The sequence below is a fragment of the Bilifractor porci genome (assembly GCF_009696005.1).
Taxonomy (GTDB): Bacteria; Bacillota; Clostridia; order Lachnospirales; family Lachnospiraceae; genus Bilifractor; species Bilifractor porci.
Genome location: NZ_VUMV01000008.1, coordinates 1 through 57,671, shown reverse-complemented (window position 1 = coordinate 57,671; position 57,671 = coordinate 1). Strand labels below are relative to the sequence as shown.

Genomic DNA, 57,671 nt, shown 5'->3' with positions numbered 1-57,671 from the left:
TGTAATAAACATACAAAAATGACCTGCCATGCAGAATTTTCAACCTGACAGATCATTTTTTCTCAGAGTTTGTTATTTTTTATTCGGCAGTTACCTGCTCTGAGTTTCTGTTTTTTACATTAATTATGATGGATAAAACGCATGCGATAGCTACAATAGTTCCGTAAATAATGAATGTATCACGGAAATTTTCTGTATGCATCATTGCCATCAGAAAACTCATTACATATGGCATCGGAAAATAAGACAGTGAATTTGCGGTTGTGACAATTCCGGTAGCAGTACCCACCATATTTTCCGGCACAACAACAGTCGCCCGGAAAAACCAGAACGTATAAACCGTACCCCATCCGGCGCCAAACATCATGCAACCAATGATTGCTGTTGGTTTGCTTGGAATAAAATACATCAGAAAAATTCCACAGGCAATTAATGCGTATGCCGGAATAGTTATCCTGGTTTTAAGCTTTTTGTAGACCCACCCAAATATGGAACAGAAGCAGAAGGAAGTAATCGTTTGAACAGAACCCAGCAGCCCGGTAAAACTGGATGTTCCCAGGTTGTTTCCTGTTACATAAAGATCTATATAAGTAAATATTGTCATAGCAGCAAAGCTGACAACAAAAAATGCAAGCGCAAGCGGTATAATATGCTTTGCCCAGCCTTTCTGTCCTTTGATTTTTTCCCCATTAGTTTCGCTGTTGCCTTTTGCCGGACAGGACGGAACAAAAAATATTGCCAGTAAAATGACAACCACAACGAACCAGTTGGGCGCAGGTCCAAGTTTCCAGTTGATATCTGCACAAAATCCATACAGTAAAGCCAACAGCGCGCCTACCAGCGCCATGATACCATTATATAATCCCAGCATTTTGCTGCGTTCTTCTTCATTAGAAAATGTGTCCGAAATAATCCCAACCGCAGACACGCTGACAATACCATAGCAAATACCGCCATTTAAGGAAGCCATCACAACAAATAAAAGGTCGTTAGGTACTAGCGCTAAAGTAGTTCCTGTAAGCGCAAAAAGTACAAGCCCACAAAGGAACAGGATTTTTTTATTGACAAGATCACTTATCTTTCCGGCTATCAGACAGGCAAAAAGGCCAATAATTCCCGGTATGGCAATTGCTGCATCCACAGCCCATTTTGCATAATTTTCATACAGCTTTGTCATGATAATGCTGTAAAAAGTAGTCCCCATTATTGTGACATTGCTGAGACACATGACTACCATAAACAAAATCTTTCTTATGTTCGTCATTTCTTTACTCATATCCGCGCCCCCTAATTAACTGATGCATCGTTATTATTTTTCGAACATTTCCGCACTCATATGATTGATCTCTTCTGTTACAGCGTCATATACGCCATCAAACGTAGAAATATCCAATCCCTGCGTAGTATTAGGAATATAAAATTTCTTACCATACTCGGTGCAGGCTCTGCGAACTTCTTTTGCAACTTCTTCTCTCGTCCATCCGGGGTGATCCACGGATGCAGAATTAATTCCGCCCATAAAAGTAATCTTCCCACCGTACTTCCTTATCAGTTCCGGAATTTCATTGGTCGTCATTACTCCCTGCCAAATATCAATTCCCATTTCAATCATTTCGGGGACAAGTGTTGCTGCGTAGGAATCCGAATGATGCACAATCAACTGAACGCCATGCTCTTTATAATAGCGATACACTTGTTTGCAGGGCTCAAGGAGAAATTCATCAAACATTGACGGAGAAACAAATGTTGAAAGCTGACTTCCCCAATCATCATGGTGGAAAAGTGCATCCGGATGCAAATGACTGCACAACGTGTCTGCGTACTGCAGCTCCCAATCGGTTAAATATTTTATCAATTCATGCATTTCCTCTGGCTCTTCATAGAAATTCATCATTGCATCTTCCATTCCCATAAGATAATGCAATCTTTCAAAAATTCCGGGAGCAATAAATACTGTTGCAAATTCCTGTGTTCTGTCAATGGACTCTTCTTCCTTTATTGCTGCTTCCCAATCTTTTTCCGGGAAAATAAGATTAGGTGCCTTTACCACATCTCTCCAATCGTTAATATCCTTGAGAACTTTATGCTTATCATCCTGAACCGGAAATGGTCCGGGAGTACCCTCTGGCCAGGAAAGCGTTATTCCCCAATTATTTGTAATATTCACCTGCTTGTATTCCGGATACGGATCTGTTAAGTCATACGGATCCGAGTAGATCATATGCATAAACTCAAACTGATTGACGAATCGATCCGGCTTACCTCCATGAATGGTTTCTAGTAGATTTTGGCGCTTTGTAAGCATAGAAAGTCCTCCCTTTTTGCAGTATTGTCAAAAGACAATTTATAATGCAGTTGATTTCTTCACACAAATGATTGGGTATATTGCGCTTATATGCACTTTATAAAGTCGGAATATTGTGATATATATCCAATTAATATATGATATACAGAGCAAGTACATTTATTTCATCTGACAAAACAGATGGTTCGAAAAAATATTATTATACATTTTGTATAAATACCTTCGGATTATATTTTTATTGAAATCAACTTCGGAGTATAGAAATGAAAATTAACTTATATATTCTGGCAGATTATTTGAAAGGCTGCAGTCTGTATCCTTCAAAAATACATGCCTCTTTGTATACCTGTGGGATAGAAGACGTAAGTATCTATCAGAATGATATTGCCCTACAACCTAGCATTGTTTATTTAATACTCGATACTCAAAAAATATCTGCAAATCATTGTGTCAGTGGAAATTTTATTGTTCTGACAGATCAAACTCCGGGAAATTTACAGAGCACCTTTTTCTCGCGGACAGACGCGTCAGCAATAGATTTTATAACTGTTCCCGGAACAGATATGATTAAGGCTCTGGAAGAAGTACAAAAAATTTTTCGCACTTTTCGAAATTGGGAGATGCGGATGTATCATATGATCACCAATAATGTATCTTTGAAAGCATTAGGAATTGCGGCACTTCCATTTCTATACAACCCACTTTGTATGGATACTGCCAGTCTGAGAAATGTTTTTTTATGCGAAAGAAATAAGCCTGAAAACCTGAGAGTTTTTGCGAAAGGAGAGGAAGGCAATTACGAAACTCCTGAAACAATTGAGGCATTTCGTCTAGACCCGGATTTTAGGAAAAGTGTTGATGAACTTGAACCGGCTATTTTTCCCGCAGACATAATGGGATATCGTATTCTATACTATAATATACGGGAAAATGGGATTTATATATGCCGCCTGATGGCTCTGGAAGTTGATCGCCCTATTCGCCAAAGCGATTTTGCCATAATTAAAATACTGGCTGTTTTTATTCAGATCGCAATGCACAGACAACATATATATCTGGATAGCCATCCACGCTACTTAGATACTTGCATCTCCCAGTTGCTTCATGGAATTCAGCCTGATACTGAAAAATTTGAAAGAGCAATCCGCGAATTCGGCTGGAAAGAAGAAGCGCGGTACCTTTGCCTGGTATTTCCGGTATCTGAAAAAGATGAAGAATTACATACCGTTTCAACCATGATGATTAAGCTGGAGAATTCTTTTTCCGGAACAGGAGTGTTCAGAGGCGAAAAGGAACTAATTATGATTTCTGATTTGTCAGAAGCCAAATGCAGCAGAGAAGAAGTGATTTCGCAAGTTGTCTATATTATCCGGGAAAACATTTTAAAAGTGGGTGTCAGCTTTTCCTTTGCGAAGCTCACCCAGTTGCGTGATTATTACCTGCAGGCACAGGCTGCCTTATTGATTGGAGCCAGAGTAAATCCAATGATTTGGTGCTATCGATATGAACAATATGAATTATATGACTTTCTGCATCTTATCCATACGCGTTATCATGCAGATACCCTCTGTCCTGAAGGACTATGTAAATTAATGGCGTATGACAAAAAACATGGCACAGAGTTTACAAAATCACTGAAAGTCTATTTGGAAAATGATACGCACATAACAAGGACAATTCGGCAGCTTTATATTCAAAGAGCTACTTTTATGTACCATCTAAAGCGAATCGTAGAAATTTCTGACTTCAAGCTTGACGACCCGAACCTTCGTCTTGAATTAAGAATTATCTTCCTGATGCTGGAACAATTTGAACAAACAAATTAATTGTATGTGGTTAACTATATTGGTATAAAATGCGGCTTTATTTATGGCAGTATCTGTTTCTTCTACAGACTTCAGGTGTTGAATTCTGTAAAAGGGCATGTGAAAATGCTGATGCTTTTCACATGCCCTTTATCTAAAGTGTCTGTTTTTCTGATTTTTTTGACACTTTCTTTTATCACTTGACGGCGGTGTATGGTACGTCGTTTACGGTGATGTAATCTACCTGGTTCACTTCCATCAGCCGGTTCAAATTCATCGTTGTGACAGAGTAATTATCTCCAACGCCTCCAAGCGTATAGGAAGTATTGTCGATATTGGCGTCTTTGTCATATACTTCATAAACCGATCCGTCTGTATAATGGATGGATACTTTCGCTAAATTTCCGGGATCGTATGCCTCTTCCTGTGAAAGTCCGAGGCCCTTTGCGAGGTCGATGCTGCAGCTGATCGGCGACAGCTCCAGATATCCGCCTTCTTCGGAGGAATAGGCAGTTACCGCAGCCGCTTTTGCTACAGGAATGGAAATCTGTTTTTCCTGAGGCTTTTCATTTTCCGGCAGTGACAGGAGTGGGGTATCCGCATAATAGATATCCAGTTTCGGTTCCTCACCATCTTCTACAGGGGTGACAAACACGCAGTAAGCATAGCAATGCAGAAGGGTGTCAGTGGATTTCTCCTGGTCAATATAAATGTTGTCTGCCGCGTTATCAAACAGCAGCCGGATCGTGGCATTTTCTGCACTCCGGGCGCCTTTCGCCTCATTAGACAGGCTGTCAAAATCGTACACGGTGACACCTGTACTGCATTCCAGCGTGAATTCCATCGTCATGGCGTTTCTGTCACGGACAGCAGAAAGTATCGTCAGCTTGTGGTCATTGATATCAACGGTTACCGGTTCCGTGCTGGTCTGTTCGCCGATCAGACTGTCTGCCTTGTCCGGGTCAACCGAAACATAATTCCTTTCCGGATAGGTGATCTCAATTTGTCCGCCTTTCCCATTGTCTGCAAGTTCTGTATGAGATGCCACGCTCTTTCTTCCGGCATCACCAAAAGCATTCCGGAAGAAATCTGCATGCGTGACAGAAGCGTATACGGCGGCCGGACATGCCATACATACCGCGATTACGGCTGCGGCAGTCCGGAGAGACCATTTTCCGGTTCTATTTCTGCGATACTGCCGGATTGTTCTGTTTCTGGCCGATTTATAATGCCTGGAAAAATGGTGATTTTCCTGAATTGAATCAAATTCCTCTACCGTCCAGTCCGGAAAGGATTCTTCTGTATATTCTGCATAGGATATCAGATTGTTTTTCATACGCATCTTCTCCCTTCTCTTTCTTCTCTCAGTATCCGCAGGGCCCGCTCCTGCCTTTTTCTTACAGCGGCTTCGCTGATGCTCAGAATCACCGCTGTTTCCGATACGCTTTTCTCATTCACATACCGCTCATACATCACGTCATAATATATGGACGGCAGACCCTGAATGATACTTTCCGTATTGCTCTCAGGATGCGCCTGGGGTTCCGTGTGCGTCTCCGCATGCAGCAGTGCCGGATCTTCAGTGAGCAGCATTTTTGAACTCGCACGTTGGTTTTTTCGATAAAGATCGATCGATGCACTTCGTGTCACGGAAATTACAAGTTTTTTTGATGTATCAGATTCCGGATCATCAATTCTGTAATTATGTTCCAGCAGTCTGACAAATGCGTCCATCACAGCGTCCTCTGCCTGATAGCTGTCGTGCAGGATCGCATAGGCGATATGATACATTTTCTGCTCATACAACCGAAACAGAGAAATGATATCATCAAAATGATCTTTGCTGTCCGCCATGTCTTCACCTCTCTTCAGTCGGAATTAGAACGTTCTGACAACTATAACGTATCGGACATGCATTTTGTGACAAGGACAGACGGATTATCAGGTCATCTTTGCCCCGAAATTTTATTATAGAATCGAAGCCCCAGAGAGAAATGGGAAAGGGATAAATTATATTATGCTTTCTGACATAAAGAAAGTGCCGCGTAAAACGACACTAATCCATTATTCTTTTCGAGCTTCGTTTTCCGCCAGTTTCAGAAAAACAGCTACGGCTGTATGCAGAATGTGATCATTAAAATCGTAGGCAGGTTGGTGCGGCATGGGCCAGTTGATGCCGTTTCCGACATAGAACATGGCACCGGGTCGGATTTTTGTGTACCATCCGAAATCTTCCGAAGGTCTCCATGGCTGATCCATATTTACGCAGGAAAAGCCGGATTCCAGCGCAGCCTTCCGAACTTTTTCTGCGCATCGGGGATGATTGACTGTGGCGGGGAAAGGATCAAATTCTTCAAACGCGACTGTCAGCCCGTATTTATCTGCCAGTTTTTCTGCCTGTGCGCGCAAAGCGAGATCCATGTTATTCAAGGCGTCATCTGATTCCGCCCTCAGTGTAAAAGCGATATCACCTTGTCCCGGAGAAATGCCAAAATCCCGGCTGCCTTCCTGTATGCTGACGACTGTGCAGAGACACGAAGAGGATTTCTTATTGACTGTTTCTGCATAGAGCGCCATAGAACCAAGCGCAGAAGCCGGGTTGCGTCCGTTTTCCGGGGTTCCTGCGTGGGCACTTTCACCGGTAAACTGCACAAGCAGACCTTTGGAAGCGCACTGCGTCAGGCGGTCGCAAACCATCACGGCATTTTCCGGATAACCGCTCAGGTTGTGAAAAGCATATACTTCACTGATATCGGTTTCTTTTACGAAATCCGCACAGGGCTTCCCACCTCTGCCGGTCTCTTCCGCGGATTGGAAAATCAGATACACAGGACGGCGGACAGCCGAATCCTGTTCCAGAAGTGCGGCCACAGCTGCCAATACGGCAGAGTGACCGTCGTGCCCGCATTTATGCGCGATATTGGGTTTGGTTGACCCGTAGGGCAGGGAAATTGTTTCTGGCATGGGAAGGGCATCCATATCTGCACGAAAGGCGATTGGGGACGCTCCGTTGCTTATTTTGGGTTCGTACAGGGCATAAAACCAGGTTCCTTTATCCGTGATTTTCAAGTGCGTGTTTGTACAGATAAAGCTTTTCAGACGTTCTTTTGTTTGAAACTCCTGCCCCGATAATTCCGGGTACTTATGCAGTTCATGTCGAAGAGCTGTAATTGTTTTCCATAAATCATCCATGTTATGTTTCCTGTTCATACCTCTTTGCTGATTAAGCTGTGTTCTCCAAATAAAAGAATGTGCTTATGAGATTAAGCAGCAGGCAAGCGTTTTCACGCTATAGGAGGAATCTTATTGTAAAAAACTTTATCAGTTATTATAGAATAATTCCTTCTTTTATCCAATTAAAAATAATGTTGATGACCCAGTCATAAAAAGAAACAGATTTTCCGAAGCTTGTGGAAATCTACAACACAAAAGGGCGAAGGGAAATGTATGACCATATCCGCAGCCGCTATGGGCTGAAAAACCCATACTTCGTACTTCGCCGGTCTATGAAATCGGACATGTATATATACGATGAAGCACTTGATATGATCAATCCCCTGGAAGGATACAGTTCCGAGGCAGAACAGCCGGAATTACTCATGAGTCTCGACGAATTGTGCGGCAGGCAGCTTCCCATGCGTGCAGAAAAACGCAGATTGAAATCTGACCAGTCAGAAGCAATGGAAAATCTTGTACATATATTGATCAGTGACAGGCTTCTGGAACTGAGCCGTTATGTCTGGCTTGATCCGGCGTCGAAAATGATCCGCGCGGACAGATCCACGTTAGAACAGAATGGTTATCAATTGGAAATCTTCTGATCAGGTGGGTCAGATTTAAACGTAAAAGTGGGTCAATTTTACTTGACAATCAACATATGCGATGGAGGCTCATGCCAAGAGGGCATTTGGCGTACCAGAACGGACGCTTTTGCGCTGTCCAGCGGACACGGAGCACCAGTAACGGACACCAGGCCAAGAAGACTTTATGCCGCGAAAGGCTCTTTACATGAGTAACATGTGATAGGCTTTCAAGCCATGGCAAAGGCCGTGTTTATGCTGCCTTGCCGCTTTGCCATCTCAACATATGCGATGGAGGCTCATGTCAAAAGCACCGTGGAGTAATGTCTTCATAGATGTCCGGTAACTCCGCCGTATGTCTGGTGTCAAATGCCCCAGTGTCCGCTGGCCGACGAAAAATGCACTTCCCGGAGTAGATCCGGCAGTATTGTGAAAGCCATGAAGCGGATAGAGGTTTCTGCACGCGGATGGCAGAACTATTTTGGAATTGCAGACATGAAGACCAACATTGAAAACCTGAACGGTTGGCTGTACAGGCGCATACGGATGTGTATCTGGAAACAGTGGAAACCGCCACGGACGCGCAAATGTAAGCTGATGGGTATTTGTAATCAGGCAGGTGTCTGTCTGTCGCCGATTTTTCACTCGGAAACAGAAGTTCCTCGAGTGTACCGTCAGTCATGCTGAAATCGAGGAGTCATGAGATATTGATCTCATCAGCCCTATCGATCACACGCCTGACCGTGTTGTGTGAAATGCTGCAGCTTCGCGCAATGTTTCGGTCGCTGAATCCTAGGCCTTTTGCCGTAGGATCTCACGATACTTGGTCATGATGGTGACCCGCCTTTATCTGTAGTCACGCCAAAAGCGTGCACGTATAGTTCAGGGGTCTTAGAGTGGCTCCGAAACTCCGGAATTTGTGGCGCTCAAAGTCCGGACAGGTGGCTCTGAGTAGCCCGGAATAATCAAGGGCGGCGGCTTACCACCGCCTCCTACTCGATCCACAGCTGGGTGTGCATGGATCTTTGTATCGTGATATAGGAAGAGAGTAGCGTAACACACATCGCTCTTATCAGCGTGGTGGGGATTGCGATTAGTTGCCGGAGGAAGAAAATGGCGGGAAACACTGCTGATAAGGAAGAATTTTACTTACTCACGATTCCGCCATATATAGCAAGGGTTGTAATGGGTATTATTAATCAAGTACGATTCTTTTATTATGGATTTTTATTACTTTATCATACAGATCCATTTTTCCGGTTACATAAGTAGAAAGGATCAGGATAGAACAGCCGCACTCTTGCAGGACCTTAATCAAGTGGGTAATTAAATTTCGCGTATGATAATCATTCTCTGTAAATGGCCGTTCGATTACGACAAGTTTTGGCTTTAATATATATGCATGATAATAAACCATTTTATAGAGATCCTCTTTGGAAAGTTCCCGGATATCTTTGCTTTGTGCCACTGCCCCTATCTGAGCGGCAGCTTCTTTTTTAATAATATTATAAAAATTCTTGTTGACCAAAAAAGTATTTGTCTTGTTCTGTATTCCTATCATCAAATTATCGACATAACTTAAATCAAAGAATGGCATAGTGATATAAGCGTTTCTAAAGATAAAATGTATTCCGGCGGGATAAAGCTTTCTTTTTTTCCATTGTTTCAATACTGTTCCGTTGAAAAGAATTTCTCCGGAAATGGGTTCCTGATAACCAGCGAGTAGTTCAATTATGTCCTCGTGCACCTTTGTATTAGCTTGTATTAAAACGCACTCATTGCTATATATCAGTAAGGAGAAATCAAATAAATGATTAGTATAAACATTGATAAAAGATGTGATAACACTGCTCTTTTGTGTTTTGGTGAATGATGATTTCCTTTCTGTAATAATTGCTTTTTTATTGAACTCGTCGGTAATTCTGTTTATTTTTTGCTCATTGATCGGATCCTGTTTGTAAAACGTCTTTAATTCTTTCCCATTTTGGAGGAGAACAGTCGTATTGATCAGGTTCGGTAAAACATCCAGTTCATTTGCAATGAATATGAAGTCAAATCCGTCTGCTGACAGTTCCTGAATAAGAGCAAGGATTTTTTTATAACTATGGGCAGTTAAAAAACCATTAAGACTATCCAGTATAATAATATCTGCATCGGCAACGACTCCTCTCATAATTTCGACGATACATCTGTCGACTTCGGTCAAATCATAACATTTAGCCTCAATGCTTATATCTATGCCGTATTTGGCAAAAAGCCATTGAGCTAGTTTTTTTTCTCTCTTTTCAGAGATGAGCAGACTTTTTCTTTTGGAATGGGGAACGATGAAGAGATTATCCGTGACAGATAAGTGTTGTGTAAGCTTGTTCCTTTTGTCAATAATGAGACAATTGTTTTGCGTTTGATCACTGTTTCTCCAGGAATTCACCAGTTTTCCGGTTATGTATATGTTCCCTTTCAAAATGTTGTCATTTGTTTGTAATAAATGCAAAAAAGATGAAATACCTCCTTCATTTAGCGCTACAATGCCGACTGTCTCCGAATGATAAATAACAAGATTAAAATCAGAAAGGTTTGTGCGCATAGGATAATTTGTTGTGACATGTTCAAATCGTAATAGCTCTTTATTCATCAATAGATACCCTCGACAGAACGAATTATGAACAAAAAGTTTTAAAATAATATTTCTCGCTGTCTATGAGTGGAAGCTTAATATGTACATCAGTTCCAATATTAACAATACTGTCAATGTACAATCCGTAATTTGAACCGAAAAGGATTTTTATGCGTTGATTGACATTTAAAAGGGCAATCCCCGAATTTACCTTGCTTCGCTCACTTTCGGAATAATTCGAACTATTCAGCTTTTTATTTATTGTATTTAACGTTTCCGCATCAATGCCTATCCCATCGTCGCTAACGACGATATCTAAATTTTTCTCTGTACACTCGATTTTGATAATCACAAGCCCTGAACCCATTTTATTTTCGATTCCATGATATATCGCGTTTTCCACAATTGGTTGAATAATTAATTTCGGCATATAATATTTAAGTGTTTTTTTATCATCTCTGTCATAGTCGTATACGATATTTATTTTGCTTCCAAATCTATATTTCTGAATATAAAAATAATTTTGTACGTTGTCTATTTCTTCTTCTATCTCGACTAAATGATCAAGGTTTGAAATAGAATAACGAAAAAAAGAGGCTAATGCTTCTGAAATAACTGCTACACTTTCGGCTCCTTGCGACAGGGCATCGCTTCGGATGGATTCCAGAGCATTATATAAAAAATGTGGGTTAATTTGGTTTTGTAAAGCCAGAAACTGTGCCTCTCGTGTCATGGCCAGCTTCTCAGCGTTTTTATTTTTGCTCACGCTAGAAAGCGCTTTGAAAAAAAAGTAATCCTGATCCGAGAGATAGATAAGGCGATCGGATTGTTTTGTTGTGTCGGCCTCTTCGGTTAAAACATAACTGTTTTTATCCTGATGGTTTATTCGTATTAGTAGATAAATGCAAAGGACAATCTGGAAAAGGGTAAACGACATCTTCAGGATTGCTATTATTAATTTGCCTGAAAAAAAACACAGGGTAAAGATACCCAGGCTTACTGCCAGTAGAAGAATAATATTTTTTTTGATATTAATAATTTTATCCATAGATTTTTCTGTATTGCCCGGGTTTAAGCCCTACATATTTTTTGAAGTTTTTGTTAAATGTTTTTATATCGGTGTACCCGCATTGGTGGGCTATTGCTTCGATCGTGTCATTAGAGGATTTTAATAACTTTTTTGATTCATTGATCCTTGATTCCGTCAGGTATTCACTGAACGTCATGTTGCATTCTTTTTTAAACATGCTGCTGAAATAGGAAGTATTGTATCCGACATGTTCGCTTACATCTTTTAGTGTAATATCTGATGCAAGATTATCCTGAATATATTTTTTCGCTTCTCTTATTGGCCTATTATCCTCCATTTCTTTTTGTGCTTTGTATTTGTTCAGAAGGTCTAAAGAGGAGCGCTCAAAAACTTTAATGAGTTCATTAATTGTAAAACAGTTTTCGAGAACATTGCTGAAATTATCAATATAATTTGTTGTCGGGTTTCCATACTCGTTTTTTTGAAGAGCCACTATTATCGTGTTCATTAAAGCTTTGGTCATTTGAATAATGTCATACCCTGAAATTTTATCATCTTGATGTAGAAAAAGAGCAAAATTCCGGATAGAGCCAATTAATTGATTGCTATTGAAGTTGGATAACGCCTGTTCAATTTTAGAAGCTGTTTCAACAAAATAAGCAGGATAAGTTTTTAAATGGTCTTTATTGCAACCACTTATAATGCGGTCGGATCCCTTGATTAAACTTTGTTGAGTCTGATAATATGCAGATGTACAGCTTTCATCCAGTTTTGTAATGGTATTAACGGGTTCTCCTTTTCCTATACAAAAGTGAAAACCATTAAAAATATTTTTTTGCAGGTAGAGCTGATTTAGTATTTCCTTTAATTGCTCGTCTATGTCTTTTCCATTAACGGAATTGTAATTAACGACAAAAGCGAACAGGCCCTGATGAATATTAACACTTTCAAAATCATACACAGCTTTTTCCATATGAAAGGAAATACTTTGCGAAATTTTGTCAAACACAAATTGGTCTATCATTTCTTCCGGCGAATTGAACGTGCTGATTTTTATCATTACAAAATCAAACCAGCCCTCTTTAAAAGTGTACTTATATTTCTCGTTTACTTGTCGAATATCAGAAAATTCATTCGTATTTCTTTTGTAAAACGCATTAAGAATAAGTTGTTTCCGCACAGCTTTTTTATTGGATTCTGCCAGTTTTATTCCTTCATTAATAGCTCTGTTAATGTTTTCATTTTCTTCATAACGTTTTTTTAGCTTGACCAAAACGTTAAAAAGTTCATTTCTCTTAATCGGTTTCAGAAGATAATCTATCGCACCATAATGTACCGCTTCTTTGGCATATTCAAATTGGCTATAACCGCTTATGATAATAAAATTCATATTTGAAGATATTTTTTTCCCGAGCCTGATTAGTTCCACCCCATTATAACCAGGCATTCTTATGTCAGTTATTACGATATCTGGTGTTTTTTCCCTGATTAACTGCAACGCTTCAAATCCATCGTGGGCAACAGCAACAACTTGCATACCCAATTCATTCCAATCAATAAGATGGAATATCAGATCGCAGATTTTCATTTCATCATCAGCTATTAGAACTTCTATCAATTCTTCATCCTCTTTTATAAATGGCAGGCAGAATATTTACTACATTGAAACATCATTTTTTACGTAATAGATCGACTCCGAGTGTATCCAGGATTGCCTGGGTCTTTTTCTGGATTGCGGAGATCCGGATTCCCTCTTTGTCGCCGGTGTCAACACGGTAGATATTCTTCGTCAGTTTCAGTACATCCTCCGCGGAATACCTGTCGTCCAGTTTCGTGTTCCTGACCGCGTTCAGAAGGCCGTAGTAATAGAGCAGGCTGACATGGTTCAGGAACGCCCAGCCTCGGAAGTAATCATCCGTATGGGCATGGGATGCATTTGTTGATACGCTGTTTTTCAGGTAGTCGAAGCACTGTTCGATGTCCCAGCGCTCCTTATAGTCGAGATAAATCTCCCTCGGCTCGACATCGAGATTGCTGCAGAAGGAGAAATAGCCCATGCGGACTTCGTTCACGACGTCCTTCGGCCGACGTTCTTCTTCGCCATAATCTTTCTCTGCCCGCTCCACGAAGTGACCGACCAGTTCCGCCCGTCTGGAATCATCGCGAAACGTGTAGATGAAGTTACCGCGATTCCCGCTCCTGCGCTTCCGGCACCAGACGGCGCGTTTGTTGTAAGAAAAGACATTGTCCCACTTACTGTCGCTTGGATTCTGGTAGAACTCCGGTTCGACATTGACGGTGTTTTCCTGTAGAGGAAGAATGTAACGCATGCCCGCATTCAGAAGGGCGGACACGTTCGGCTTGGAGTAGAAGCCTTTGTCCGCAATGATGATGCAGTCACTGCATCCAACAGCGTTAACAGTATCCATGAAAGCACTCTTATCGACGATGGATCCCTGCACGACGCGGTAGAACACCGGCTTGTGGGAATCCTTTTCGAAGACATACAGAAGGCGCGCCTGGGGGTCGGGACTATGATCCGGGTTATATCCTTTCGCCGCGAGCGAATCGGCAGACTTTGTGAAGATGGAAGTCCCGTTGAACAGGAGCGTTGTTCCCGGCATCACCTGGGATTTCATGAACGCGTCGATTCTGTCCTGCTTCGAACCAAGACCGGCAATGAACTTCCGGACGGAGCCTTCCGATATCGAGATGTCCCCGCAGATGTCGCTCATGTAGGAATCAAGGAACAGCGGCTGGATCATCTTTGCGGACGAGATCTTGTCCACAAGGCGGATCAGGGAGAGCGTACGGATCTCACGGAATGAATCAGGAAAATATTCCCGTAGGCTGTCGCTGAGATCCGGCGTCAGCTGCTGCAGGACTTCGTACGCGCCATAATTCTTTACGGACGGGGCGACATCCGGCATAAGCCGCATTTCCTGCATGAGACGGAGACCATTGGCGTTCGGTATGAAGCCGTCCGCCTCGGTGATCTTGCCGATGCTCTTTCCTGTGACCTTCTGAGGCCTGCCCTTGGCGGCATCCCACTTGGAAGAAACCAGGTAAGTGTAATAATGCCCGCCGATAAAGCGGATCTCGACTGCTCCGAACTGGGTCGGCCGTCTACTCTTGATTGATTCAGGAATGCTCATTGAAAGCCCTTTCTATTAACGTAACTTACGTAATAATTATACTTCTGATGAGCCGCTAAATCAAGCAAAAGTGAGGCTAAATATGGTGAGAACAGCGTATTTTCAAGGTGTTCGATACTACCCGTAGCATGGGTGGATGCGTAAAACGGCTAATTTAGCTGCATTTCTATTAACGTAAAATTTGAGGTTTCAGTGTTACTATATAAAAAAATACTGTAATAATGGCGCTTGTAGATATTTTTTTAATTATGTCAAGACTTCGTAAAAATGTCAAATCAGACGACTATTGATCTAATGGCGGCAGTTTTCCTAACGAAAGCCCCCTATTTTCAAAATAAAGCCCCCTTTTTGGGAAAATAAAATTTGATATGATATTATCAGAATTCAGATAAGCTAAGTGATTGGCAGACCAAAGTAAAAGGAAGGAGGCAGGCATTTAACGGGGTTAAATGCCAATAGGATGAAGCACGGGATTTATTATGCTTATTGGGAACATCAATGGAAGGCGAATTATTGTTACTATGTGGATAAAGTGGCAAGACTGGGATTCGATGTGCTTGAAATAGGTTGTGGATCTTTGCCGGATTACAGTAAGGAACAGGTTTCTGAGCTCAAAAAGCACGCTGATGATCATGGGATCATTCTTTCGGGAGGATATGGACCGACAGCCAACCACAATATCGCTTCGAAAGACCCCAAGGTGCGCGAAAATGCACTGGATTGGTATAAGCGGCTTTTTGAAAAAATGGGTGAGCTTGACATGCGTATGCTTTGCGGTGCATTGTATGCATATTGGCCAATTGATTTTTCGAATGTTGATTCCAAAGAAGAAGAATGGAAACGTTCCGTAGAAGGAACAAGACTTCTTGCTGATGCGGCGGCTCCTTATAATATCAATTTAGGGATGGAAACAATTAATCGCTTTGAGGAGTATCTGCTAAACACGGCGGACGAATGTATCGCTTTTGTAAAGGAAGTTGGTAAAGATAATGTCAAGATTCATCTGGATACTTTCCATATGAATATTGAAGAAGACGATATTGGCACAGCGATAAGGAAAGCGGGAAAACTCCTAGGGCATCTGCATACGGGAGAATGTAATAGAAAAGTTCCGGGACAGGGTCGGATCCCATGGCATGAGATAGGACAGGCACTTCGTGATATCCAATATGATGAAATGGTTGTTATGGAGCCCTTTGTTCTTATGGGTGGTGAAGCAGGAAGGGATATCAAAATTTGGAGAGATATCAGCAAAGGAGCCAGTGAAGAACAATTAGACAGAGACGCAGCGGATGCGGTTTGTTTCCAGCGGTATATGCTTGACTGGAATCGTTAATAAATATTTTGATATTGAACCGTTTTATAAAGGAGGAAGTAGTATGAAACGTATAGGAAATGCAATTGTGGCAGGCGTTATAGCGACAATAATGGCAGCGGGATTAGTAGGATGTGGATCTAGCACGGTATCAACAACATCTTCTTCAGAATCTTCAGAAAGTTCTTCGGCTTCTTCTACCGCTGCTGTAAGCAGCAGTGCGGCAAGTGAAAGCGCTTCAAGTAGTTCGAACGCCGCATTATCAGGCAACAGTGAAGAAGTTGCGGCTGTTTCTTCCTCTTCAAGCGGAGTGCCGGTTGTTGCCGGAACAGATGATACTTCTATTTTGCAGGAGGACTATACAGCAAAAAGCAACTACAAGATCGGATTTGCTCTTCAGACAATGGATGTGGATGTTTTCAATACCATGTCTCAGGGAATGGAGGATGAGGCAAAAAAGATCGGTGTGGATTATACATGCATGGTTGCCAATAATGATGTTGCAACCCAAGTCAGCAATATAGAGAACATGATCGCTCAGGGTTATAATGCTATTATCATTCATACTTTTGATAAAGAGGCATTCGCAACAGTTGCTAATGAAGCAATTGATAAAGGCATTGTTGTTTGCGCATATGATGATAATATTATTGATCCAGCCACTGGTGAGCCTTGTAAATATCCGTTGACATTCCTTTGCAACAACTATGATATTGGTTACAGAGTAGGGACGATGGCTGCTGAATGGACAAAGAAACAGTTCCCGGATGAGACCGGCGACCTTGAATTTGGACTTCTGTGGCATCACGAGTACGAATTTCAGCAGGAGCGTGTGAAGGGAATAAGAGCCGCTATCGCGGAAAAGGATCCTAGAATTAAAATTGTTGATGAACAGGAAGGTCTGGTTACCGAGGACGGTGTAAAAGCTTGCGAAGCATGGACGCAGTCTTATCCTGATTTGAAGGGTGTAGTTGCTACAAATGATACTGCTCTGTTAGGATTTGCACAGGCATGGCAGTCAGCTGGGAAAGACGTTCATGATGAGACCTTTGGAATGTTCGGAAATGATGGCGTTAATGATGCTATTGACATGGTGGCGGATGATACAATTATGCGTGGAGATGTAGGCCTTGATGTATATGATGGCGGCGCAATGGCACTTTTGGCCTGCACAAAGGAACTGGATGGTGTTCCTACTGAAAGCGTACTGATGCCAATGGTCAATTGTACTGTTGATAACGTACAGGAAGACTGGATTTCAAATCCTACCTTGTATGTAAAGAAGTAAAAGATAAGTTAAAATATATAAGGTGTATTTGAATAATTCTCCGGCCTTCTGTTCAGATGTGTCGGAGAATTGTTTTAAAGAGATGCGAGGAAATAATATGGCTGAACACAAAGTGGTTTTATCATTAAAAAATATATCGAAACATTATCCGGGCGTCCAGGCGCTAGACAATGTTTCTATTGATTTCAGAGAAGGCGAAGTTCATTGCCTTGTAGGGGAAAACGGAGCCGGAAAGTCAACTCTGATAAAAATGATTTCCGGTGCAGACCAGCCTGATTCCGGAATTATTGAATTTAATGGAAAAATGTATAATGCCATGACTCCGAAACTTTCCCAGGAATTAGGAATAGATGTTGTTTATCAGGAGTTCAATCTTGCCGAAGATTTGTCTGTTGCAGAGAATCTTTACATAGGACAAAAGATTGGTGATCAGAAATTATTTGATCTGAAAGAACTAAAAGCAAGAGCGGACAAAGTTTTCGAAGAAATGGAAGTTGACATTGACACTACTGAGATAGTGAGATATTTATCGGTCTCCTATATGCAGTTTGTCGAAATTGCGAAAGCGCTTTCAAAGAATATTAAAGTCCTGATTCTAGATGAACCAACAGCGCCTCTTACAGAGGATGAAGTCCAAAAACTGTTAAATATTGTAAGAAAATTAAAACAACAGAATTATGTTGTTATTTATATATCACATAGACTCCCTGAATTGTTCGAGATAGGCGATAGAATTACGGTTTTGCGGGATGGAAAGCTGATAACCACTGGGACTATTGATCAGTTTAATACTCCGAAATTGATTAAAAACATGGTCGGGAGAGAAATGTCTTATGATTATCCCAAAAGACAACACGAAATTGGAGACATTGTTTTTGAAGCAAAGCACATTTTATCAGAAAAGGTTCATGACATTTCTTTTAGCGTACGGAGAGGTGAAATTCTTGGTATAGGGGGATTGGTTGGAGCAGGTAGAACAGAATTGCTTCGGGCAATTTATGGAGCTGATCTGAGATACGAAGGGGAGATTTATCTCGAAGGGAAGAAAGTAAAAATTGATAAACCTTCTGACGCAGTCAAACTTAAAATTGGATTCATCACCGAAGATAGAAAAAGGGAAGGGCTGTTATTAGAGGATACAATTTGCCATAATATTTCTTTGCCTATCTTGAAGAAAATATCTAAGAACGGTGTTGTAAATAAACATGAAGAAAAGCTGATCGCGGAAAAAGAAAGTGATGAATTAAATATAAAGGCTCCTTCGATAGAAACGGTCGCAGGATCGCTCAGCGGCGGAAACCAGCAAAAAGTGGTTATTGCGAAATGGTTAGCAGCAAACTGTAAGGTACTTTTCATGGATGAACCAACCAGAGGAGTGGATGTTGGTGCAAAACAGGAAATATATAAATTGCTAAATTATCTTGCGTCATCCGGCCTTGCAATTGTAATGATTTCTTCGGAAATGGAAGAGTTGATGGGAATGGCGGAGCGTATTATTGTTCTGCATGAAGGAAAAATGGCCGGCGAGGTGCAACGCCGGGAATTCAGTCAGGAAAAAATCATGCAATATTCTTCCGGCATTATGTAATTATTTGGAGGTTGACAAAGAATATGAAAAAAATCAGTTTTAAAAAGTTTTACGATGAATATGGAGTTTTCGCCATCTTGCTTGTTATGATAATTATTTTTTCTATTGCAACGCCTACTTTTTTGACTGGGGCAAATATTATTAATATCTCAAAACAGGTTGCGATTATGGCTATCTTGTCTGTTGGCATGACATTCGTTCTGATTTCTGGAGGCGGCGGGATTGAGCTTTCCATGGGCTCAGTCGTTTCTCTGGTTGTGGTTCTCATTAGCAAGTTTGTGACTGAAAATAATATGGGCATAGGAGTTTCAATGCTTATTGCGGTTATCGTTGCTACGGCGCTTGGTTTTTTGGATGGAGTTGTAATAGCAAAAATTAAAGTTCCACCGTTGATCATGACTCTTGGAATGCAGATATTCCTTTATGGTTTTACTTACACTATTTGCGACGGAAAACCAGTATATGGCATTCCGGCATCTCTTACGTGGATCGGACAGACATATCTTTTCAACGTAATTCCTGTATCAGCTCTGTTAATGATAATTATTATTATTTTAGGACAGTTCTTCCTGTCTAAAATGTATGTGGGAAGGGATTTGTTTGCAGTCGGAAGCAATGAAGATACGGCAAATCTCTCTGGTATTAATGCTGATAGAATAAGAATCATGGCTTATACATTATGCGGAACGCTGGTCGGAATTGCTGGTATTGTTATGCTTGGAAGAATCGGAAGCGGGCAACCCAGTGCCGGAGATGGCTATGAAATGGATGTTCTGACAGGCTGTGTTTTAGGAGGGGTAAGTCTTAATGGAGGGAAAGGAAACGCTGTTAAAGCTTTTTGCGGAATTTTAATTATCGGTGTTTTGAGTAATGGCATGTCTCTTCTGGGATTTGACCCTTTCATGCAGAAGATGGTAAAAGGTATTGTCCTGATTCTGGCTGTTGTGGTTGATAGCCTGCAGAATATCAAGTTAAAGAAAAAAGTAAAAGTATTGAATTAATTCTTTGAAAAGTTATGATATCAAATTATTAAGGTGTTGTTTTTTTATTTAAGACAGAAGGGATTAATGGGAAATGATGAAGGGTGCCTTCATGCGTGGCAAGGATAATATGATCATAAAGGAAATTCCGAAGTCGACGGTACTTAAAGGGTCTGCTGTGCTTTCCCTTGAATATACATCGGTATTTATGGTTCCGACGTACAATATTATCACAACGGATAGGTAGGAACCTACAAGGTGGATCTTATCCAGGATTATATGCTCGGACATGAGGCTGCCGGAATAGTCATTGAAGTTAGCGAAGGTGTTACGAATATTAAAGTCGGCGATAGGGTATGTCTTGAACCGGACGTAACGGACGGCACCTGCGAATTTTGCAAAGCCGGAAAATATAATCTCGACCCGGATGGCCAATTCCTTGCAACACCTCCTGTACGGGGCTGCAAAAAAAGGTTTATTGAGTTCCCAGCAGATTATTGATTTAAGCTTCCGGTTAATGTTTCCACAAAGGAAGGCACCCTGATCGAGTCGTTTTCTGTAGGATTCCATGCAGCAAACCAGGGCGACGTACAGGTTGGCGAAAGCGGCCGCATCCTCGGCGCAGGTACGATCGGAATGACAACCCAGCTGTTTTGAAAGGCGCATGGGGTAGGATAGATTATGTTATGGATTTGATTGACGCAAAGCTTGACATTGCAAAAAAGATGGGCGCAGATGTGGTTATCAATAGTGGAAAACAGGATGTATTTGAAGAAGTCAACAAGGCCACAAACGGAGAAGGTGCGGACAAGGTATTTGAAACGGCAGGTTCTCCTGTAACCATCGCACAGACCCCGAACCATTACGCTGGTAGGCATTTCCGTAAAGCCGGAAATCAGCTACAATTTCTTATGAAATATTCACGTATGTATGCTGCCTTCTCCGAGTCCGTTATTAGTTTATCACTTCGGTAACGGTAATTTATTGTGGAATTATATTAGCATAGTAAAATGTTTGAGTAATAGCTTTAGCTGTGAAGAATATCATTAGGAAACGCGACACATATTTTATGCCCATGTGAGCTAACACTCGTGACATTTTGTCATAAGATACAGCTCACACACTTACTGAAACGTGCATATCAGTATCCTACATAGTATAATTAAAATTCCAGGGAATCTCTTTTCTGAGTCTGTAGGAGGGAGATAATAAAATGAACACAAATAAGAACATACTAACAGTAGAAGAAATTGAAGAAGTTGCAAAACCTCTTGCTAAAAAATATCATATTGCTGAAGTTTACTTGTTTGGCTCTTATGCAAGGGGAACGGCAACAGAAGAAAGTGATATTGATTTACTGGTTTTAGGTGGAAACAATTTTATACCAACAAAATTATTTTCGTTCGCTGAGGAATTAAGAAGAATATTACAAAAAGATATTGACGGCTATGAGATTCGGGAAATTAATGTTGAAAGTGACTTTTATGAAGAAGTCATGAGAGAAAGGCGGCTTGTGGCATGAAATATTCGGTTCAGCAAAGCCTTCAAAATAGTAGGAATCATGTATGGGAGATCTTTATATCGCAAGCGACAAGCGATATGACCATATGAGGTATAATCACGTCGGAAAATCGGGACTTAAGTTTCCGGCGGTTTCGCTGGGCTTCTGGCACAATTTTGGAAATAATGGCTTTTACGACAATATGAAGGCAATCTGCAGAACCGCTTTTGATAACGGGATCACGCAGTTTGATCTTGCGAACAATTACGGACCGGAATACGGCAGAGCCGAAATCAATGCTGGACATATTCTGGAAGAGGACTTCAAGCCGTACAGGGATGAACTTATCATTACAACAAAGGCCGGTTATGATATGTGGCCGGGACCTTATGGCAACTGGGGTAGCAGAAAGTATTTGATGGCCAGCATCGATCAGTCATTGAAGAGGCTCGGCCTGGATTATGTGGATATCTTTTATCATCACCGGATGGATCCGGAAACTCCGCTGGAAGAGACGATGGAAGCGCTGGCACAGATTGTTCGGAGCGGAAAAGCGCTCTATGCCGGCATTTCCAATTATGATAAGGAGCACACGGAACAGGCGGTTCGCATCATGAAAGAGCTGCACTGTCCGCTGATAGTGAACCAGCGCAGATATTCTATTTTTGACCGGACAATCGAAAAGGACGGTGTGAAAAAATACTGCAGGGAGGCCGGCATGGGTATTATTGCCTTCAGTCCGCTTGCACAGGGACTCCTGACAGACAAGTATCTTCATGGCATTCCGGATGACAGCAGGATAGCAAGAGATCCAAGATATATTAACAAAGGTGTGCTGACCGAGGAGAAGGTTTCGCAGATTACTGCGCTTAACAAGATCGCGGAGAAACGCGGCCAGACGCTGGCAGAGATGGCACTTTCCTGGATACTTCGGGATGGAGATGTGTGTTCCGTCCTGATTGGGGCGTCAAGGCCGTCACAGATCCTGGATAATATCAAAGCGATAGATCGTACGGATTTTACAGAAGATGAGCTTCGGGAGATCGACCGGATTTCAAAATGATAAGATAAAGCATAATGTTCTGTTGTAAAGCTGCCGTATTAAGAGAACAAGTATAGAAAACAGGAGAGAACTTCCTTGTTTTGGATCATGGAATGAATCGAATGAAGGTTATGGTGAGTGCCTGTCTGACAGGTGAAAACTGTAAATATAACGGCGGGAATAACAGGGATGACAAAATCCTGCGGCTGCTGGAGGGAAATCAGGAAATTCCGGTCTGTCCGGAACAGATGGGAGGCCTGCCGACGCCGCGCGTTCCGTCCGAGATCCGTAACGGCACGGTTATGGCGAAAGACGGAAGAAATGTAGATTCGGAGTTCCGGGCTGGCGCGGCGAGATGTCTGGAAATTGCCAGGCGTGAACAGCCGGATCTGATTGTGCTTCAGCCGCGGAGTCCCAGCTGTGGAGTGGAGCAGAGATATGACGGCACTTTTTCCGGGACGCTGATCAGGGGCGCCGGAGTAACGGCGCAGCTGCTTATGGAAAACGGGTTTCCGGCGGTTGATGCCGAGGATCTGCTTGTTACGGACAGGCTGCTGCTGAGAAAATGGGCAGAGCGTGACGCGGAAGACCTGTACCGTTATGCCTCCGATCCAGATGTGGGGCCGGCTGCCGGATGGCCGCCGCACCGCAGCGTAAGCGAGAGCCTGGATGTGATACGGAATGTCTTAAATGGTGCGGAGACATACGCGATCTGTTTAAAAACGGATGGAAAAGCAATCGGCGCGATTGGGCTGAAGGTGAAGGTTCAGACAGACAGCGCGGCGGGACGTGGGGATGCGTGTGAGCTGGGCTACTGGCTTGGCAAACCGTTTTGGAGCAAGGGCATCATGACGGAAGCTGCCAGGGAAATGATCCGTCATGGCTTTGAAGATATCGGTATGAGCGCGATCTGGTGCGAATATTATGAAGGGAACAGCAGGTCAAAGCGGGTACAGGAGAAATGCGGATTTCACTATCAGCGAACCATCAGGGAGGCGGATGTACCGCTGCTGCATGAAAAACGGACGGTTTATGTGAACAGCCTGAACAGGGCAGAATATCAGGAGAGAAACGATGAGTTTTCACGTTGAAACCTTTGGAAATCCCGACGCGGATATCCTTCTGATTCAGATGGTGGATGATCACGATCTTGAAGGGATGGAGCAGGAAGTTTCAGCCGTCAGGGAGCTTTCCGGAAAGCAGGATTTCTGTATGAAGGCAGTCAGGACGGACAGGTGGAACATTGATCTGTCTCCGTGGCAGGCACCGGCGGTATTCGGAAAAGAGAATTTCGGGGAATCCGCACCGGAAACACTTGCCTATCTGCAGAACGAGATCCTTTCCGGATTCCGGTTATCCGGAAAGAAACCGAAAAGAATCGTTCTCGGAGGATACTCCCTTGCGGGACTTTTTGCGCTTTGGGCCGGGTGCCAGACAGATATTTTTTCCGGAGTAGCAGCGGTGTCACCGTCGGTATGGTTTCCCGGATTTACAGACTATTTGAGGGAAAACAGGGTGCATGCAGATGCCGTCTATCTTAGTCTGGGTGACAGGGAAGAACGAACACGAAACCCGGTCATGGCACAAGTGGGAAACGCAATCCGAACCTGTTTCGATCTATTGAAGGATACAGGGACGGACTGCACTCTTGAGTGGAATAATGGAAACCATTTCCAGGATTCGGATTATCGGACTGCTAAGGCCTTTGCGTGGGTGATGGGCAGGGATGACAGGAGCTGAATGCTGCGTATGGATTTTAACATGAATAGCTCCCTTCTAAATGAGAGTCGTTAACAGTCTGTCTTTGTGAGATTAGTATATCATTGAACAACGCCCGGATTAAGTCATATGTCAGCATATAGTAAGATCTTTCAGCGCCGATTATAAAATACCGCACCGAAAAAAGTAACAGAACCCGGTCCGTGCAGATACCGGATCCCAGCCTTTTTAGCAAGCTCACTGACAAGGAAGCCATAACCTTCAATAGAAGGAAAAAGCTGATCGGGGAACCGGCATGGGCTGTCCGGCCAGGTGCATTTTTTGCATCTGTCACAGGATTCGTTTGACAGAATCATCGCTTCCGGGAATTCCTGCCGAATCTGATCTGCCGCACGCTGAACATATCCCTTAAATTCGTGCATGGCGTTTTGAAAGGCATCAAAATCAAAGGGATCGGTTACCGGAAATGCCTTGGAAAAGACCTGCAGTTCTTCGTACTTCATGCACTGGTTCCGGCATTCCGCAAGGGTGCCGACGGCCGGCGGGCAGGCCCAGGTTGTCTGATATCTGCCGCATTTATTTTGCTTACAGAGACTTCTGACTTCCGGATAAAAAACAAGATCGGAGGGATGCAGGATTCCGCTTTCCAGAAAACCGTTTTCTAATAGTAGTTCCCGGATTCGGGCAGAGGAAAGACCTGCCTGCCGCTGTGCGGCAGCTGCTTTTTCTGCAGTTAATGCCTTCCATTCAGACATTTTCCGGCAGACGCAGTATTGGCAGAGACTGTCTGCGCCCTCCTCTCTGGCAGGACAGTAATAGACCGCTTTATCCTCCGGGAACTGCACGATCCACTTTGTCTGTCCGGCTGCGTGCAGTGGTTCCGAGAAGATGAATGCCAGAGACATGCAGGAAAGAACAATAGGAAGGTGTGCATCCGGATGATCCGGCATGTATTTTGCCAGATAAGCTTTCAGCCTTCCGCTCATTTCAGAAACTGCGTCCTCCGGAATTTCAGTATCCGGTTCCGGGATGGATTCCTGAAGCCGAAGCAATGTTTTTCGGTTAAAAGCGCTGACAGGGATGGGAAATTCGTTACACCGGAGTTTTTCCCATTCTTCATCAGAATATGTGGCAAGTATTTTTGCTTTTAATCCCTCTCTCGTCATTTTTTGTAACCCCCTTATGAACAGAGCATGGAAAATGATATGCTAGGAATAGAATAGTCATTGCAGGGACGAATGTCCAGCATTTCGGGAGGTATCGAACATGGAACTAAGTGCCGGGAGTAAGATTTATCAGATAGAGACAGGGGTTCCGGAGAGCTACAAATGGAATCCGTCAGGCAGGAGGCTGGCTGTGATGTATCGGCTTTTTTCTGCACTGCTTGTTCCTGTAGCCTGGGTATTTCTGTTATTTTTTCTCGAATGGAATGTGATACGCATCGGGTCATTGACTATCGGTGGTATTTTTTGGACCGGTGTGGCGTTGGTTGTCCTGTTTTACTCGGTTTTGATTTTCCTGAACCATTTGTTTGTCGGCATTTCCCGAAGGCTGAATCCGGAAGAAAGACATGATTACATTCTTTACTGTTTTCATCATGGAGGCAGGAGAAGCGCAAGGCTGAGAACACAGTCCCTGCTTTTTATGGCACAGCTGGATATTCGGATGCACCGCCCGGAAAGAGCAGGGGAGGCATTGGAAGAAATTCCTACCGACAAGCTTTCCGTGGAACAGATGAAACTCTATACCCTTCTGAAGCTGGCGGGGGAAGTGTTAAGTGAGGAAGGGACGACAGAGGGAACGCCTGGTGGGGAAAGTGAGACGGAGAGAACAGTCCGGGGAGAGGGAGAAAAGCAGTCTGGTGCATCGGCAGAGGACTGGTATATCCGCTATTCCGGATTTTCCGATAAAACAGGGAAGTTCCCGGAGAATGCCGCGGTAGAATCGTGGATGAAACCGAAAGCTATGGAAAATAAGCAGGCGCAGGACGAAATAATTGCTGCGGTTTCCGGTATTTCCATCGAGCCGGAGCCTCATCCGTTTTTTAATTTATTTTTCGGGATGATGCTGGCACACAGCATTTTCTTTCCGGCAGTCCAAAGCTTTACCGCTTCCGGGTGGCAGCTGCGGCCGAAGTATTCCCTTTTCGCAGGAGGGCTGGCCGGTCTCTTTGTTCTCATTCTCGGAATCGGGATTCTGTATCTTTTGCTGAAAAAACGCAGGCGCGCAGGAACTCAGGAAAGAGGGGCGGATAAAGTGCGGCTGATTATTGTCGGGATTGCCTGGGTGCTGCTTGTTCTTTCTCTTTCTGCGATGGTATTTCTTGGAAGCTGGGCTGGAACTTCGGATCAGGAGCGTGTACTGACGGATGCGGTTCCGGATCCGCTTACCGGGATTAAATATGTGTACCTTGCCGAAGAAGAGGATTACGGCGGCACCCGTTACTATCGCTCCCCTGATTTTATTTTTATGGAAGAGTGGAGCGAAGCCATATATTACGATACAGAGGCCGATCTATCGGAAGCAGTCGGAGAGGGGCCGAATACGGCATCTGCTGTGAGCGGAAACTCTGCAGAATCCGAGGTGCCGGATCAGGAAACAGGAAGCAGCAGCCTGAGTGTTTTCGCAGGAGATAGCACCGGTTCGGGGTATGACGGAGGGGCAGGTTCCGATGATAGCTTTTTCGCGCAGAACGCGATGCAGGCGGTTTATGAGTATTTGAAAAGTAAGGGAGAATTTCAGAATTTGAGCATTTCGTACAGTGCGAACGCCAAAGGAGACCTCTATGCCCGGATCGGTTCCGGGTCCGATGCGCAGGGCGCGGAGGAAAGAAGTTACGAGCTTCGCCTGTACGATAATGGGGAAAAAGAGTCCGATAGCGGGACATGCCGGGAAATTGTACTGGAGAAGGTTTATCTGGCCGGGGATGGAGAGACAGAGCTGATGGATTTTTATCTTGTGAACCGGGAGACGCTGGAGGTAACTGACGAACAAAAGACAGAGTGGTAACTGACAGATTTCCTGGTCTGCATAATTTTTCCAGAGGCGTTTGTTCATCGGGCTTTATGAAGGGAGATTATCAGAATGAAGGATAAAATATACGAATATGACACAGTTATTCACGAGATACCTGAGAAGGGAGGGGCGTATCTTACCTTTCCGTGGGATGTCCGACAGGAATTCGGAAAAGGAAGAGTCAAAGTCCATGCGGAATTTGATGGGCTTCCTTACGATGGAAGTGTCGTCAATATGGGACTGAAAAACCCGGACGGTTCCATCTGTTATATCATAGGCCTGCTGAAAAGTATTCGCAGAGAACTGGGAAAAGGCGAAGGGGATCCAGTCCATGTGAAAATCCGGGAGAGAGAATTCTGAAAAACAAAAGGAAGACGAAGGCGTTGAGTGCCATGAAAATCTATAAAGGGGTAGAGGAGTACACACGAATATTAGTACTTCAGGCGTAACGATACATCCCTGCAAACGGACCCTGCAGAGTCGGGTCAATATTGTAGTAATAGTCATATGATTCACCCAGATAACCGATAGAATCCAGGTAGAAGATTTCTCTGTAATCGGCCGTTCGGAATTCCCTGGTTACAGTCGCCTGTGTTCCGGCAGAAATAGTTCCCGTCTGCTGTGTCGCATTGGCATCACTGTATAGTGGAAGATCAATGGCAAGAGTGACAGCGACGCCCTCCGTAAAATTCTCGTCTTTCAGGTCTGAAGTGGTATCTCTGTTATACCCTCCGATATACCCTTTGTCTCTCGGCATACTTCCGATCACAGAATCCATAAGCGTTACTTCTTTATCTTTTATCATAAATTCGCTCTTTTCACAGACCCAGTTTGTCTGATCCACCTGCCAGCGCAGGTCGCTGTAGAGATGCAGGATGCCATCTCCTTTCATATCCGTATAGGAGATATCGCCGATCCCGCCGATCTGGGACTGATCGGTGATCTCGACAAGTTCGGTGTCATTATACGCGAAAATAAGTTCATATACGACGCCGTCTTCGCCGGTGTCAGAACGAAGGATGATGTTTTTGTATTGGTCTTCTGTATTGATGTCCACGGCATACGCCTGGGTTATCATGGTGTGCTGCATCTGCACGTTGAGACTCAGGTCATTGACATAAATGGTACTAAAATAAACTTGCGCTTCAAAAGGATCCATGGCACTTCCATCGGATATCAGTGCTCCAATGTTAATTTTATCTGTCGTTCCGCTGTTGTTCACGTCGACGTAGTTATCGGCGTTCAGGGTCAGTACCTGTACACCCCCAAACTTATAGTTTTCATCGCTCGTCTCCCCTGCGTCAGAGTTCATTTTATCCGTTGCACTGTCAGGATGGTTATTCAGCTGCTCCGCGATCGTTTCTCTTTTTTTGCCGGCATAGGATAGGAGCTCCTGCTCGTCATTTTTTTGGGCATAATCTTCGGCCTTTGCATAGGCATCGTCTGCCCGGTTTAAAGAATCCTCCGCATCCGCCGGTCTGTCAGCTTCCAGATTTTCACTTTTATCCATATACACATCACCAAGATCTGTGTACACTTCGGCGTAGCTGAAATCAGCATCCTCCGGTTCTACAGCATCTGTCAGGCTGATCAGGATATCTGCAGCATCCTGATAGGCATCATCAATGGAATCAATGTCATTTTCGTCCAGTGATCTGGCTTTTTCCACATAGGTATTGGAAAGTTCTCTGTAGGCGGTATCCTGCCTGGGGGCAATAGCGATTGCCGCCTGGTATGCCAGTTCTGCTTTTTCAAAATCCATATTTGAAGCATATTTGCGGCCAAGACCCAGTTTTTTCCTTAACTGCTGCCGGGGCATGTGATTAAATACCAGTAATGATCCGAACAGCAGAGTCAGGATTGCAGCAAGTAATGTCATCAGAAAAATCTTTATGTTTTGCCTTTTGCCCATATTTTCCCCACAAAGTACGATGTAATTTTATTTTTCATCTTCTCAATTTTACCACAGAAGGAAGCGTGAAGCATAGCAGACGTGCAATGTTATTCACTTCTGGATTCCTGATAGCAGTGAGAATAAATAGTTATTGTGGTATTTATGCCGATATTCTATACTTTGTAGTGCGGAAAGACGTTGGCATAAGGCCTGTTTAGAGGAGGATGAATCTTTCATCCTGTGAAATCTGTCGTCTGTCAACTTTTTTTCTGCTTATTTCCGCTTTTGTTTAGAATGGTGTCAGTTCAGAAATGGAGAGGATTTCTGGCACGGGTGATTGAATAGACAGCAATACGACTGGAGGAGTAAAATGTTCTGTACAAATTGTGGGAAACAATATGATGATCATTCCAGATTCTGCCCTTATTGCGGCACGCCGAATGCTTTTTTGGCGCAAGGAAGTCCGGACGGCGCGGCAGAAGGAAAGCGGGCGGGAGCGCAGTACCAGGAAGACGGAATATCGCGGAGAGTTGGAGGAAGTGGGAAAAAAAGGATAGGTCTGATTGCATGCCTTGCGGCGGTCATTGCTGTACTGGCAGTTGCCGGAGTTCTTCGTTCGAATGGCGGCTATAAAAAAGTAATTGGCCGCAACATCTCCCTATATGCCAGTGATAAAGACAGGAAGCTGGAGGACATTCTCAGGTTAAATCTTCCGCAATCGGTGGAAAAACCGATGATAAAGGCGATAGGCTATCTTAATATAGATGATCAGGATATAGAAAAGGCATTGAATGATGGACTGGATTCCACCAGAGACACTTTGAAAGAGGAATTTGGGGATGGCTACAAAATTTCATACAAAATCACGGATGTAGACAAGATGTCCAGAAGCGATCTGGAGAACATTGAAGAAGATTACCAGGAGCAGAAGCTGGATTTGGATGAGTATGACGATTCGTATGCAGATATACTCGGAATTTCAAAGGATGCCTATAACAAGATGGTCAAACAGCTGGAGAAGATGGACGATAATCTGTCTCATGTGAAGGTGTCCAAGGGCTATACTGTCTCCGGAGAAGCTTCCATCAAGGGCAAGAAGGATGAAGAATCTGATGATTTTGAAATCCAGGTGGTAAAAATGGATGGAGACTGGGTTATTTATCAAGCCAGTGGCGAGGGGTATTTTTTGTTTGATTCTTTTAATACAGATATTTTGGAACAGGCTTTATATCAAGCTATATGGTAAAGGGACAATCAGAAACAGAGGATAAAGCTGATGGGTGGAAGAAAACCGGCAAGACTTTATTGTTTCGCCGACAACGGAGTCAAGGGCTGCAGCCTCACAGATACCACGACATTCGGAAGAAACAGCAGGACAACCAGTCCGGACATTGCTGTAGATGTGGAGACCGTATCCAGAAGGCATGGGGTGTTCCGTCCTGAAGGATCCGGCTGGGTCTATGAGAATCTCAGTCAGAGTAATGGAACGATCTGGAAGGGAAAGGTGATGCAGAGCGGAGGCAGGGAGGAGCTCCGGGACGGAGATATCCTCCGTGTCTGCTGTCCATCCACCGGGGATTCCAGCAAGGAAGTGGTTCTTCTTTATACAGAATCGTACCACTTGAATTCCGGGTGGAAACGAGTGAGCCTGGAGAAGACAAGAGGAGAGCTGCTTGTCGGCTATGAGGTGACGGATCTGAAGAACGGGAGGGCCGGGTTCCGCTCTGCAGCCGGATTCTGTCGAACAGCCGATGGCTGGAAGATCGGGAATGTTGACGGCATGCAGAGGATTTTCGTAAACGGCATGGAGGTTTCAAACGAAGCCGGGATGCGGCCCTGCAGTCTGGTTCTGGTTAACGGGTATATTCTCTTTTATACCGGGGAGTACCTGCTGGTTCAGTATGCGCGGAAGGGGACATCCTCCTCGGCAGATGTCCGGGAGAGATTTGATGTCTATACGAGAAAAAATACTTGCTGATTCAATTTACTGCGTAGACAGGCTATAAGACTGGCGGAAGATGGAAAAAGATATGCAGGAGGAGCAGAATGTTTGAACATTTCACATCAAAAATGAAAAACTATGGGGACACAATTAAGCAGGGAGCGCAGAACATCAGCGAGACTGCTTCCATCAGTCGCGAGATCAGCCAGCTGAGAAATGATATTAATAAGACGTATCAGAATCTGGGGGAAGATTTTTATCGGCAGAACAGGACGAATGTTCCGGACCGCTACAGAGAATTTTTTGATCACCTGGAGCAGCAGACGGCGGCTCTGAAGGCGGCGGAGAAAGCTCTTCAGGACGTAAAAGGCACATGGGTCTGCCCGAACTGCGGCGCGGAGAATCCGAAAGAGGGACGCTTCTGCGGAAACTGCGGCAGCCCCAGACCGGCAGTGAAAGAGAATAAACCGGCGGCAGCGCCTGCCGGTCTTTGCCCGAAGTGCGGTGCGCCTCTGGTTGAGGGGGCAATGTTCTGCGGCAATTGTGGCTGCCGTCTGGAGAGACAGGAGATGCCCCGGAACGCATCAACTGCGGCACAGGAACCGGCTGTAGAACCTTTGATGCAAGAGGTGGATCGCGCCGTTCCGGAGGAGAGTGTAGAGGAACTCCCGGATGTAGAGCCGGAGACCATCCGGGTGACAGAAGAGACAGAAGACATACCGCGTCCGGTATTGGATACTCCGGTGGAACCGACAGAATCAATCGCCCCGGCAGCGGGAGAACAACAGCCTGAGGCAGCCCTTTTCTGCGCAAACTGCGGCGCAAAGCTGGCGCCAGATGCTGCTTTCTGCCAAGAGTGCGGGGCAAAGGTCTGCTGAAATAAAGCATGATTAAAATGAATTGGGGGATGCAGGGTGAGTATCTTACTGTCTGCTTACAGTGGAAAGGCATATCTGGATAGTATTCTGTCTGCTGCCGATCATACAGAGGCATCAATAAATTTCTACAGGGATATTTTCGGGCTTCGGGAAGACGTTTCTGTAAAACTGGAAAGTCATGGCGGAGTCTGGCAGTTTCTTCCCGATCCCGGTTACAGGATTCTCTGCGGACAGCAGGATTGGACCGGAAGGGATATTCATTTCAATGACATTCTGGATCTTCAGGTTGACGGCACGATTGTCGCGACGATCGTCATCCGCCAGATTCTTCATCCTTTTGTGCCCTATACAAAAATAGATTTGCGGGGAATCCGCAGCCTGACGATAGGTAAGAGCGAGAAGTGCGATATCGCTGTAGATGTTATGCGGCTGATCTCCAGAGAGCACCTGACGCTTGAATTCAGCGCGGGCGGCTGTGTGCTGCGCGATACAAGCCGGAATGGCATCTATGTAAATTCCATTCGAAGTGAAAAGGTACAGAAGCTTCATTTTGGTGATGTGATCAACCTGTTTGGAATGAAAATCATCTGGCTGGGAACGATGCTCGCCCTCGATATGAGTTATGGGGCGAAGATCAACGGACAGCGTCTGCACGTCATGGGAGCGGATGAATTTTTTGCCCACATGGCAGAGGCTGGATATCCGGCCTACTATCGCCCCGGAACACGTGAATTTCGCCGTGCGCCCCGTAACATAATCCGGATTGGCACAGATCCGATTGCGATTGAGGCGGCACCAGCCAGGGCGCAGGAGGAAAAGAGGACGATTCTTGAGACGGTCGGTCCATCTCTCACGATGGCCATTCCCATGATCATCGGAAGCGGTATGGCGATTCTGGGGAGTGCCTCTGCGGAGCAGAATTCCATCTTTATGTACACCGGACTGGTCACCGCAGTTTCCGCCGCGATGATCGGGAGTATCTGGGCATTTGTCAATCTGAAAAACGGCAGAAAACATGCAGCTCAGGAGGAGGCCAACCGGAAAGGTGCCTATTCTGCCTATCTGGAGGCAAAGGATAAGGATATCCAGCAGAAATATGATTATAACAGACAGGCACTCCGGGATATGTACCCCTCGGCTGCCGCTTGCAGCCGATACGCGGATGTCAGAGATTCTCTGAAGCTCTGGGGGAGAAATGTCACGCAGGCGGATTTTCTCTATGAACGGCTGGGAAACGGCACAATTCCCTTTCAGTCAGAAATCCGCATTCCACAGCGGCATTTTGAAGTTTACAGGGATCCACTGGAGGATGGACCGGGGCAGATACGTAAAAAGTATGAGATGCTGACAGAAGTTCCGGTAGGCGTGGATCTTCTGGAACACCAGCTGATCGGTGTTCTTGGCGGTACGGACAAGCAGAATGCCTATCAGATTGCCCGACTTCTGATCACCCAGATTGCGGCAAACAATAGTTATCTGGATGTAAAAATCGGACTTGTCTACAATCAGGAAAAACAGATCGAAAAACAGACACTGGACGGGGTCAAGTGGCTGCCCCATGTCTGGAGTGAGGATCGGAAGACTCGCTTTGTGGCGGATAACAGGACGGATGCCGCGGATGTTTTCTACGAGCTTGCCCAGGTGATCCGCCAGCGGATAGAGGAGAAGGAGACAAAGGCGGTACAGAGACCGTATTATGTGCTTTTTGTGACAGATCTGTCCCTGCTCGCGGGAGAGCTGATTTCCAGATATATCCTGAATCCGGAGCCGAGATACGGGATGACAACGGTCCTCCTTGCCAGCGGCTATGATGAGCTTCCAAACACCTGCGATTTTATCATAGAAAATGACGCGAATTATTCCGGTTTTTATACCGTCGGGACCAGTGCGCTGGATTATCAGCATATTGACTTTGACAGGATCGGAAATGAGGAGTTTGAAAAATTTGTTAAAAAACTGGCTAATATCCGGGTAACTGAGACGGAGCGCAGCGGAGATCTTCCGGCATCCCTGACATTTCTGGATATGTACCATGTACGCAGGCTGTCCGAGCTGAATGTGGAAAACCGATGGGTGAAGAACCGATCCTATGAGTCTATGAAGGCGCTGATCGGAGAGACAGGAGGCGGGGCGCCCTGTTATCTGGACGCGCATGAAAAGTATCATGGTCCCCACGGACTGATTGCCGGAACAACCGGGTCCGGAAAGTCCGAGACACTGCAGACCTATATTCTGTCCCTTGCAGTTAACTTCAGCCCGGATGATGTGGGATTTTTTATCATTGATTATAAAGGCGGAGGTATGGCGAACCTCTTCACAAAGCTGCCCCACATGATGGGGTCTATCTCCAACCTTTCCGGCAACCAGGTTCACCGGGCGATGATATCCATTAAATCCGAGAACCAGAGGCGGCAGAAGATTTTTAATGAAAATGGCGTCAACAATATTAATCAGTACACGAAATTGTACAAAAACAAAGAGACATCCGTTCCCATCCCGCATCTCTTCCTTATTATTGATGAGTTTGCAGAGCTGAAGCGGGAAGAACCTGATTTTATGCAGGAACTTATTTCTGTCGCGCAGGTCGGCCGGAGCCTCGGTGTCCATCTGATTCTCTCTACGCAGAAGCCGGCAGGTACCGTGGATGATAATATCTGGTCGAACGCGAAGTTTCGCCTCTGCCTGCGCGTGCAGGACAGGCAGGATTCACAGGACATGCTGCATAAGCCGGATGCTGCCTATATCACACAGACGGGGCGCGGATATCTGCAGGTAGGCAGCGATGAACTCTACGAACTCTTCCAGACCGGCTGGAGCGGGGCTCCCTATGAGGCGGACGAGGGGCAGAAGTCAGAGATTGTTCAGATGCTGACAATGACAGGAAAGACGTCCATGACCGGAAACCGTATGAAAATTGTCCGCCAGGAAGAACAGAAAAAGAAGTGGATTGCCCGGCTGCTCACTGCAATTGATACGGCGCAGACCGCCGCGGGAGTCACAGCGGAAGAGACAGCACATTCCCAGGAGATGACCGAAATTATCTGCGAAGCTGTCTTTGCAGATCTGGAGAGGCAGGCGGTTGACTATCCGAAGACGGAATTCAATCTGCGCAGACTGATGGATCTCATCCACCTCTGCGGGGACAGACGGGTGTCGGGCGGGAGCAGTGCGGCGGATCGGGCGGACAGGATTCTGCGGCTTTCTGTCCAGAGCGGTGTGAAGCTTCCGGAGCAGAAGAGGATGACACAGCTGGAGGCTGTAGTCAGCTATCTTGCGGAAACCGCAAAAAAGAAGAATTACACCAATAACTATATGCTCTGGCTTCCGGTTCTTCCGACGGAGCTTTACCTGGACCAGCTTGAGGGCCATGAAGCTGTGTCTTATGCGGACGGTGCCTGGAAACCAAAGAACCGTTGGAGCCTTGCGGCACAGATTGGTCTGGCGGATGACCCGGTGAACCAGGCGCAGTTCCCGGCAGAGGTCAATCTGGGAGCAAACGGAGGACTGGCAGTAATCGGTTCGGTCGCCAGCGGCAAGAGCATTTTCGCGCAGACCCTGGTCTGGTCACTGATCAGCCGTTACGATCCGGGGTGGCTGAATCTGTACCTGATTGATTTCAGCAGCCATATGCTGGATGCCTTCGCCCATGCGCCACAAGTCGGCGGCATTATGAATGAGGATACCCCGGAGCGGATTGTGAAATTTTTCCACATGGTCGGAAAGATCATGGAGGAAAGAAAGCATCTGCTCAAGGGGGGCAGTTACGAACAGTTCATAAAGAAAAATAAACAGGTCACGCTTCCGGCGATTGTCATTGTCATTGATCAGTACGGGAGCTTTAAGGAAAAGACGGACGGTGCATACACCGAAAGACTTACGCGGATATCCAGGGATGGAACCAGCTACGGCATCTATCTGGTTATCACAGCCTCCGGTTTTGGCGGAGATGGAATAGAGCGTTCCATTGCGGATAATTTGCGCAGCAGCATATGTCTGGAGCTGCCGGATCGTTTTGCCTACACGGATGTTCTGCACACCATGAAGCTGGATGTCCTTCCGGAGGCAGGATGCAGGGGGAGAGGCCTGATTTCGGAGGGGGAGAGAGTTCTTGAATTCCAGACAGCGGTTGCCATGGAAGCAAAGGATGATTATGACAGAATTGTAGTCCTGGACAAGATCTGCCGGGACATGGCAGAACACTGCGAAAAACCTGCCGCGCGCCGGATTCCGGAAATCCCTGAAAAGCCGGTGGAGTCTGTTTTTATGGGGCTTCCGGAAGTGCAGGAGACAATGCGGGATCCGAGGTGGTTTCCAATCGGTTACGATAAGGAGAGCGCAGAAATATATTCGATACCGATGACCCAGACATTTTGTTACACGATATCCGGCGCCCATCGCACAGGAAAGACAAATCTTCTGAAGCTGATGATCCGCGTCGCGGCGGAGAAGAAGGGTGAGATTCATATTTTTGACACGACAGGCGCGCTATCTGCTTTTGCCGGGCAGTACGGAACAAAACTGATTCAGACGCCACAGGAGCTGACAGAGACGCTTGTGGAGATGGCGGGAAAAGTCCGGGAGCGGAGCGTGTCACGAAAAGAAGCGTGGGCAGAGGGGTTGGATCAGGAGGCGGTGTTTGCGCGGCAGCAGCAGTTTACACCGATCTTCTGGTTCATTGATAATTTGACTGATTTTCTAAATATGGTGCTTTACCCGGCGGAGGATCAGCCCGACCTGCAGGGGTATCTGGAGAATATCACAGACAAAGGAGTGCTTCACAATATCTATTTCTTCAGCTGCGTCGATCCGGGAGAGAACCTTCCTGCCGGAGATCTCTGCGATTTTATGCTGCGGGATCACCATGGCATTCATTTCGGCGGCGCACTGGACCGGCAGAATTTGTTCCGGTTTGACTTTGTGCCATATCTTAAACAAGGGAAAAAGGAGCAGCCGGGGATTGGTTATCTGCCATCAGATAGTTATGAGGAAGAAAAGGGAACGGAAAAAGTTGTTGTTCCGCTTGCCGGCAAATAATCGCCAAGAAACCTGATAATGGAAAGAGAAAACAGGAGCAGATGATCTACAGTATCAATTTTGACGGACAGAAAGAGGAATTAAACAGGATTGAGCACACGATGCATGACGAGGCTGCCCTTGCCGGTGATGATGAGTGGAAATGGCTCTTCACCTCGGATTTCGGAAAAGTGCTGGAGGCGGAAGATGCTTTTCCGGTGCTGGATATCTCCTGTCTGGACATCACAGGGGAGGGAGGAACGAAACGGGCGGAGGAGGTGCGGTCCCGGTATCGGGAGAGCGCGATTATGGTAATTGCGGACAGCAAGATGTCCCCGCTTGAGTACCTGAAGCCTTCGATTCAGGCTTCTTCCCTTCTGCTCCGTCCGGTTACGGAAGAAATGATGAAAAAGACCATTCACGATTTCATCCATGCGTTTACGGATGCCAGGTCGGGAGATGCCGGCACGGAGTATGTCGTGGAGACCAGAGAGGGAAAGACGTTTCTGCCGATCCAAAAGATTACGTATTTTGAGGCAAGACAGAAAAAAATCTATATTCGGGTCGGTGCCAGGGAATACGATACCTACGATACGATTGACAGGCTGGCAGAGAAGCTGCCAGATCAGTTTATGCGATGTCATCGAAGTTTCATTGTGAACCGGAAAATGATTGACTATATCCGCTTGAGTGAAAACCGCATTTTCCTCAGGGATGGATCAGTCATCCCTCTTTCCAGAAGCTATCGGTTCGCTTTTAAGTCTCTGCGAGGGAGTTCCTATTGAAGACATATGTATTGAGTACAGAAGAATTTCTTGTTCTGGCTGCAAAAGAAGGAGTAGAAACCTGTGCCCTTCTGTCTGCGGAAAATATGCACCCGCTTTCCAGGCGCGAAAGTGTTGAGGTGGTTTTCGGACTGGCGCAGAAGGGGCTGATTGATGTGAGCTGTGATCAGTATACGGCGGTGCCGGAGATGCAGGAGCTCTTTGCTGTCATACGAAATTCTGCAAAAATTCTGCATATCAGCTATGCCGATAAGAGCGCGCCGCCTCACTGCATGTATCTCTCCGGAGATGCAGTTGTGGATATGACACCTGCGGGAATCGGATCGGATCTTTTCCGGTTCTGCGTTGGCGAGAGGAAGAACCTTCCGGAACTTCTTGAGGAAGACGGACAGTTGCCGGAGGAGACCATTGCGGAGGAGAACAGGGAGACAGGCCTGCCGGAAGATACCGGAAATACGGATCTCAAGGATCCGGAGCTGCTTTTCAGGGATTCGACCTGTATTCTGGCAGCAGATGTGGAGGATATGCGAACAGCTCTTATCTATGAGCGGGTTTGTGTCCGCAGGACAGGCATTTGTTATGAGATCACCGATACAGTTTTTACTGCAGAGGGAAACAGGGGAAGGACTTTTCCCTACGGAAGAGAACGGCTTGGGAAGCTTTTGAATCGGATGACAGGAGAAAAAAAGGATGGTACTGATTGATGTGGATTTTCCGGCGCTTGGTGAGACAATGAACTTTCGGGTGGATGAGACGGTTCCGATATCGGGGATCATTGACGAGCTCGCTTCTCTGGTCTGTCAGAAACTCCAGGAACCGGTCGGATTTCAGACAAATAGTTTCCTTCTTTGCAATGCGGATACACAGGAAATTCTGAACCCGGAAAAAAAGCTGGCAGAATATGGCATAGAAAATGGAACTCGGCTGCTGCTGGTATGATGTTTGTCATGAAAAAGATACCGCTTGTCAGAAAACGGAAGTATTTATCTTCTGTCTGCGATAATAAGGACAGAAAGCAGGCAACAAGGTATGAGAATGTATTTTAATATCAGAAATTCCATCTACATCATTGAAAATCTGAATACCTTGCAAAGGAAAACAACTCGGCTTGCCGCGGAGCTGGAAGATATCCGGTTCCGCCTTCAGAGAACAGCAGCCGGGAATTCGTATATTGCGCTGCTTGGAGATCAGATTAAGATACTGAGGGAAAATGAAAAAAAACTTCGGCAGATGATTTTAACGCTGGAGAGGATCCGGGAGGACTATATCCGGTGTGAAAAAAGGATTACGGCGGATATTGAGGTGGAGATTGTCTACCCGAAAGTATATATCCGCAGAGTGTCGCCAGGACTTCTGGCGGGTGAGGCCTTGAAGCTTTAGGAATTATCCGGCGGGTAAGCGGAGGACTGGAGATAATGTGGCAGACAGCGGGGAGAATGCGTATGACGGCGATCAGGGAAGGGGCTGTAATTCACAATACCTATGAGATAAAGCGGCCAATCGGTGAGGGGGCGGGCGGTTCCGTCTATCTTGCCTGGCACCTGAATCTTCAGAAATATGTGGTCATTAAGAGAATTAAGGATAAATATGTCGGCAACATCAATGAGCGGCGGGAAGTAGACATCCTCAAAAAGCTGCATCATCGGTATATTCCGCAGGTCTATGATTTTATCCAGGAAGGCGGAGATGTTTACACCGTTATTGACTATATCGATGGAAATACGATGCAGGACTATATTGACCGGCAGGTGAAATTTGAGGAGCCGCAGGTCATTAAATGGATGCACCAGATCCTGGAGGCACTGGACTACATACATACGCAGGCGCCCCCGGTCATTCATAACGATATCAAGCCGAACAACATTATGATTTCCGCAGACGGGGATGCCTGCCTGATTGATTTCAATATCTCCTCCAATGACTATGGAGAGAGGGATATTGAGGGGTATTCCAAGGGATATGCCTCTCCCGAGCTGATGCACCGCATCCGCCTGTACTCTACCGGCGGCCGGTATTTTGATGTGCATCTCGATGCACGCTCGGACCTGTTCAGTCTGGCGGCCAGTTTCTATTCTCTGATGACAGGTGAAAGACCCACTGTCCGCGAGAAGGATACCATGCGCCTCCGAAAGCCTCTATGGCACACGGACTGCATCTATTCAAACCAGCTTTGCGGCGTACTTACCCGGGCGCTCTCGGAGAACCCGGATCAGAGGCCTCAAAGTGCGGCGGAGATGCTGAATGATCTGGACAGTATGAAGCTTCGGGACGAAGAGTACCTTCGTTTGACGCGAAGCAGAAAGCGATTTAATTTCCTTGCAGCAGTATTGATGACCCTGGGTATTATGAGCGCTGGCTTTGGCTATTACTTTCTGACACAGGAGCAGTTTCATGATAAGTATGCGGAGATCAGCAGCCTTGCGGAGCAGGGAGCCTATAACGAAGTCGAGACAAAGGCAGAGAATCTGCTTAATGACGGCAGATACAGGCTGGTTTTAAACAGAGATCCGGATGGTGCGGCAAACCTCTGTTATCTGGCGGCGGAGGCCTATTTTGAGCAGGAAGATTATGATAATGCGATCACTTATTTTACCTGTGCCGCAGATGCGGGAATAAAAAATGCGGACTGCTATCGGGATTACGCCATTGCACTGGCCAGAAGCGGCAGAGCGGATGAGGCACAAAAGATTGCCGGGCAGGCGGATACCTATGACCTGAACAGCGCTAATCTGGACCTGGTGCTCGCAGAGATCGGTATGTCTGATGGCAAGGAGGACTTGTCCGCTGTAGTCGGGAAACTGCAGCAGGTGGTTGCGGAGGCAGATGAGGACGAGGAAGAGATAAAACTTCGGGCGATTATTGATCTGGCGGATGTTTATGAGCGCCGCGGCAGTTATGGGGATGCCATCCAGACACTGCGGGAGGCGGAAAAAGAGTTTACAGAGCCATCCTGGCAGAGAAGAGTTCAGCGGGCACTTGGCAATGCCTATGTGCTGGAGATGAATACAGAAGGTAGCGGATCGGAAAGTCCATATGCAGAGGACGCGGAGAGAATTTTCCGGTCGCTGACAGAGGACACGGCAGCAGCGGATTATAATGACTACATGAATCTGAGCCAGATCTGTCAGATGCGCGGCGAGTACGACGAGGCAGAAGAAGTACTCCAAAAACTTTTCGGTACGGATGAGGGGAAAAATCGTTACGAGGTACCGATGCGTCTGGCGCTGATCGAGATTGAACGACAGGGAAAAATCGAGGATGAGGGCAGCAGAGACTACAGCAAGGCTGAGCAGTATGATGAGCAGGCGGAAAAGCTGTATGAAAAGACTGAGGATAACGGCGGTGATGCCGGCAGCGACCTGATGCAGCAGCTGCGAAATCAGATGGATGCGCTGCGTTCCGGCGGATGGCTGGACAAGGAGGATTAAAATATGGAAATCGTTACCAGAGGCACGCTGCTTTTTTTTGGCGGAGCGGGTCTTGCGGCTGTCGGGGCACTTATGCTGATCATAGGCAATATCCGATATTCCGTGAAGAAACGGGCGTTGAGAAAGAAACTGTTTGACCGATATGGGTTCTGACAGACAGATATTAAGGAGGAATGGCAATGTTTTGTTCGAAGTGCGGGGAAAAACTTCCGGAGGGTGCAAAGTTCTGCAGCCACTGCGGGGCAAAGGTAATAGTGGAAGAAGAGAAAAAAATGGAAGATGACGAGAGAACTGTCCTCATGACCGGAAACCATGGAAGAGAAGAAGCACCGGGGGATGGCGAAGAAACAGTTATTATGTCCGGCTCGGGAGGGGGGATACATCAGGATAAGGGCAGGGGGACAAATCCTTCCTTTTCAAAACAAGATCTTAAGTACACGGAGAATATTATTAGGGAGACGAATCAGCAGCCGGAGGAAAAACCAGGAAAAAAGAAGGGTGGAATTCTTTTCCCGGTTCTCTGTGTTTTATGCATAGCCCTGGCGGCAGGTATTGCCTGGCAGGTCTGGGACATTATCAGCGTTAACCGGGATCTCGCCGACTACGAGACGAAACACAATAAGGCCGGTAATAAGGAAGAAAAGGTTGTCGATTCTTCCAGCACAGAGTCTATGAGTACTGCCGCGGCGCTGGTCACAGACCCGATGCTGCAGGAGAGAGTGGAGGTATAGATGGCAGATAAGATTGCAAACGATCTGTATCATTTCAACCGGGACATAGCAAGTTTCAGTGACGCGCTGACAAGATTGCGGGAGCAGAAGAAACAGCTGGAGGAGGACCTGCAGGCACTGCATGGCATGTGGCAGGGCGATGCCCACAGTGCCTTTGTTTCCAGAGCTGCAGCAGATCTTAATGAAGTCGATGACCTGGTCAGAGGGTTTGAGGAGCTGCAGAAAAATCTGACAGATGCCAGGGATGAATACACAGACTGCGAAAAAGACATATCCAGTATGATTGATTTTATGAAATTCTGACAGACAGGAGCATACCATGTATTACTGCAGAAAATGCGGAAAACCAATTGAAGGTTACTATAAATTCTGTCCGAAATGCGGCGAGCCGGTTGACCAGGAGCTGTTGAAGGAAAGTATGGAGCCGGATGCCGGAGAAGATGGGGAGACAGTTCTCAGCCATTTTTCCGAGGATTATCAGCCGGAGCAGACAGAGGGACGTCAGCAGGAGGACGGAGACAATTACCGGTATTTTGACAGGCAGGAATATCCTTACAAGCAGGGGGACTTCTCCTATGATTATAAACAGCCGGAACAGAAGAGAACTGGAAAAAGAAATTTTGTGATTCTCCTGATCATTCTTTTTGCAGCGGTTGCCGCAGCGTTGGCGGCGTTCTGGTATTTCTCCGGCAGGGGAGGAAGCAGCAAGGTGGTAGATCCCTTTGCCGGCGTAGAGGTAAACTATACCGGGGCATCGCCTTATCTCAAGGCATCGGTCACGGTTGACAAGGATGATGCGGTGGAAAAAAAGCTGCACTATGTTCTCAGTAAATCAGGAAATATCAAGAAGGGCGATGAGATCACCGTCTATGTGACGGCTGATGAGGACGTTATGGCTGATTCCAGCGGCACGGTCAATGTGGATGAAGATGACGTGACCGCTTACATGAAAAAGAATTTTCATGTGACGCCTAAGCGTGTGTCCAAGACCTTTGTCGCCAGGGACGTTGACAGCTATCTGACCAGTGTGGACGATATTCCTTCTGATGTTCTCACGTCTATGCAGGAAGCGGCTGAAAAGAAGGTGGCTGATAATGCGAAGAACTGGAGCGGCGCAAATCTTTCGGGCAGTGAGTACCTGGGAGCCTATTTCCTGAGTCCGAAGGACGGAAGGGAGCAACAGGACATCACCAATGCGCTGTTCTTGATTAATCGTGTGGATGTTTCTTTTACGAATGGCGATTTTTTCAGCTATTACTACTACACGGAGTACACAAATCTCATGGAGCAGGCGGACGGAACTGTGGATGTTGATGTGAACCAGTTCCAGGCACCCTCCGGACAGGATGAGATCAGGAGCGGAAGCAGCTACATGTCTTACAATGGATATGAGGATCTGAATTCTCTCTATAATGAAGTCATTGCGACGCAGGATAAGGATTATGAGATAGAGAACAAGGTAAAGGATAATCCCAAACAGTCTAGTCTCTCCCATGCCGGCAACAGTTCAAGCGGAACCGGCTCCAACCAGACAGCGGGTACCGGCAGCGTGAACGGAGGCACATCCCCTGCAGAAAAGAGTTCTCCGGATTCCCCAGGCGGGCATTCGACGACAGACGGACAGATTTTTCCGAACAGCAGCACGGAACTGCTGACGTCATCGGACATCAGTTCCCTGACGTCGGAGCAGGCACAGGACGCGATTAACGAGATCTATGCCCGGGAAGGATATATTTTTAAGGAAAGCCCCTATAAAGAGTATTACGCCCAGTTCAGCTGGTACCACAAGACATACTCGGATATGCAGACTGTTCCGCTGAACACAGTGGAATATCAGAATGTCCAGATGCTTTCCAAAGCCAGATAAGGAGACCACCTATGTATGAGCTGATTGTTGCGCCCGAGAAATTAAAGGCTCAGGCGGAGGCAGTGAAAAATGACATCCGTAAGATGCAGAAAACCATGGAAATGATGGCAACTCGGGTCAGAAATACAAAAAGCTACTGGAAGGGTGACGCGGGAGAGAGCTTTCGCGGCAAATTTGAGGAGCAGAACAAAAACGCCGGGCAGGTGGCTGCAGACATCCGGCTCATGCCGGATGACCTGCTGAAGATTGCCGGAATTTATGAGGAGACAGAGGCTGCCAATAAAGATATGGCTGATGCCCTGCTGTCGGGCATGATCCGGGATTAAGGAGCGATACGCTATGAGCAGAAAAACGCTTTATGAAATCGATATGGACTTTCGCGCTGTGGAACAGCAGGTGGATGGGCTCAAGGAGATTGCCCAGAAGCTGAAGAATCTGGGAAATAATGACTTTGAGGAAACACTTCGTGATATCGGCGTCAACTGGACGGGAGATAACGCGGCAAAATTTGTCGCAAAGGGCTCAAGCCTGAAGACAGACCTGATAGAGAACGGGGAGAATATCATGAAAATCGCGCATGCGCTGGACGAGGCGGCACGTAATATGTATCACACAGAACTGCAGAATATCGACAGGGCGGACGACAGGTAATGTGCCGTTCATCACAGATTTTGGTCTGTCGGTCAGATGGATAGGCTGCCGGATGAACGGAAGCTATAATAAAGGCATAGAGAAAAACAACAGGCCAGACAGACATGGAGGAGGAAAAATAAAATGGCTGGTAGCAATGAGATTAAAGTCACAGCGGAACAGATTACAAGAAAAAAAGAGGAGCTGACACAGGAAAACGCCAGGCTGAAAGAGCTGATTCAAAATCTGCAGACGCAGAATGACAATCTTTCAGCCATGTGGGAGGGCGAGGCAAAGGCAGACTACACTAAGATTGTGAGAGATGCCTGTACGCAGTTTAATAATTTCGGAAAACAGATCGACAACTACTGCCGGGTTCTCGGGGACATTGCAGAGAATTACAAGAGGGCTGAGCAGGAAAACGAACAGATTGCAGCAAGAAGATAATTACCGGGAATTGGAAAGGGAGATAGATGGACATGGCACAGATCAGAGTTACCCCCAGAAAACTCGAAAATGAAGCAAAGCAGATGGAGCAGACCAATAAACAGATCAGCACCCTTACGCAGGATATGCTGAACCAGGTGAGCAATCTGACATCGAGCTGGGCTGGAGATGCGGCGACTGCCTACATTGGCAAGTTTAAAAAGCTGCAGGAAGACATGCAGAAGATGCACAACATGATAAACAGATATGCGCGGAACATGCGGGATATGGCAAACGAATATGCGAAAACAGAAGAGAAGAACCGCCAGGCTGCGGAGGCACTGAAAAACAATCTGATACAGGATTGATGCAAAAGCAGACAAAAGGCAGGCACAGGAAGTGCCTGCTTTTCTGCTTCCCTTACCAGCAGCCACATACAGATTTGCGGAGAAACAAGATTTCTGAAAAAAGGAAAAGGCAAGATATGAATCAGGGATTTTTTGCCGTACCGGCAGTTCTGGCCGTTTCTTTTGTCGGCCTGCTGCTGTTCAACCATATGCCGGAACAACAGTACAAGAGCAGGCTTCATTCCGGGGAAAAATACGCGGACGCATTTGACTATGAAAATGCGGCGCTTGCTTACATGGACGCCATTGCCATTATGCCAAAGACAGACCGTGCCTATATGGAACTGAGTGATACCTATCTTCTGCAGGCGAAAAGCGCGGATGAATCTGATACAAAGGCAATTAAAGAGGCTTATCAGAATGCCGCGGATACTCTGGTGGATCTGACAAAGGCGGTGAAGCCGGAAGAGGCCGCGTTTAATTACACGGCAGTTTACATATCCCTCGGTGACGTATACATGGATCAGGGAGACTATCTGGAAGACAGCGATGCCGATGAGGCGGAGAAGGCCTATGAAAATGCCGATGAAGCTTATCAGAATGCGGCAGAACTGATTAAAGATGGCCAGGCAGAATCAGATATTGCCGCCTATATCCGGAAGCAGCAGGAAAAAATAGGGAATTTGCAGAATACCAATGCAGAGGATGCCAAGTCGGACAGTGCGGACACTGACGCAGCGGAGAATACAGATAATCCGCAGACAAGGGAAGAACAGGATCTCGCCGCCTACAAATCCATCCTGGATCAGCTGTATGCAGATGTAACCGGAAGTGCAGACTCAATTGAACTCAGCGAAGACACAGATTATATTCTTCAGCTTAAACAAAATGGCGAAGATGCGGAGAATAATCTGGGTTATTCTTTTATGGATATGGATGGCGATGGAACGGACGAACTTTTGATTGTTCCTCTGGGTCAGTACGCCGATTCAAGCCAGGTTATTCTTATGTATGGAATGGCAGAAGACGGCACTCCTAAGCGCGTTTTTTCTTCAGTGGGTAGAGACTATTATTATCTCTGTGAAGATAACGTGATAAAGAATTTGGCAGTTGGAGGTGCAAGTTATTTTATATACTACTTTGAAAAATATGATTCCTCCGGCCAGCCTCAGATAATCGAGAGACTTGGGTATGATGCTTTTAATCACCCTGAAAATCCGTGGTATATCACAGACACAAATGACTCTGATCCGGAAAATGATACGCTGATCACGGAGGATCAGTATAACAGCATTCTGGCGAAATATGTAAAGGTAACGCCGGACAAACGGACGCCTTTCAGCCAGTATCCCGGTGCCGACACCCTGAATACCACGGATCAGAAGGCGCTTCTTGCGGCAGTGGCATATTATTCCAGAACAGAGGGAACAGGGATAACATTAAGCGCGTCTGACCAGAAACTTTTCTGGGAAGTGATGAAGTTTTATTTTAGCGAGGCACATCGAGACGAAATGATGAGTGACGGGCATATAATTGCTACGGCTGATCAGATAGAAAAAGTGGCAAGAGCGGTATTTCAGAATTTCACCACCATTCCGGAAGTGCCGGACGATTTATCGACCTACCGCCAGGTGGTTCTTCAGGCAGACGGTACCTATTCGCTTGGAGTAGGGGATGCAGGTGCCTGGGACTTTAAATTTCAAAGTAAGCAGCAGGAAGCGGATGGCAGCGTTACAGCGATATATACCGAAATCACTCCCGATGGTTCTTCAGAATCTGTTGTTTGTGATACGTTTCATCTGGTTCCGGAGGACGAGGATCCGGCAGTGGGAGAACATCTGTATTACAAGGTGCAGAGCCTGGATACAGTATCTCAGTGAAGGTAGTTTGTCATTAAAAACGGGATGTTCGTCAGGTAATCTCCGGATGTGTTTTTGGCCTGTTATGATATAGAGGACGCAGAAGATGAGACGGGAAAAGGGGGGTCGGAGATGACGAAGTTTTCCATTTCATTACCCGGAATTGACCAGGATATCAGCCGGCTGGATGATGAAATAAGAAAGCTGCAGCGACTTCAGCAGGCGTACAGAAGCGCGAGCTGCGACGTACAAAACAGCTTACCGGCGGGATTTGAAAGGTATCTGGCAAATGCAGAATTGATGAATACCAGGCTGGGTGTCTCCATTGAAAAGTTTGGCAGTTTCCGGAATCTGCTGGAGCAGATCCGAAAGGAATATGCCAGGCGCGATTCGGAGATCGTCGACATCATAGCTGGAAAGGTAAAGATAACCGCTGAAAAAAAGACACCGCTTGAAGTTTTGGGCGATCTGGTGACTGGAAAGCTATTCACCAGTGCGGAATCTGAAATATTCAGCTCGGACAATAATAAGACCAGGGAAGAAAAATTCGATACTGCATTCTATAAAGCTAAAGTGAGTGGAAAATGGGGAGAAAAACCTGGGGTAGAGACGGAATCTTCCTTTAAAAAAGATCTTGAAAAAGAAGATGCAGATAAAGATGTAAATACGGAGAAGAAAACTACCCGGGAAAAAGCAAAAAAGGCTCTGTTCGGTGATAAAAAAGAGAAGGTTGTATCCTGTGAGAAAGAAGCAGATCTGCTACATGGGAGCGCGCAGCATAAGGGAACTTATGGGGAATTGGCAGCAAGTGGTGCTGTTGCTTATGCCTCCGCTTATGGGGATGCAGGGGCAGTTCTGACCGATGAAGATGGAAAGTTTGCTCCGGGAATCTATGCATCCGGCGGTGCAGAAGTCGGTGTGGCAAAAGGTGAAGTCAGCGGAAGTGTCGGGGACAGTTATCTCGGTTTGTACGGGGAGGCCAGCGGGTCGGTTTTGAGCGCGGAGGCACAGGGAACTGCGGCAGCAGGTGCTATTCATACGGATGACGGAAAGACGGAGGTCGGTGTGTCCGCACGGGGGGAAGTTGGAGCCTATCTGGCAGAGGGAAAAGCCTCCGGCGGTTTTGAAGTCTTTGGCGTCAAAATAGGAGTTGTGGCAACCGGATCTGTAGGTGCAGGCCTTTCGGGGGAGGCAGAAGCGACTACCAGCGGTTTTAAACTAGGTGGAAAGGCTGTGGCTGGTATCGGGGGAGGACTTGAGGTTTCTGTTGACTGGAGTGATGCAAGGAACAACATGATTAACTCTGCCCAAAAAGTGTTAAATATCAACCAATAGATACCGGATATTGCGAGGTCTTATAGAATATTTACAGAATAATGGAGGAAAGATACCATGTATAAAAATTTACTTCCTATCGGGTCGGTGGTTCTCCTGAAGGGCGGGAAGCAGAGGGTAATGATTACCGGAAGAGTATTGACCAGGGCAGGGGATCCTATTGTTTATGATTATGCCGGATGTCGTTTCCCACAGGGAATAGGGGCAGATAATACGCTGTTCTTTAACAGGGATCTCGTTGACAGGGTGTTTTTTCTGGGTCTGCAGGACGAAGAGGAGCTGGCCTACGAAAAGTATCTGGCCGGTATTGACCATGTCGAGATGAAAGATGGAAGACTGGTTCCGGTAATGATTAACAAGTAATCAGGGACAGTTCGGGAAAATAAAGCAGATCTGATATATCTTTCCGAAAATAGCTTGAGGAAGGAATCTGGATGGGAGGTCAGACTTTTACGAAGGGGGGCATGATAGTTGCTCTGATAGATTGTGTGTCCTGAAATGAAGGATTTTATTCAGGGAGAAAATTTGCTTGACAATATATCTAGTTAGATATAATATAGGCGCAGGAACAGCGAAAAGCTTTTGGCTATTATGCAAATTCAGGAAAGGAAATGCCGGATTTGGAACTGACAGCAACAGAAAGTTATCTTATTATCAGCCTGCACAGGATTGTCACGGATCTGGACAGAAAAACAAGGGCATTATGCCAGAAACATGGGGTGACGTTCGGGCAGTTTATGGTATTGGAAGCGCTTTATCATAAGGGGCCGCTTTCGGTCGGTGAAGTCAAGGAAAGCATTCTCAGCACCGACGGAACAATCCCGGTAATTGTCGCGAATATGGAAAAAGCAGGCCTCCTGGTAAGAAAACAGGATGAAAAGGATCGCAGAAAAAGCATTCTTTCTCTCACAGAAAAAGGCAGGGCTATCATCCGCGAGGTTTATCCGGAAAATGCAGAGATGATTCACAAGGCGTTCTCCGTATGGAATGACAGGGAAAGGGGGGACTTAAAAAGACTGCTGGCATCCTATTGGGATCAAAAGACCTTTTGACCCCAACATCATCAACATAGAGGGAAAACCGGAAAACCCTGACAGAGAAAAAAGTAAGACACAGTGTTTAAAAAATCAGAATCAGAGAAAAGAGGTTACTATGAGTATACGCGAGTCACTGAAGGAAAGAAGAACGGTTTATTCACTGAAAAAAGAGCTCCCCGTATCGGCAGATGAGATAAAAAAACTGGTGACAGAAACAACAGAGCTTGTGCCGGACGCATTTAATATGCACAGCCAGAGAGTTGTTCTTGTGCTGGGTGAGCAGCAGGATAAACTCTGGGACAAAATTTATGATGTGTTTGAAGGAAAGGTGCCGAGGGAGAAAATAGACGGATTCCGGGCGGCAGCCGGGACTATTCTTTATTTTTATGATGACGCAGTGGTAAAGGGCTTGCAGGAGCAGTTCCCGCTCTATGCGCCCAATTTCCCGGTCTGGGCAAATCAGTCCAACGGCATGCTGCAGCTGGCTGTCTGGACAGGCCTCAGAGAACTGGGGGTAGGGGCAAATCTTCAGCACTATAATCCTGTTATTGATGATGCTGTGCGCGAGATGTTCCATCTGCCGGACAGCTATAAGCTGGTTGCCCAGATGCCTTTCGGCGGTATTGTGGAGCTTCCGGGTGCCAAGGATGCGGAAGATATTTCAAAGAGAGTTGTTTTTGAAGAATAACAATCGGCGAAGATACGGAGGGGAAGAACCGGATTGTTCAGCAGATGCTGCGTCGGCTATACGTGTTTCTGCTCCAGTATCAGCCGGTTCAGTTTTCTCATTTCCACTACCAGCATAATGGCAGCCATGGTCACGGAAAAAATATCCGAGACAGGGAATGACCACATAATTCCACGCACACCGAAGAAGTGCGGAAGGATGATCATGCAGGGAATCATAAAAAGGATCTGCCGGGAGAGTGATAGAAGCATTGCTTTCCCGGCTTTTCCGGTTGCCTGGAAATAAACACCGACGACCATCTGCACGCCCATGATAAAAATAAATATGGTCATATTTTTCAGACACATAACGGCAAACTGATTGTAAAGCGCGTCTTCCTGTCCGAAAATAGAGATGATCTGCTGCGGGAAGGTCTGCAGACAGAAGGTGCCGATCAGTCCGATTGTCACACAGACCACCAGACATAATTTCACCAGCTTCCGCACTCGCTCATAATTTTTTGCACCGTAATTAAAACTGAAAAGAGGCTGCGCACCACCGGTGATTCCAATGATCACAGAGATCATCAGGCCGTTTATTTTATTGACAATTCCGAATACAGTCAGCGGAATATCGGCTCCGTATTCGGACATCGCGCCATAGCGGATAGTCTGCTGGTTCATGATAATCTGCATGATAAGGGCGGCGCACTGCGTGAGACAGGATGACAGGCCGAGGACAAAAATACTTTTGACGATCGGCGCCTGGAGTTTCATGTTGGAAACCCGCATATTCAGTGTGCGGAATTTACGGATATAGGCCAGAACGACAAGGAGCGTGGCAAACTGCCCGATAATTGACGCCAGTGCCGCACCGGCTACTCCCCAGTGAAAGATAAAGATGAACAGCGGATCCAGAATACAGTTCAGTACGGCACCCAGCAGCATGGAAAACATGGAGTAGCGCGGGTGTCCGTCTGCCCGGATCTCATCGCTCATCATAATGCCGATACTGGTAAATACAGTGCCGATAATGTAGATTCGGCCGTAGGCTATTGCGTAAGGCAGGACGGTATCGGTGGCGCCGAAAAGCCGGAGCATCGGAAGTAAAAAAATTTCCCCAAACAGTGCAAGCGCAGATCCGCAGATTATTGCCAGGGTCAGGCCGTTTCCCAGGGTGAGATCAGCCTTTTCCTGTTCTTTCTGCCCCAGGTTCAGCCCTACATTGGCAGCGGTGCCGACAGAGATCATCAGGGATAGTGCCATGGATAATGTTACAAAAGGAAATACTACATTCGTCGCAGCATTTCCCAGATACCCGACGCCCTGACCGATAAAAATCTGATCTACCAGATTGTAGATGGAATTCACGACCATGGAGATTACAGAGGGAATCGCAAATTTTGCCAGAAGCGAAGGAATAGAAGCGATTCCCATAATGTTTTCATTGGTTCTTGCCTGTACTGTTTCTGAAGATAATTTTTCTGCCATACGATTTACCATTAGGGATATGTGTTTGGACAGCGTCGGAAACAAGAAGTAGCCTTTTATTCCTCCGCTGTCCAAATATACGGGTTAACTGTATACATTATTCCCCCTTTTCCTATTTTGGTTCCCGGTATTCCTGTCTTACACTAATCGCTAAGTTATCCAATGTATTCACACATCTCTGCAAGAACGGCGCCAGAATCCTGCAAAAATTGTGAATTTATCAAAAGATAAATCTAAATCATGTCTATAATTATGAACATTCACATTATAATATCTGATTTAATCGTGCAAAATGTACTAAAAATACAAAAATACACCCACTTTTTTCTGATATTTTGTGCTAGGGGTAAACGATAACTTTATGTGTACATACTTGTGAATATAGTTTTGCTTGTCTGATTGTAGAGATTATTTTACAGCTTGCGATCGGCATGATTACCGGTATTCCGGCAGGGATGCTGTTAAAGAAAAAGCCGGGAAAGGCAGGAACCCTTCTGATTCTGGTGTCCGGAATTACCTTGACAGCGGCCATCGGTTTGTTTTTTAACCGGGTGGTTTTTACTAATATCACTCTGAATTATATGCTGATGGGAGTATCCTTCTCCGCAGTGTTCTCCAACCGGATCCCGCAGAGACAGCTGGAGCAGACCACGACATGGTTTCATCCCATCCTCGGAGTCAGCCTGCTGGCGGCTATTGTCGATCTGGGAGCCCCGCTGGATTATCACCTGATCCTGGGTGCGGGTCTTTATACCTTTGTTTATATTGCTTCCAGGGTCTTTGGAAAATATTTCGGCGCCAGGGCGGGAGCCAGGGCGACACATATGCCGGCTACGGTTCAGAAATACCTCGGCCTGACGCTTCTTCCTCATTCCGGCGTATCACTGGTGTTTACTGGAATTGTATGCAGTGTTCTGGCTGCTTCCCAGCCGGAACTATCGTCACTGGTGAAAGGAACCATCGCGGCAGCGGCAGTTATCAATGAGATTATCGCGGTCATTGCAGCGAAAAAGGGATTTGAGCTGGCCGGAGAAATCGGCGGCAGTTCAGAAAGCGGAGGGAGCGCTCTGACCGAAAAATTGTCTTGACAGGCCACTCGCAAAATGCTTATGATCAAAGCACAGTCAAATCGGTGTTTACATCTGAGGTGTTACCGTTAAACAAGAGGAGGAAAAATGATTATCAGATAATCTGTTTTAGGTGTATGAACAGGAAGTTTGCCGGAAGGTGATGTCTCCCTATACGCATGAAGCCGATTATCTGCCGATTCCTCCTAAACTCCGTTTTTTTCTTTACGGAGGGTTTTATTAATAGAAGGATTCTGCAAGTCTGTTTCTGCGTATGCGGAGGCAGGCTTTTTCTTTTGCTTTTTCTTCAGGCAGAAACGGCGGCAGGAGAGGCATACAGGGATAAAAAGAACAGGAGGCGGTATTTTGATACAGATAAAGGATCTGACAATCACACACAGAAAGGATCTGCGCACTCTGGTATCGGACTTTCAGCTGGTACTGCAGGATGGCGACAAAGCAGTCATCATCGGGGAAGAGGGAGACGGAAAATCCACGCTGCTTCAGTGGATTTATGACCCGGGTAGGATTGCCGGATATGCTGAGGCAAAAGGGATAAGGATTCTGGGAAACGAAAAAACTGCTTTTCTTCCACAGGAGCTGGAACCGGAAGAGAAAGAAAAAACGGTATATGAATTTTTTTCCGAAGAGGATGCGTTTTTTCTGCAGTCTCCGGGAGAACTGGGGCGGATGGCAAAAGATTTTGGCGTGGAAAGTGAATTTTATTACAGGGATCAGAGAATGGGAGCACTCTCCGGCGGGGAAAAGATCAAGGCGCAGCTGATGAGGATTCTGATGGGAAAGCCGGATATTCTTCTGCTGGACGAACCTTCCAATGATGTTGATATGGACACACTTCTGTTGCTGCAAAAATTGATCTGCGGATGGAAGAAGATTGTGCTTTTTGTTTCGCATGACGAAGCATTGATTACACATACCGCAAATATGGTCATACATCTGGAACAGATCAGGCGAAAAACACAATCCAGATACACGGTAAAGCATCTGTGCTATGAGGAGTATGTGCGGGCAAGAGAGGATTTATTCGAGACACAGGCCAGACAGGCATCGAACGAAAGAAAAGAGAAAAGGAAGAGGGATGAAAAATACCAGAGAATTCTGCAGAGCGTTCATCATGCACAAAATTCCGTCTCCCGGCAGGATCCGCATAGTGCCGCACTTCTGAAGAAAAAGATGCACAGTGTAAAAGCTATAGGAAGAAGATTTGAAAAGCTGGACACCGGTATGGCGGAGCTTCCGGACCGCGAGGAGGCCATCGGCTTCCGGATAGATGCGGAATACCGGATTCCTGCCGGGAAAACGGTTCTTGATTATTCACTGGATGTACTGAAGTCTCCGGACGGAGAGAAAATTCTGGCAGAAAATATCCGGCTGGTTGTCAGAGGACCGGAAAAAATCTGCATCATCGGAAAAAACGGAGCGGGTAAAACCACACTTATCCGGGATATTGCACGAACATTTGCGGACAGAAAAGATCTGAAAGTGGAATATATGCCGCAGAGCTACGAGGACAGCCTGGACATGGAGCAGACGCCGGTAGATTATCTGGATTCACAGGGCAGCAGGGAGGAGCAGACGAGAATCAGGACATATCTTGGAACGTTGAAATTTACGCCGGAAGAAATGGAGCATCCGATCGGCGGTCTTTCCGGCGGACAGAAGGCCAAACTGTTTCTGCTTAAAATGAGCATGTCTCACGCCGATTTACTGATTCTGGACGAGCCGACCAGAAATCTTTCACCCTTGTCTGGCCCGGTGATACGGAAAATGCTGAAGGAATTCGGCGGGGCAATTATCAGTGTCTCCCATGACAGAAAATATATAGAAGAAGTCTGCAGCCGGGTTCTGCAGCTGACAGAAACTGGGTTAAAGGAAGTCTCCATGCCTCTTGAAGAAGTGCCCTATGGGGACACATTTCATGTACGGAGGGAGTAGGAATTAGAGCTTATAATATAAAAAACGTACGATATTTTTATAAAAATGACCGATAGTGTTGGATAGTTCGTACGGTTGGTGTATAATCCCATTTTTAACAGTTGGGGGATAGAAAAGTGTCCAGAAATGCTTTAAGCGAATCCAGGATTTTACAGGCACTGTCAAGATGCCATGTGGATAACTGGCCGGAAAGGTGGAATTGTAAGGAAAAACCGATTGTATTAGTCCTTGCGAAAAGATGTTTTGTAGCGTGAAATGAACAAAGAGGGGCTAAAAATAAAGCAAAATAAAGAGGGCAGTGAAGTAATCCACAAAAGCACTTCTGCCCTCTGATAGTTATCAACAATCAGGAAAATATAAATTCAGCGTTTTTTACAATGAAAAATCATGGCGTCTGAACAGTAACATCGATATGTTTTTGATTGGAGCTGTTATAACAATTTTGCCATTGATTTTGCAATAATTATCACCATATGACGCAACAACTAGGTTATATAAAGGAATTTGACATTATACAAATTATTATTACTACAGATAAAATGAAAACATTTTTAAGAATTACTTCATGCTTTTTAATTGCATTAGGAACTGTAAATTTATTTTTAGCTTCTTTTGTGTTATGTGTCTATTTTTTTGGTCAGCTTAAAAATGGCGATTTAACATTTGCTTTTTTACAGATCCTATTTGGCTCAGTTTTAGATGCAGGAGGAGCTTTGTTATTACGAGTACAAAAAAGATGTAATTTGTTATTTGTACTCGAAAAAACATCTGAGTACACAAAAGTATACTAAAAATGTGCTATGGCTAAAATAGCATTTAAGGGCGGAGCAAGAATGAACTTGTTTCGTCCTTTTTATATCGCAAAAAGAGGCATCGCCTGTTGGAATCCCAGCAGCAACGGTGCCTTTTTATATTACCCCCATTTGAAATAGGGGTAAGGTTGAAAATTTTGATCCCTGCAAAAGGGAGAAAATTTATGCTCACTTCTGATATTACATTGTTTGGGTCAACCTAAAAGTCTATAAAATCCAATAGCTGACAGTACGATTGGAATAATAAAAACTGCAAATGTTAATAAAAATTGTCGGGCAAACATTTGATCATTTGCTTCTGAGCGAGGCAGAAAGGAAAGAATAAAGGAGCCGGCAGTTGAAAAAGGAGATATGCAGGTAATGATAGCACCAATAACAGCTGAAGATGCTAAGGCAGTGACAGAGTATCCATTTTTACTGCATATATTGACAACAACAGGAAGAATCATTGGAATGACAACAGACATTGCTCCACTGAAAAAGCTCATAAAACCACACAGAATAACAAGCACAATACCGATTACATTTTGAGGAATAGATTTTTCAATGTAGTTTGGAAGTTGATTAATAATTCCTGTCTGTTGTATTAACGCAAATAGAACACAAACACCCGATACCAGTATGATGGTGTTCCAAGGTACATAGTTTGTGATGACTTCTCGTTCGTTTCCAAGCCTTAAGATCGCGCATAAAGAAGCCCCAATAATAGATAGCATTTGGATGTCCAGTATATGTGCATAATGCGAAAGCGTCAATGAGGGCGCAAGGGTGCTTATTATAGACGGAATTATTACTAGGCATAAGATTAGACATAAAAGAATGAGGGTTTTTTTCTGGGCAGGGTTGAAGGATTCGGGTTTCTGTATTATAAAGGGCTTTGCCTTGTAAGCTTTATAAAAAAAGTATACAAAAAGTAATGCCAACAACCCTGTAATAAACATATTAAGGCATATTTTTAATGATAGAGAAGTGGACTCTGTTGCATAGATGGTGCTTTCCAGAATTCCCCTGACTATCAGTCCGCCCTGTCCCCAGGGAACTAAAGATCCCCCTGCGGATCCAAAACCGATTAGAACTACAACGATTAAATAGTGAATTTGCATGCTTTCGGCAATCAAAATGCAGATCGGCGCCATTAGCGATGTGATGGCTGGGGCACTTGCACCTAGCAAGCCTAGTATAAAAGAAAGAAAATACAAAACAAAAGGCATTAGTTGATAGTGCTTTCTAAAACGATATATTATTCTGGTGGTCAGAACTTTCATGGTTCCGTTTTGGATGCTGTATCCATAAAAAAGACAGACAGAAATCAGCATAAAAACAATTTTAATTGGGATTAATGCTACAATCTCTGGAACAGATAATTTGAGAATAAAACAACCGATCAAATAGGCTGTTCCAAGGGAAAGGAGACCAAGATTTAATTTCTTTCTAAAGGAAAGGATAATTAATGCCGCAAAAACTAAAAGGCACAATACAGTGACTGTTGCCGAATTCATTTGCACCTATCTTTCCGTTTTGGCGGTCTGGAAATGATGAAAGTTTATAAAATCATTCTATCAATAATAGAAAATATATCAATATACAAATAAAATCCAAATTATTTTCGTTAAATATGCACAAACCTCGAACGCTTTTCTGATCATTATTGCCTTTTATTTTATAATGCTTCCCTGAATATAAACATCTTTTGCACAGGATATTTCATATTGCATATATAGAGAGGCAAGATAAGAATCATGATTTTGGATTGCAAGCAGCAGTTTTTCGTGTAATGGGGCTATAATCGTTTGATAATTGTCTTTATGTTTGTCATCATGTGCTTTGGGCGAGGTAAAAGAACGCATTAATGTTCTTACATTTACGATTTCTTTGTAAAGAAAACGATTCCCTGAATATTTAGCAATCAATAAATGAAATTGCATGTGGAGATCGCGGACTCCAAATTCTGAAATCACGGAATCCCCAAGAGTACTGTGGCTGTACAGCATCTGATTTATTTCGTTAAGCATTTCTAATTCGTCCGCAGAAAGTCCTTTTCTAGCGACCAGCTCGGCAGATTTGGCCTCAAGAAGCATATCAAGAGTTAAAAGATCACGTTTATCCTTCTCGGAATATTCCTGATAGCCTATGTTTTTTTTGGTCATATGTTGTAAGAGACCTTCGGATTGAAGTTTTGATAAGGCTGTACGTACGGGAGTACGGCTACATCCTAAAGCCTTAGAGATAGCTTCTTCTGTAAATTTTTCATTGGTTTTTATTTTACCGGAGAATATACTGTCCCGAATGATTCTATAGATTCGATTATGAGTAGGCTTTAAATCTTTGTACATTTCGACAATTTCAGGTG

The 57,671-nt window shown here is 45.3% G+C and carries 53 protein-coding genes and 1 pseudogene; 40 read left to right on the top strand and 14 right to left on the bottom strand.

What is annotated here, in order from left to right; translation table 11 throughout:
* Positions 1–79: 79 nt before the first annotated feature.
* Complete coding sequence (locus tag FYJ60_RS10445; RefSeq protein ID WP_154458637.1) at positions 80–1,276, bottom strand: MFS transporter; 1,197 nt, start codon at positions 1,274–1,276, stop codon at positions 80–82.
* 33 nt (positions 1,277–1,309) lie between these two features.
* A complete protein-coding gene (locus FYJ60_RS10440) occupies positions 1,310–2,305 on the bottom strand; it encodes a uroporphyrinogen decarboxylase family protein (RefSeq protein WP_154458636.1) in 996 nt (331 codons plus the stop codon).
* Between the two features lie 263 nt (positions 2,306–2,568).
* Between FYJ60_RS10440 and FYJ60_RS10435 the strand changes: the two genes are divergently transcribed.
* Entirely contained in the window at positions 2,569–4,131 is a 1,563-nt protein-coding gene (locus FYJ60_RS10435; protein ID WP_154458635.1) for a PucR family transcriptional regulator, read from the top strand.
* Positions 4,132–4,306: 175 nt separating this feature from the next.
* Here FYJ60_RS10435 and FYJ60_RS10430 read toward each other — a convergent pair whose 3' ends face one another.
* The 3 genes from FYJ60_RS10430 to FYJ60_RS10420 form a co-directional block, all read right to left on the bottom strand.
* Positions 4,307–5,446 (bottom strand): hypothetical protein, encoded by a 1,140-nt coding sequence (locus tag FYJ60_RS10430; protein WP_154458634.1) that lies wholly within the window; start codon positions 5,444–5,446, stop codon positions 4,307–4,309.
* Positions 5,443–5,964: an RNA polymerase sigma factor gene (locus FYJ60_RS10425; RefSeq protein WP_154458633.1), complete on the bottom strand. Its 522-nt coding sequence runs from the start codon at positions 5,962–5,964 to the stop codon at positions 5,443–5,445. The genes FYJ60_RS10430 and FYJ60_RS10425 overlap by 4 nt, the downstream gene beginning before the upstream one ends.
* Before the next feature lie 210 nt (positions 5,965–6,174).
* The gene (locus tag FYJ60_RS10420; RefSeq protein WP_205839067.1) at positions 6,175–7,302 is read right to left on the bottom strand and encodes a M20 metallopeptidase family protein; all 1,128 of its coding nucleotides are present in this window, start codon (positions 7,300–7,302) and stop codon (positions 6,175–6,177) included.
* Positions 7,303–7,628: 326 nt separating this feature from the next.
* Between FYJ60_RS10420 and FYJ60_RS10415 the strand changes: the two genes are divergently transcribed.
* On the top strand, positions 7,629–7,931 hold the full coding sequence (locus tag FYJ60_RS10415; protein WP_154458631.1) for a hypothetical protein: 303 nt from the start codon (positions 7,629–7,631) through the stop codon (positions 7,929–7,931).
* A gap of 348 nt (positions 7,932–8,279) precedes the next feature.
* Positions 8,280–8,597 (top strand): group II intron maturase-specific domain-containing protein, encoded by a 318-nt coding sequence (locus FYJ60_RS12840; RefSeq protein WP_154458630.1) that lies wholly within the window; start codon positions 8,280–8,282, stop codon positions 8,595–8,597.
* Between the two features lie 508 nt (positions 8,598–9,105).
* Here the strand turns inward: FYJ60_RS12840 and FYJ60_RS10405 are convergent.
* Genes FYJ60_RS10405 through FYJ60_RS10390 form a run of 4 tightly spaced genes read right to left on the bottom strand, consistent with a single transcriptional unit; the run spans position 9,106 to position 14,709 of the window.
* Positions 9,106–10,542 carry an ATP-binding cassette domain-containing protein gene (locus tag FYJ60_RS10405; RefSeq protein WP_154458629.1) on the bottom strand — a complete coding sequence of 479 codons (1,437 nt, stop codon included), beginning with the start codon at positions 10,540–10,542 and terminating at the stop codon, positions 9,106–9,108.
* A gap of 25 nt (positions 10,543–10,567) precedes the next feature.
* The gene (locus FYJ60_RS10400) at positions 10,568–11,572 is read right to left on the bottom strand and encodes a sensor histidine kinase (RefSeq protein WP_154458628.1); all 1,005 of its coding nucleotides are present in this window, start codon (positions 11,570–11,572) and stop codon (positions 10,568–10,570) included.
* Positions 11,565–13,172 (bottom strand): response regulator transcription factor, encoded by a 1,608-nt coding sequence (locus FYJ60_RS10395; RefSeq protein WP_154458627.1) that lies wholly within the window; start codon positions 13,170–13,172, stop codon positions 11,565–11,567. The genes FYJ60_RS10400 and FYJ60_RS10395 overlap by 8 nt, the downstream gene beginning before the upstream one ends.
* A 52-nt stretch (positions 13,173–13,224) precedes the next feature.
* Positions 13,225–14,709: a transposase gene (locus FYJ60_RS10390; protein ID WP_154458626.1), complete on the bottom strand. Its 1,485-nt coding sequence runs from the start codon at positions 14,707–14,709 to the stop codon at positions 13,225–13,227.
* 460 nt (positions 14,710–15,169) lie between these two features.
* Between FYJ60_RS10390 and FYJ60_RS10385 the strand changes: the two genes are divergently transcribed.
* The 11 genes and pseudogenes from FYJ60_RS10385 (at position 15,170) to FYJ60_RS10345 (ending at position 24,163) form a co-directional block, all read left to right on the top strand.
* On the top strand, positions 15,170–16,045 hold the full coding sequence (locus tag FYJ60_RS10385; protein WP_154458625.1) for a D-psicose 3-epimerase: 876 nt from the start codon (positions 15,170–15,172) through the stop codon (positions 16,043–16,045).
* Positions 16,046–16,088: 43 nt separating this feature from the next.
* On the top strand, positions 16,089–17,312 hold the full coding sequence (locus FYJ60_RS10380; protein WP_205839066.1) for a sugar ABC transporter substrate-binding protein: 1,224 nt from the start codon (positions 16,089–16,091) through the stop codon (positions 17,310–17,312).
* A gap of 97 nt (positions 17,313–17,409) precedes the next feature.
* Positions 17,410–18,900, top strand: coding sequence for a sugar ABC transporter ATP-binding protein (locus tag FYJ60_RS10375; protein WP_154458623.1), 1,491 nt, complete (start codon positions 17,410–17,412; stop codon positions 18,898–18,900).
* Between the two features lie 23 nt (positions 18,901–18,923).
* Positions 18,924–19,901 (top strand): ABC transporter permease, encoded by a 978-nt coding sequence (locus tag FYJ60_RS10370; protein WP_154458622.1) that lies wholly within the window; start codon positions 18,924–18,926, stop codon positions 19,899–19,901.
* Between the two features lie 237 nt (positions 19,902–20,138).
* The gene (locus tag FYJ60_RS12670) at positions 20,139–20,381 is read left to right on the top strand and encodes an alcohol dehydrogenase catalytic domain-containing protein (RefSeq protein WP_330579187.1); all 243 of its coding nucleotides are present in this window, start codon (positions 20,139–20,141) and stop codon (positions 20,379–20,381) included.
* 185 nt (positions 20,382–20,566) lie between these two features.
* Positions 20,567–20,854 carry a zinc-binding dehydrogenase gene (locus tag FYJ60_RS12665; protein WP_235903391.1) on the top strand — a complete coding sequence of 96 codons (288 nt, stop codon included), beginning with the start codon at positions 20,567–20,569 and terminating at the stop codon, positions 20,852–20,854.
* Positions 20,855–21,093: 239 nt separating this feature from the next.
* Entirely contained in the window at positions 21,094–21,402 is a 309-nt protein-coding gene (locus tag FYJ60_RS10360) for a nucleotidyltransferase family protein (RefSeq protein WP_154458621.1), read from the top strand.
* Positions 21,403–21,445: 43 nt separating this feature from the next.
* Positions 21,446–22,444 carry an aldo/keto reductase gene (locus FYJ60_RS10355; protein WP_154458620.1) on the top strand — a complete coding sequence of 333 codons (999 nt, stop codon included), beginning with the start codon at positions 21,446–21,448 and terminating at the stop codon, positions 22,442–22,444.
* 101 nt (positions 22,445–22,545) lie between these two features.
* Positions 22,546–22,959 (top strand): annotated as a pseudogene (locus FYJ60_RS12970) (DUF523 domain-containing protein); the annotation flags it as partial.
* Positions 22,957–23,514, top strand: a complete 558-nt coding sequence (locus FYJ60_RS12965) for a GNAT family N-acetyltransferase (RefSeq protein WP_235903401.1) — start codon at positions 22,957–22,959, stop codon at positions 23,512–23,514. The pseudogene FYJ60_RS12970 and the gene FYJ60_RS12965, both read left to right, overlap by 3 nt.
* Positions 23,498–24,163, top strand: coding sequence for an esterase (locus FYJ60_RS10345; RefSeq protein ID WP_154458619.1), 666 nt, complete (start codon positions 23,498–23,500; stop codon positions 24,161–24,163). The genes FYJ60_RS12965 and FYJ60_RS10345 overlap by 17 nt, the downstream gene beginning before the upstream one ends.
* Before the next feature lie 131 nt (positions 24,164–24,294).
* Here the strand turns inward: FYJ60_RS10345 and FYJ60_RS10340 are convergent, their stop codons facing one another.
* Positions 24,295–25,308 carry a DUF2284 domain-containing protein gene (locus FYJ60_RS10340; RefSeq protein ID WP_154458618.1) on the bottom strand — a complete coding sequence of 338 codons (1,014 nt, stop codon included), beginning with the start codon at positions 25,306–25,308 and terminating at the stop codon, positions 24,295–24,297.
* 100 nt (positions 25,309–25,408) lie between these two features.
* On the opposite strand from FYJ60_RS10340, the gene FYJ60_RS10335 reads away from it, so the two are divergent.
* On the top strand, positions 25,409–27,151 hold the full coding sequence (locus FYJ60_RS10335; RefSeq protein ID WP_154458617.1) for a BAR domain-containing protein: 1,743 nt from the start codon (positions 25,409–25,411) through the stop codon (positions 27,149–27,151).
* A gap of 75 nt (positions 27,152–27,226) precedes the next feature.
* On the top strand, positions 27,227–27,517 hold the full coding sequence (locus FYJ60_RS10330; RefSeq protein ID WP_154458616.1) for a DUF1905 domain-containing protein: 291 nt from the start codon (positions 27,227–27,229) through the stop codon (positions 27,515–27,517).
* Positions 27,518–27,596: 79 nt separating this feature from the next.
* Here the strand turns inward: FYJ60_RS10330 and FYJ60_RS10325 are convergent, their stop codons facing one another.
* Complete coding sequence (locus FYJ60_RS10325) at positions 27,597–29,036, bottom strand: tetratricopeptide repeat protein (RefSeq protein ID WP_154458615.1); 1,440 nt, start codon at positions 29,034–29,036, stop codon at positions 27,597–27,599.
* A 385-nt stretch (positions 29,037–29,421) separates the two neighbouring features.
* Between FYJ60_RS10325 and FYJ60_RS10320 the strand changes: the two genes are divergently transcribed.
* From FYJ60_RS10320 to FYJ60_RS10215, 22 genes are all read left to right on the top strand, one after another.
* Positions 29,422–30,297 carry a zinc ribbon domain-containing protein gene (locus FYJ60_RS10320; protein WP_154458614.1) on the top strand — a complete coding sequence of 292 codons (876 nt, stop codon included), beginning with the start codon at positions 29,422–29,424 and terminating at the stop codon, positions 30,295–30,297.
* A gap of 30 nt (positions 30,298–30,327) precedes the next feature.
* Positions 30,328–31,029 carry an FHA domain-containing protein gene (locus FYJ60_RS10315; protein WP_154458613.1) on the top strand — a complete coding sequence of 234 codons (702 nt, stop codon included), beginning with the start codon at positions 30,328–30,330 and terminating at the stop codon, positions 31,027–31,029.
* Positions 31,030–31,097: 68 nt separating this feature from the next.
* Entirely contained in the window at positions 31,098–31,871 is a 774-nt protein-coding gene (locus FYJ60_RS10310) for a zinc ribbon domain-containing protein (RefSeq protein ID WP_154458700.1), read from the top strand.
* Between the two features lie 36 nt (positions 31,872–31,907).
* Complete coding sequence (gene essC / locus FYJ60_RS10305) at positions 31,908–36,905, top strand: type VII secretion protein EssC (protein WP_154458612.1); 4,998 nt, start codon at positions 31,908–31,910, stop codon at positions 36,903–36,905.
* A gap of 41 nt (positions 36,906–36,946) precedes the next feature.
* A complete protein-coding gene (locus FYJ60_RS10300; protein ID WP_154458611.1) occupies positions 36,947–37,669 on the top strand; it encodes a LytR/AlgR family response regulator transcription factor in 723 nt (240 codons plus the stop codon).
* Complete coding sequence (locus FYJ60_RS10295) at positions 37,666–38,373, top strand: hypothetical protein (protein ID WP_154458610.1); 708 nt, start codon at positions 37,666–37,668, stop codon at positions 38,371–38,373. Before FYJ60_RS10300 ends, FYJ60_RS10295 begins: the two co-directional genes overlap by 4 nt.
* Complete coding sequence (locus tag FYJ60_RS10290) at positions 38,360–38,608, top strand: EsaB/YukD family protein (protein ID WP_154458609.1); 249 nt, start codon at positions 38,360–38,362, stop codon at positions 38,606–38,608. Before FYJ60_RS10295 ends, FYJ60_RS10290 begins: the two co-directional genes overlap by 14 nt.
* 90 nt (positions 38,609–38,698) lie before the next feature.
* Positions 38,699–39,049 (top strand): hypothetical protein, encoded by a 351-nt coding sequence (locus tag FYJ60_RS10285; protein WP_154458608.1) that lies wholly within the window; start codon positions 38,699–38,701, stop codon positions 39,047–39,049.
* 62 nt (positions 39,050–39,111) lie between these two features.
* Positions 39,112–41,097, top strand: coding sequence for a protein kinase domain-containing protein (locus FYJ60_RS10280; protein ID WP_205839065.1), 1,986 nt, complete (start codon positions 39,112–39,114; stop codon positions 41,095–41,097).
* A gap of 3 nt (positions 41,098–41,100) precedes the next feature.
* Positions 41,101–41,250 (top strand): hypothetical protein, encoded by a 150-nt coding sequence (locus tag FYJ60_RS10275; RefSeq protein ID WP_154458606.1) that lies wholly within the window; start codon positions 41,101–41,103, stop codon positions 41,248–41,250.
* 26 nt (positions 41,251–41,276) lie between these two features.
* On the top strand, positions 41,277–41,828 hold the full coding sequence (locus tag FYJ60_RS10270) for a zinc ribbon domain-containing protein (RefSeq protein ID WP_205839064.1): 552 nt from the start codon (positions 41,277–41,279) through the stop codon (positions 41,826–41,828).
* Entirely contained in the window at positions 41,829–42,131 is a 303-nt protein-coding gene (locus tag FYJ60_RS10265; RefSeq protein ID WP_154458604.1) for a WXG100 family type VII secretion target, read from the top strand. It begins immediately after the preceding gene.
* Between the two features lie 16 nt (positions 42,132–42,147).
* Positions 42,148–43,695, top strand: coding sequence for a YARHG domain-containing protein (locus FYJ60_RS10260; RefSeq protein ID WP_154458603.1), 1,548 nt, complete (start codon positions 42,148–42,150; stop codon positions 43,693–43,695).
* Positions 43,696–43,706: 11 nt separating this feature from the next.
* The gene (locus tag FYJ60_RS10255) at positions 43,707–44,021 is read left to right on the top strand and encodes a WXG100 family type VII secretion target (protein WP_154458602.1); all 315 of its coding nucleotides are present in this window, start codon (positions 43,707–43,709) and stop codon (positions 44,019–44,021) included.
* Positions 44,022–44,034: 13 nt separating this feature from the next.
* On the top strand, positions 44,035–44,346 hold the full coding sequence (locus FYJ60_RS10250; protein ID WP_154458601.1) for a hypothetical protein: 312 nt from the start codon (positions 44,035–44,037) through the stop codon (positions 44,344–44,346).
* A gap of 123 nt (positions 44,347–44,469) precedes the next feature.
* Positions 44,470–44,772, top strand: a complete 303-nt coding sequence (locus FYJ60_RS10245) for a WXG100 family type VII secretion target (RefSeq protein ID WP_154458600.1) — start codon at positions 44,470–44,472, stop codon at positions 44,770–44,772.
* 32 nt (positions 44,773–44,804) lie between these two features.
* Positions 44,805–45,119, top strand: a complete 315-nt coding sequence (locus tag FYJ60_RS10240; RefSeq protein WP_205839063.1) for a WXG100 family type VII secretion target — start codon at positions 44,805–44,807, stop codon at positions 45,117–45,119.
* A gap of 116 nt (positions 45,120–45,235) precedes the next feature.
* Positions 45,236–46,978, top strand: coding sequence for a tetratricopeptide repeat protein (locus FYJ60_RS10235; protein WP_154458598.1), 1,743 nt, complete (start codon positions 45,236–45,238; stop codon positions 46,976–46,978).
* 111 nt (positions 46,979–47,089) lie between these two features.
* Positions 47,090–48,292, top strand: a complete 1,203-nt coding sequence (locus FYJ60_RS10230) for a hypothetical protein (protein WP_154458597.1) — start codon at positions 47,090–47,092, stop codon at positions 48,290–48,292.
* 57 nt (positions 48,293–48,349) lie between these two features.
* On the top strand, positions 48,350–48,655 hold the full coding sequence (locus FYJ60_RS10225; RefSeq protein WP_154458596.1) for a DUF4176 domain-containing protein: 306 nt from the start codon (positions 48,350–48,352) through the stop codon (positions 48,653–48,655).
* A 257-nt stretch (positions 48,656–48,912) separates the two neighbouring features.
* The gene (locus tag FYJ60_RS10220) at positions 48,913–49,344 is read left to right on the top strand and encodes a MarR family winged helix-turn-helix transcriptional regulator (protein ID WP_205839062.1); all 432 of its coding nucleotides are present in this window, start codon (positions 48,913–48,915) and stop codon (positions 49,342–49,344) included.
* Positions 49,345–49,444: 100 nt separating this feature from the next.
* The gene (locus tag FYJ60_RS10215) at positions 49,445–50,017 is read left to right on the top strand and encodes a nitroreductase family protein (protein ID WP_154458594.1); all 573 of its coding nucleotides are present in this window, start codon (positions 49,445–49,447) and stop codon (positions 50,015–50,017) included.
* Positions 50,018–50,073: 56 nt separating this feature from the next.
* Here FYJ60_RS10215 and FYJ60_RS10210 read toward each other — a convergent pair whose 3' ends face one another.
* Entirely contained in the window at positions 50,074–51,486 is a 1,413-nt protein-coding gene (locus FYJ60_RS10210; RefSeq protein WP_154458593.1) for an MATE family efflux transporter, read from the bottom strand.
* A 431-nt stretch (positions 51,487–51,917) separates the two neighbouring features.
* Here FYJ60_RS10210 and FYJ60_RS10205 point away from each other — a divergent pair, with 431 nt between their 5' ends.
* Positions 51,918–52,574, top strand: coding sequence for a cation:proton antiporter (locus tag FYJ60_RS10205; protein ID WP_154458592.1), 657 nt, complete (start codon positions 51,918–51,920; stop codon positions 52,572–52,574).
* 345 nt (positions 52,575–52,919) lie between these two features.
* A complete protein-coding gene (locus FYJ60_RS10200) occupies positions 52,920–54,509 on the top strand; it encodes an ATP-binding cassette domain-containing protein (RefSeq protein WP_154458591.1) in 1,590 nt (529 codons plus the stop codon).
* A gap of 1,006 nt (positions 54,510–55,515) precedes the next feature.
* Here FYJ60_RS10200 and FYJ60_RS10195 read toward each other — a convergent pair.
* Positions 55,516–56,820, bottom strand: coding sequence for an SLC13 family permease (locus tag FYJ60_RS10195; protein ID WP_154458590.1), 1,305 nt, complete (start codon positions 56,818–56,820; stop codon positions 55,516–55,518).
* 156 nt (positions 56,821–56,976) lie between these two features.
* Positions 56,977–57,671: GntR family transcriptional regulator (locus FYJ60_RS10190; protein ID WP_154458589.1), on the bottom strand; the 695-nt coding region annotated here is incomplete at its 5' end.

What these genes read in the sequence shown, in the direction of transcription:
- FYJ60_RS10415 (WP_154458631.1), top strand. Translation starts at nt 7,629, where the DNA reads ATGTATATATACGATGAAGCACTTGATATGATCAATCCCCTGGAAGGA.
- FYJ60_RS10230 (WP_154458597.1), top strand. Translation starts at nt 47,090, where the DNA reads ATGACGAAGTTTTCCATTTCATTACCCGGAATTGACCAGGATATCAGC.
- FYJ60_RS10340 (WP_154458618.1), bottom strand. Translation starts at nt 25,308, where the DNA reads ATGACGAGAGAGGGATTAAAAGCAAAAATACTTGCCACATATTCTGAT.
- FYJ60_RS10440 (WP_154458636.1), bottom strand. Translation starts at nt 2,305, where the DNA reads ATGCTTACAAAGCGCCAAAATCTACTAGAAACCATTCATGGAGGTAAG.
- FYJ60_RS10405 (WP_154458629.1), bottom strand. Translation starts at nt 10,542, where the DNA reads ATGAATAAAGAGCTATTACGATTTGAACATGTCACAACAAATTATCCT.
- FYJ60_RS10330 (WP_154458616.1), top strand. Translation starts at nt 27,227, where the DNA reads ATGAAGGATAAAATATACGAATATGACACAGTTATTCACGAGATACCT.
- FYJ60_RS10375 (WP_154458623.1), top strand. Translation starts at nt 17,410, where the DNA reads ATGGCTGAACACAAAGTGGTTTTATCATTAAAAAATATATCGAAACAT.
- FYJ60_RS10425 (WP_154458633.1), bottom strand. Translation starts at nt 5,964, where the DNA reads ATGGCGGACAGCAAAGATCATTTTGATGATATCATTTCTCTGTTTCGG.
- FYJ60_RS10270 (WP_205839064.1), top strand. Translation starts at nt 41,277, where the DNA reads ATGTTTTGTTCGAAGTGCGGGGAAAAACTTCCGGAGGGTGCAAAGTTC.
- FYJ60_RS10280 (WP_205839065.1), top strand. Translation starts at nt 39,112, where the DNA reads ATGACGGCGATCAGGGAAGGGGCTGTAATTCACAATACCTATGAGATA.
- FYJ60_RS10385 (WP_154458625.1), top strand. Translation starts at nt 15,170, where the DNA reads ATGAAGCACGGGATTTATTATGCTTATTGGGAACATCAATGGAAGGCG.
- FYJ60_RS10325 (WP_154458615.1), bottom strand. Translation starts at nt 29,036, where the DNA reads ATGACATTACTTGCTGCAATCCTGACTCTGCTGTTCGGATCATTACTG.
- FYJ60_RS10420 (WP_205839067.1), bottom strand. Translation starts at nt 7,302, where the DNA reads ATGGATGATTTATGGAAAACAATTACAGCTCTTCGACATGAACTGCAT.
- FYJ60_RS10195 (WP_154458590.1), bottom strand. Translation starts at nt 56,820, where the DNA reads ATGAATTCGGCAACAGTCACTGTATTGTGCCTTTTAGTTTTTGCGGCA.
- FYJ60_RS10240 (WP_205839063.1), top strand. Translation starts at nt 44,805, where the DNA reads ATGGCACAGATCAGAGTTACCCCCAGAAAACTCGAAAATGAAGCAAAG.
- FYJ60_RS10300 (WP_154458611.1), top strand. Translation starts at nt 36,947, where the DNA reads ATGATCTACAGTATCAATTTTGACGGACAGAAAGAGGAATTAAACAGG.
- FYJ60_RS10360 (WP_154458621.1), top strand. Translation starts at nt 21,094, where the DNA reads ATGAACACAAATAAGAACATACTAACAGTAGAAGAAATTGAAGAAGTT.
- FYJ60_RS10380 (WP_205839066.1), top strand. Translation starts at nt 16,089, where the DNA reads ATGAAACGTATAGGAAATGCAATTGTGGCAGGCGTTATAGCGACAATA.
- FYJ60_RS10445 (WP_154458637.1), bottom strand. Translation starts at nt 1,276, where the DNA reads ATGAGTAAAGAAATGACGAACATAAGAAAGATTTTGTTTATGGTAGTC.
- FYJ60_RS10355 (WP_154458620.1), top strand. Translation starts at nt 21,446, where the DNA reads ATGGGAGATCTTTATATCGCAAGCGACAAGCGATATGACCATATGAGG.
- FYJ60_RS10235 (WP_154458598.1), top strand. Translation starts at nt 45,236, where the DNA reads ATGAATCAGGGATTTTTTGCCGTACCGGCAGTTCTGGCCGTTTCTTTT.
- FYJ60_RS10225 (WP_154458596.1), top strand. Translation starts at nt 48,350, where the DNA reads ATGTATAAAAATTTACTTCCTATCGGGTCGGTGGTTCTCCTGAAGGGC.
- FYJ60_RS10260 (WP_154458603.1), top strand. Translation starts at nt 42,148, where the DNA reads ATGTATTACTGCAGAAAATGCGGAAAACCAATTGAAGGTTACTATAAA.
- FYJ60_RS10310 (WP_154458700.1), top strand. Translation starts at nt 31,098, where the DNA reads ATGTTTGAACATTTCACATCAAAAATGAAAAACTATGGGGACACAATT.
- FYJ60_RS10210 (WP_154458593.1), bottom strand. Translation starts at nt 51,486, where the DNA reads ATGGCAGAAAAATTATCTTCAGAAACAGTACAGGCAAGAACCAATGAA.
- FYJ60_RS10345 (WP_154458619.1), top strand. Translation starts at nt 23,498, where the DNA reads ATGAGTTTTCACGTTGAAACCTTTGGAAATCCCGACGCGGATATCCTT.
- FYJ60_RS10205 (WP_154458592.1), top strand. Translation starts at nt 51,918, where the DNA reads ATGATTACCGGTATTCCGGCAGGGATGCTGTTAAAGAAAAAGCCGGGA.
- FYJ60_RS10315 (WP_154458613.1), top strand. Translation starts at nt 30,328, where the DNA reads ATGGGTGGAAGAAAACCGGCAAGACTTTATTGTTTCGCCGACAACGGA.
- FYJ60_RS10275 (WP_154458606.1), top strand. Translation starts at nt 41,101, where the DNA reads ATGGAAATCGTTACCAGAGGCACGCTGCTTTTTTTTGGCGGAGCGGGT.
- FYJ60_RS10255 (WP_154458602.1), top strand. Translation starts at nt 43,707, where the DNA reads ATGTATGAGCTGATTGTTGCGCCCGAGAAATTAAAGGCTCAGGCGGAG.
- FYJ60_RS10245 (WP_154458600.1), top strand. Translation starts at nt 44,470, where the DNA reads ATGGCTGGTAGCAATGAGATTAAAGTCACAGCGGAACAGATTACAAGA.
- FYJ60_RS10400 (WP_154458628.1), bottom strand. Translation starts at nt 11,572, where the DNA reads ATGGATAAAATTATTAATATCAAAAAAAATATTATTCTTCTACTGGCA.
- FYJ60_RS10320 (WP_154458614.1), top strand. Translation starts at nt 29,422, where the DNA reads ATGTTCTGTACAAATTGTGGGAAACAATATGATGATCATTCCAGATTC.
- FYJ60_RS10430 (WP_154458634.1), bottom strand. Translation starts at nt 5,446, where the DNA reads ATGAAAAACAATCTGATATCCTATGCAGAATATACAGAAGAATCCTTT.
- FYJ60_RS10215 (WP_154458594.1), top strand. Translation starts at nt 49,445, where the DNA reads ATGAGTATACGCGAGTCACTGAAGGAAAGAAGAACGGTTTATTCACTG.
- FYJ60_RS10435 (WP_154458635.1), top strand. Translation starts at nt 2,569, where the DNA reads ATGAAAATTAACTTATATATTCTGGCAGATTATTTGAAAGGCTGCAGT.
- FYJ60_RS12665 (WP_235903391.1), top strand. Translation starts at nt 20,567, where the DNA reads ATGGATTTGATTGACGCAAAGCTTGACATTGCAAAAAAGATGGGCGCA.
- FYJ60_RS10370 (WP_154458622.1), top strand. Translation starts at nt 18,924, where the DNA reads ATGAAAAAAATCAGTTTTAAAAAGTTTTACGATGAATATGGAGTTTTC.
- FYJ60_RS12840 (WP_154458630.1), top strand. Translation starts at nt 8,280, where the DNA reads ATGCCCCAGTGTCCGCTGGCCGACGAAAAATGCACTTCCCGGAGTAGA.
- FYJ60_RS10265 (WP_154458604.1), top strand. Translation starts at nt 41,829, where the DNA reads ATGGCAGATAAGATTGCAAACGATCTGTATCATTTCAACCGGGACATA.
- FYJ60_RS10335 (WP_154458617.1), top strand. Translation starts at nt 25,409, where the DNA reads ATGGAACTAAGTGCCGGGAGTAAGATTTATCAGATAGAGACAGGGGTT.
- FYJ60_RS10290 (WP_154458609.1), top strand. Translation starts at nt 38,360, where the DNA reads ATGGTACTGATTGATGTGGATTTTCCGGCGCTTGGTGAGACAATGAAC.
- FYJ60_RS10285 (WP_154458608.1), top strand. Translation starts at nt 38,699, where the DNA reads ATGAGAATGTATTTTAATATCAGAAATTCCATCTACATCATTGAAAAT.
- FYJ60_RS10250 (WP_154458601.1), top strand. Translation starts at nt 44,035, where the DNA reads ATGAGCAGAAAAACGCTTTATGAAATCGATATGGACTTTCGCGCTGTG.
- FYJ60_RS10390 (WP_154458626.1), bottom strand. Translation starts at nt 14,709, where the DNA reads ATGAGCATTCCTGAATCAATCAAGAGTAGACGGCCGACCCAGTTCGGA.